The following is a 57,671-nucleotide window of genomic DNA, read 5'->3' as shown; positions in this document are numbered from 1 at the left end:
GCGGCAACCGGCAGCGCGCGCGCGCTCCACAGCGCGTACATCCGCGCTGAAGGATGCAGGCCGTCCTCGGCGATCATCGTCGGGTCTTCGCCCTGCGCGCGGCTGATGTCGGTGATGTCGACGAAGGCTACGCCGTGCCGGGTACTGATCACCTCGGCGGCGGCATTGAATTCGTCGGTCTCGATCTCGATCGCGGCCAGGTCGCGGCCACTGCCGGCACCGAACGGGGTGGCACCCCAATCGGGGAAGGACAGCACCAGCACGCGGCCGGCATCACCGCCGGCAAAGCCGATCGCCCGCTGCAGCAGGGCCTGGAACTGGCTGCGGTATTCGTCCAGAGGACGCCCGCGGTACTGGTTGTTGACGCCGATCAGCAGGCTGACGAAATCGAACGGGCCCTGCGGTGCAGCCGCGTCGATACCCGCATCGAGCTCGTCGGTCGTCCAGCCGGTGGTCGCAATGGTCTGCGGGTCGGCCAGCGCCACGTCCTGCGCGCGCAGCGCGGCGGCCAGCTGGTGTGGCCAACGGCCTTCGACTGCAACCGCTTCACCGATGGTGTACGAATCGCCCAGCGCCAGGTAGGACAATGCCACGGCTCAGGCCACCGAACGGTGCGGCTTCAGCGGCACGACCTTGGTCGCATCCTCGGCACGGCGCGCCAGCACGCGGTCGATGCGGGCGAACACATCGCGCATCACCGAAGCTTCCGGCATCAGGGTCACGCGGAAATGATGGCGGTAGGGCACGTTGAAGCTTGAGCCCGGCACCACCAGCACGCCTTCGTTGTTCATCAGGTCCAGCGCGAAATCGTGGTCGTCGAAGCCCTTCGCAGCGGCACCGACCACGGCCGGGAACGCATACAGCGCGCCGGCCGGCGCGACCAGTGACAGGTGCTCGCTGGCTTCGCAGGCCTCGATCACCGCGCGGCGGGTTTCATACAGGCGGCCGCCCGGCGTGCACAGCTCGGAGATGGTGTCCGGACCGTTCACCGCCGCCTCGATGGCGTACTGGCCCGGCACGTTGGCGCACAGGCGCAGTGCGCCCAACAGGTCCAGCGCGGCGCGGAAGTCGCCCAGGCGGGCATCGTCACCGCTGAGGTGGGCCCAGCCCACACGCCAGCCGCAGGCGCGGTGCACCTTGCTCAGGCCACTGAAGGTCAGGCACGGATGATCACCGGCCAGCGGCGCGACCGGCTGGAACACCGCGTCGTCGTACAGGATCTGGTCGTAGATCTCATCGACCAGCAGCAGCAGGTTGTGGCGGCGCGCGATTTCCACCACGCGCTCCAGCAGTTCGCGCGGGTAGCTGGCGCCGCTGGGATTGTTCGGATTGATCAGCACGATGGCGCGGGTGCGCGAAGAGACCAGCGTCTCGATCTCGCTCGGGTCCGGCTGGAATCCGTTCTCCGGCGCGCAGCGGTAGTACACCGGCCGGCCATCGTTGAGGATGGTCGAAGCCGACCACAGCGGGTAGTCGGGCGAGGGCACCAGCACTTCGTCGCCCGGGTTGAGCAGCGCACGCAGTGACAGGTCGATCAGCTCGCTGACGCCGTTGCCGAGGAAGACGCGGTCCGGGTGCGCATCGGGCGCGCCACGGCGGGCGTAGTAGCTGGCGATGGCTTCGCGCGCCACCGGCAGGCCCTGCTGGTGGGTGTATGGGTCGGTGCGGCCCATGTCGTCGGCGATCGCGCGTTGCAGGTGCTCCGGCGCGCGGAAGCCGAAAGCGCCCGGGTTGCCGATGTTGAGCTTGATCAGCTTGCGGCCCTGCGCCTCCAGCTCCCGGGCTCGCCGCGCCAGTTCTCCGCGGATTTCGTAGCGCACTTCGGAAAGGCGCTCGCGGATGGCCAGGGGCTTGGGCGAGGTGGTGGACATGGGAGCTGGGCCGTCAAAAGGCATGGGGCTTCCATCCTACCGGAATTGCTGCACTGCATGGCAAGGGCTCCGGGCCCGTCACTGCTGGGCTGGCAGGGCGCTGGCACAGGTAGAATGGCGGCGATGACCCAGACCCCCGATTTCATCGCCCTGCAGACCATCGGCTGGCCCTGGCCGGGCCCGCCACAGCAGGCCGACTGGCAGGCCGCGATGGCCGCGCACCCGCAGGCCCGCCCGGCACGGGTGATCGAACAGCACCGCACCCACTACGTGGTGGCCGATGGCCCGGATGCATCGATCAAGGCCGAGTCGCTGCCCGAATGGCAGCGCCCGCGCTTCCCCAGCCATGAGCGGCCGGCGGTGGGCGACTGGGTGCTGCTCGATGGCATCCGCATCGTCGCCCTGCTGCCACGGCGCACCGCGATCAAGCGTGGTGCCGCAGGTGAGCACTACCACCAGCAGGTGATCGCGGCCAACATCGATACGGTGTTCATCGTCTGTGGCCTGGACGCTGACTTCAATCCGCGCCGCATCGAGCGCTACCTGCTGCTGGTCGGCGGTGGCGGTGCCGAACCGGTGGTGGTGCTGACCAAGGCCGACCAGACCGAATACAGCGAGGATGCGCTGGCGGTGCTGGAAGAGCTGGAGATGCAGGGCATCGCGCTGCATGCGATCAATGGCCTGGATGCCGACAGCGTTGCCGTGCTGCAACCGTGGCTGGGCCCGGGCCGCACCGTGGTGCTGGTGGGCTCGTCCGGTGCCGGCAAGTCCACGTTGACCAACACGCTGCTCGGCGAGCAGCGGATGAAGACCAACGCGGTGCGTGCCAACGATTCGCGCGGACGACACACCACCACCCATCGCGCGCTGATGCCGCTGCCGACGGGCGCCTGCCTGATCGACACCCCCGGCATGCGCGAGCTGAAGCCGACCGGTGAAGAGACGCTGTCGGAAGGTGGCTTCGCCGATATCGAAGCGTTGGCCGCACAGTGCCGTTTCAACGACTGCAAGCACCAGCAGGAACCGGGCTGTGCGGTACGTGCCGCGATCGAGGCCGGCGAGATCGAAGAGAGCCGCCTGCTGAACTACTTCAAGTTGAAGGAAGAAGTGGCCGCCGCCGCCGCCAAGCTGGCGGTTCGCCAGGCCGAGACCGCGCAGGAGCGTGGTGGCAGGAAGGGCAAGGGCCAGCAGTTCCGCCCGGCGAGCAAGAACCGCCGGCGGTAGCACAGCAGCCGAGCGTGGGCTCGGCTCTACAGTGGGTCCGCGGCGGAGTCATTTCCTGTAGCGCCCGAGCCGATGCTCGGGCGGCGGCGCACAGCGCCGGACACAGCAGGGCGCTATAGTCCGCCCATGGAACCGACTGCGACGCTGGACCGTGACGTGGCCCACCATGCAGCGCTCGATGCGCGCCTGGTCGAGGCCGTGGGGGGCATCCGCCTGCTGGGCCTGACCAGCTGGCCGGCCACGCTGCAGGCACCGTTCCTGGACAGCGTGGCACGTGGACAGCCGGTGCTGCCGAAGGTGGATTACCCGAGGCTGGATTTCAGCGAGGAGCGCCGCGCACTGGCTGCGATCGCCGCCGACTGCGATGATACTCATCCGCTGGGCCACTACGTGCGCCAGTCGGCGCAGAGCTGGGACCTGGCCGCGCAGCTGCTGGAAGGGTTGGGCACGGCGGCGGTCGATACCTGTTCGGTGCAGTTGTTCGGCGCGCCCGAGCAGCCGTTGCCAGGCAATGGCCCGAGCACGCGCGAAGCGGCGCGTCACTTCATCCAGATTGCTGCCGAACTCGATCACGAACTGCTGGCGCCGGAAGAGCAGGTGCCGGTCTCGGCCATTGCCCTGCAGCTGCAGCTGCAGAATGACCTGGATGCGTTCTTCGAATCGCGCATCATCCAGGTGCAGCTCGATCCAGAGCTGGTGTCCAAGGCCGCTGCCGGACCGACCCGCATCCGCCTGCGCACCAGTGCGCGCTTCAGTGCCTACGACCGCGCGCAGCTGTTCCACCACGAAGCGCTGGTGCATTCGCTGACCGCCTTGAATGGCCGCGAACAACCGGTGCTGCCCAGCCTGGCGTTGTCCTCGCCGCGGGTGACGGCCACCCAGGAAGGGCTGGCTACCTTCGCCGAACAGATCACCGGCAGCATCGACATCGAGCGCCTGAAGCGCATCAGCCTGCGCACCGAAGCGATCGCGATGGCCCGCGAAGGCGCCGACTTCATCGAGGTGTTCCGCTACTTCTGCGATGCCGGGCAGAACGCCGAAGAGAGCTTTGCGTCGGCACAGCGCGTGTTCCGTGGGGTGCCGCCGAGTGGCGGCCTGGCCTTCACCAAGGACACGGTGTACCTGCGCGGCCTGGTGTCGGTGCATACCTTCTTCCGCCACATGCTGGCCGAGGACCGCCTGCAGGTCTGCCGCTGGTTGTTCGCCGGCAAGATGAGCCTGGCCGATGCGATCGCGTTCGCGCCGCTGTTCGAAGCGGGTGTGCTGAAGCCGCCGCGCTGGCTGCCGCACTGGGTGAGCCGGGCGAACGGCCTGGCCGGCATGCTGGCGTTCTCGCTGTTCGCCAACCGTATACGGATGGACCAGCTGGCGCCGGAATGAAATGCGTTGGCGGATCCTCCTGCGCCTGCCTGCTATCGGCTGGGAGGAGGCGGGGCACCCTGGTCAGGACACGCAAAAGCCCCTCCATGGTGCTCGATGGCGCCATCCATGGCGCCAACGGTCCTGACCAGGGTGCCCCGCCTCCTCCAGACAGATTCCTGCGGGCGCGGTAGCAGGTCCACCAGAGGGATTGCGCTTGAAAAGCAAGGAGCCGGGCATTGCCCGGCTCTTTGCTTTTGCTCTTGCTTTCCATTGCCTCCGCGCGGGCGCGGGGAACTGTCCAGCGGGGGTAGGCAGGCCCATGCAGGACCGTGAGGCGCATGGATGCGCCGATCGAGCCCCCAAGGACGGGTTTACGGCGTGTCCTGCATGGGCCTGCCTACCCACGCCATGCAGGAACAATCAACGCGCCGCAGCGCCCGCTTTCGATTTAGAACTCCGCCGCCACCGTCATGAACAGCTGCCGCGGCGCGCTCGCATGGATCGCATACCGCGTGCCCTTCGGATCGGTCGGCGCGAACGAACTCAGCTGGCCGGCATAGCGCTTGTTGGTCAGGTTGGTCGCGTTCAACGACACCCGCACGTTGCGCAGGCCAAGGCCCGGGCCGAAGTCGTAGCCCGCACCGGCGTCGAAGGTGGTCACGCCCGGCACCGACTGGTCGTTGGTGTAGGTGTAGTAGCGCTTGCCGGTGTACTTGGCACGCAGGCTGGCGAAGAAGCCATCGCGGTTCCAGCTGATCTCGCTGGAGGCCATGCGCTGCGGCGTATCCACCGTGATCTTGCCGGCCACCGGCACGATCGCGCCGCCCGAGGTGTAGTCATCCTCGTAGGTGGTCTTGTTCCAGGACAGCGCGTTGTACCACTGCAGGCCGTCGATCGGCTTGAGGATGAAGGTCAGCTCCGCACCGTGGCTCTTCACCGAACCGACGTTGATGAAGCGCGTCACGCACTCCGGACGCGTGCCGACTTCGATGCTCGAGCACGGGTTCAGCGACAGCAGGCGGTTGTCGAACTTCACGTTGTAGGCGGCGATCGAGGCCTGGTACTTCTCGCCGAAGGTACGGAAGCCGGCTTCAAGGCTCTTGGACTTCTCCGGCTCCAGGCCGGCGCTGGCCGCGAACGATTCCGGCGACACCTGCAACGGGCCACCGCTGCCGCCACCGACGAAGGCGGCGATGTTCTCTGCGTACGAAGCGAACAGCTCGTTGTTGTCGTTGAGCTTGAAGCCCAGGCCCACCTGCGGCAGCACCGACTTCTTGGCGGTCAGCGTGCCCGAGGCGATGCGGGTTTCCACGCCCGGCTGGGCGGTGGCGCGCATGCGGGTGTTCGGGCTCTTGATACCGACATCCACGGTCAGGCGCTGGTCCAGGAAGCGCATGCGGTCCTGCACGTAGAACTGGCGCGTGCGGATGTCGAAGTCCTGGTTGAACAGCAGGCGGTCCGGGTTCTTCAGGTACAGGTCGTCCAGGAACGGGCCGCTGATGTAGTAGAAGTTGCGCGAAACGTTATGGTCGTTCTGCTCGTACCACAGGCCGGCTTCCAGTTCGTGGATGCCCACCGTCCACGACAGCGCGGCGGTCAGGCCATCGCGGTTGATCGTGTAGTTGGTGCTGCGGATCGAGATCGGCAGCATCTTGTCGGTACCCGGGTAGGACGGCTGGCCCGGCGCCCACCAGTGGCCCTGGCCACGGTTGTCGTGGTGGTAGGCCAGCAGCTTCAGGCGGCCCTGCTCGCCCAGGCGCAGGTCGGCATCGACCGAATAGAGGTTGTCGTCGCGCAGCGCGCGGCTCTGGTAGTAGGCATCGTCGATGCTGTTGACGCCGCCGCTGAACTTGCAGCGTGCCTTGTTGTAGGTGCCCGGTGCGCAGTACGCGGCAGCGACAGCGCGATCCCAGTCCGGCGCATAGATGTTCCAGTCGTAGCCCAGGCCACGTGCCAGCATGTCCTTGGACAGGTAGGCGTAGTTGGCCTGGCTGGCGCGCGAGGTCGCCACGAACGCACCGAAGCGGTGGTCGCCGACATTCCACACGGCCTTGGCGTTGAACTGGCGGGTGGTCTGGTTCTGGTACGGCGCGGCCCACATGTCCTGGTCCTGGTGCACGCCGGACACGTAGGCCGAGAAACCATTGATGTCGCCTGTATCCACGCGCAGGTAGCCGCGACGCTGGTTGTTGTCACCCACGGTGACGCTGGCGCGTCCACCGAATTCGGTGGACGGGTCCATCGAGAAGTACTGGATGGTGCCGCCCAGGTTGCTCGTCGACGCCACGCCCAGCGAGCCGATGCCCTGCGACAACTCTGCGCCGGCCAGGTTCTCGGCGATGATCGCGCGGGCAATGCTCAGGCCGTTGTAGTTGCCGTAGCTGTTGTCACCCAGCGGGATGCCGTCCAGCGTATAGCCGAGGCGGCTCTTGTCGAAGCCGCGCAGGCTGATGGTCTGCGATTCTTCGTTGGCACCGAAGGCGTCGTTGGACTGCACCGACACGCCCGGCAGGCGGTCGAGGATCTTCTGGCCGCTGGTGCCCGGCGGCAGCACCTGCTTGTCGACGGTGGTGATGCGCTGCACCTGGCGGGTCTCGCCCTGGCCGATCACGGAGACGGTATCCAGCGTCTGCGCGCTCAGCGCGGCATCGGTGCTGGCGCCGGTATCGGCGGCGGTGGCGGCATGGGCGCTGGCGGCGGCGGAGAGCGCGATCGCCACGGCGATCGTCAGGTGTCGGGTCTGCATGGTGGTCCGTTGCATTGGGGGTGGTCACCGGCACGCGTGCGCGGTGCATGGCCACTATGCGAACGGAACATGAAACCTTCTTTACGAAAAACCAACGAACGATGCAGGGCAGTGGTGCGTGTCCTGCAACATGTTCGTCATGGTGGTAGGCCGGTGGGAATCAGAAGCGCTCCCCAGGCCAGCTCAATTTGAGCTGGTCCATGCAGTCGCGGTCATGTTCGGAGAATGAGAACCCGATCTGGATGCCGTTCACTACTGTGCCGAACACCGTCGACTCGTCCAGGCTATGCCCTGACGGCACGGAAAGGACATTGAAGTCGGGGTAGCGACGACCCATCTGCTTTCGCGAGATGCAGACGCCGCTCAGCCGCAGCGTAATGCCTTTGATGATTCGCCCCGACGCGTCGGTGTAGATCTGGCCAGAGGGCCCCTTGATCCTCCCAGCGACCACGAATGGCGCCAGATCGATGGTGGCGCTGTCGCCCCGGCCCATTCTTGCTTCCGAACGCGAGCCGGCCGGAGCCAGGGGTGATAGCTGCGCGACAAGGTCAGAGCGTGACAGCTGCAAGGACCAGCGTTCCACGAGCCGCCAGGTTGCATCCGCCTCATCCGCAGTGGCAGCAGGTGGGGTGGCCGCCAGTGGCGGGGTGGCGACCACGAGAAGCGCAATCAGCAATGCACGCATGCCAACCTCCTTGATCCGCGATTCCGGCCGTTCATCCATCGGGCTCGGCGAGCGTTGGCAGGTATAGCACCGGTTCTGCCGATGTATCGGGCAATACGTCCCGAAAATGCAGAAACAAAAAGGGGCCGGATCCCCCTCGCAAGCGAAGGTTCACCGGCCCCGCGCACTCCGTGGGGGAGGCGGTCCACGCCTTGCGTGGAGACGGGCTCAACCCATGTACAGACCGCCGTTGACCGGATAGTCGGCACCGGTCACATACGAGGCTTCATCCGAGGCCAGCCAGGCGCACAGGCCGGCCACTTCCTCGGGGCGGCCCAGGCGACGCACCGGTACCGACGCCGCCAGCCGGTCCAGCACATCCGGCGGGAAGCTGCTGATCGCCTGGCTGGCGATGTAGCCCGGCGACAGCGTGTTGACGGTGACGCCGCGCGAGGCCACTTCGGCAGCCAGTGCACGGCTGAAACCGTGCATCGCGGCCTTGGCGGTGGCGTAGTTCACCTGCCCGATCTGGCCCTTGTGGGCGCTGACCGAACCGATGTTGATGATGCGGCCCCAGCCACGCGTGGCCATGCCGTCCACCACCTGCTTGGTGAGGTTGAACAGCGCATTGAGGTTGGAGGCGATCACCGCGTTCCAGTCTTCCACCGTCATCTGCCGGAACAGCAGATCACGGCTGCCGCCGGAGTTGTTGACCAGCACATCGACCTCGCCCACTTCCGCTCGCACCTTGGCGAACGCGGCGCTGGTCGAAGCCCAGTCGGTGGCGTTGCCTTCCGAGGCGATGAAATCGAAGCCCTGTTCGCGCTGCTCGCGCAGCCAGTTGGCCTTGCGCGGCGAGTTCGGCGCGCAACCGGCGACCACGGTGTGGCCACTGCGGGCCAGGCTCTGGCAGATGGCAGTGCCGACACTGCCCATTCCACTGGTGACGTAAGCGATTCGAAGCGTCATTGCAGAAGGCTCCTTGGCAAAGGGTCAGGCGGCGAGGGGATACAGGCCGAACAGCAGGCTGCCGATCATCAGCAGCATCGAGATGGCGATGGCCCACTTCAGGGTGAACTTCTGGTGGTCGGCGAACTCGACCTTGGCCAGGCCCACCAGCAGGTAGGTGGAGGGCACCAGCGGGCTGAGCAGGTGCACCGGCTGGCCGGCCAGCGAGGCGCGCGCCATTTCCACCGGGGTGATGCCGTAGTTGCTGGCCGCCTCGGACAGGATCGGCAGCACGCCGAAGTAGAACGCGTCGTTGGACATGAAGAAGGTGAACGGCATCGACGCCACCGCCGTGATCACCGCCAGGTACGGGCCCCACGACTCCGGAATCACCGCCAGGAAGCTGTGCGACATCGCTTCGACCATGCCGGTGTTGTTGAGGATGCCGGTGAAGATGCCCGCGGCGAAGATCAGCGACACCACCGACAGCACGTTGCCGGCGTGGTTGACCACACGGCGGCGCTGCTCGGCCAGGTTCGGGTAGTTGATCACCAGGGCGATGGCGAAGCCGACCATGAACAGCACCGGCATCGGCAGCACGCCGATGATCAGCGCGGTCATCAGCGCCACGGTCAGTGCCAGGTTCACCCACAGCAGCTTCGGCCGCTTGATGTCTTCGGCATCTTCCACGGTCGGCAGCGCGTTGCTGTCGTCGGACACGCTGTTGTCCATCCAGCTGCCGCCCTTGGGCAGGGTCACAACACCCAGGCGACGGCGTTCCTTCAGGCCCAGGTACCAGGCCAGCAGCAGCACGCCGGCGCAGGCGATCACCATCGACGGGATCAGCGGCACGAACACATCGGCCGGGTCCACGTGCAGCGCGGTGGCCGCGCGTGCGGTCGGGCCGCCCCACGGGGTCAGGTTCATCACGCCGCCGGCCAGGATGGTCACGCAGGTCATGTTCAGCGCGTTCATGCCGAGACGCTGGTACAGCGGCAGCATCGCCGAGACGGTGATCATGTAGGTGGTCGAGCCATCGCCATCAAGCGAGATCAGCATCGCCAGCACCGCGGTACCGAGCACGATCTTCATCGGATCGCCCTTGACGAAGCGCAGGATCACCCGCACCAGCGGGTCGAACAGGCCGGCATCGATCATCACCCCGAAGTAGAGGATCGCGAACATCAGCATCACGCCGGTCGGTGCGATCTTCTTGATGCCTTCCAGCATCATCTCGTCGATGCCGGCGCCGAAGCCGCCGATCAGCGCGAACAGGATGGGAATGGTGATCAGTGCGACGAGCGGCGACAGGCGTTTGCTCATGATCAAGTACATGAACGTAATGACCATGCCAAAGCCGAGGATGCTCAGCATCATCTGCGGACTCCTTGCGAATACAGGACGTGGGGGAGTGGAAGGGGCCCGGGCGGCATGCCCGGGAATTCGGGCTTAGAAGTCGTACTGCAGGCGTCCGGTGACCGCGCGCGTGCGGTCCACCGTCACCCCGGCCAAGCGGTCGCGGTTGCGGCTTTCGATCACGTTGAGCATGAAGCGCAGGTTGTCGCGCAGGTACCAGTTGCCACCCAGCGTCCAGGCGTCGGTGCTGCCACGGCGCAGGTCCGGCGCACCATCGAGATGCTGCGCACCCCACATCTGGTCGTAGCGCAGCGCTACTTCGAAGGCACCGGCCTTGTGGCGGATGTCCTTCACCCGCGCAAAGCGGCCGGTCTTGCGGTCGTAGGCGCGGCTTTCGCCGGTAATGAACCAGCTGACCATGCCGTAGGCGGCCATCACGTCGCCACGCTGCGCACCGTCATCGAAGGTGGCGCCACTGAACTCGCCCTGCCACGACAGCGGGCCGCGCACCTGCGCGTATTCCAGCGACCACTTGTTGACGTCGGTATCGCGGCCGGCGGAGAAGTCGACCAGGGTCAGGCGGCTTTCATCGGACAGGTGGCCGGCCGGGCGTGGTCGGATCTTCAGGCCCGGAACGCCGTTCGCGCCGGGGTTGTCATAGGCCTCGCGGGCCAGCGACAGGCCCAGGTGCAGCACGTCGCCATCGGCGGGCGAGGGCGCCCAGGTGACACGGCCACCGGCAGCACGCCCCTTCACCTGCCAGGCGTCGATGCTTTCCAGGCTGTAGATGCTGGCGGCCCAGGTGAAGTCACCCGGATTGGCCTGCCACGACGCGCCCAGGCGGTACAGCGGCGCCAGCGTGGTGCCGGCATTGCCGCGCTCCAGGAAGCTGCCGTAGTTGGAACTGGTGCGGTCATCCAGCGAGAAGTACTGCTTGAACTGGCCGACGGTGAGCTTGCCGGCCTTGCCGAAGCTGCGCGCCAGGTACACGTCCTTGGCCTCGACGCGGTCGCCGGAGAAATCGGCCTCCAGCTTGTAGTCGACCACGAAGAACTTGCCGGATACGTCAACCCACGCGCGGCGGATTTCGGTGTCGTCCTTGTTCGGGGTGCCGCGGTTGTCGTTGTCGAAGGTGGCGAAGTCCAGATGCAGGCGGCCACCTAGGGTGGCGGTGACCGGACGGTCGTCTTCGGCAGCGAAGGCCGGCGCCGACAGGACAGCCAGCGCCATCATGGCGGCAGGACGCCGCCAGGCAAACGTGAATTCCACAAACCCTCCCAGGTGCGCGCCAGGCGCGCGGCAATCGTGGGCACCGGACGGTGCGCGGCCGCAGTCTGGGTCGGGCAAGCTGTCATCGTCCTGTCAACGGATTGTGCGGTGCAGCGTAAAGCGGCTCGCTGCTGCTTCCTGGCAGGGCCCGGCGAGCGCGGCAGCGGCATGCGGTAGCATTCGTTTCCCCTCCCACCCTCGTGCCCATGCGCCTGCTGCTGGTCGAAGACAACCCGGATCTGGCCGATGCGATCATCCGCCGCATGCGCCGCAGTGGGCACGCCGTGGACTGGCAGGCCGATGGCCTGGCCGCCGCCAGCGTGCTGCGCTACCAGAGCTTCGACCTGGTGGTGCTGGACATCGGCCTGCCCAAGCTCGATGGCCTGCGCGTGCTGGCCGGCATGCGCGAGCGTGGCGACAGCACGCCGGTGCTGATGCTGACCGCACGCGATGGCATCGAAGACCGCGTGCAGGCGCTGGATGTCGGCGCCGACGACTACCTGGGCAAGCCGTTCGATTTCCGCGAATTCGAAGCGCGCTGCCGCGTGCTGCTGCGTCGTGCACGAGGCCAGGCCAGCGAAGTGGTGCAGATCGGCGGCTTCCAGTTCGATAATGCCGCGCATCGGGTCAGTCTCGACGGCGAGCCTATCGAGCTACCCAACCGCGAGTACCGGCTGCTGGAGATTCTGGTCGGCCGCCTCGGTCAGGTGGTCGGCAAGGACGAGATCGGCAACGGCCTGTTCGGCTTCGACGACGAAGCCGGCCCGAATGCGATCGAGCTGTACGTCGGTCGCCTGCGGAGAAAGCTGGCCGGCGCACCGCTGCGCATCACCACGGTGCGCGGTGTCGGCTACCTGCTGGAAGCCAGCGATGGCAGCGCCGACGCCGATGGCTGACGCACGCGCTGCGAACGCGGCGCCAGGTTCGCTGCGGCGAACGCTGCTGCTCTACCTCGGTGCGCTGCTGGCGGTGTTCGCGGTGGCGCTGCTGTTCGCCGCGCGCGACTATGGCCAGCGCGCGGCAAACCGTTCCTACGATCACCTGCTGGTGTCTTCGGCGCTGTCCATCGCCGATTCGGTGGCGCTGGTCGACGGCCAGTGGCAGGTCGATCTTCCCTATGCGGCGCTGGACCTGCTGGCGATGGCCCCGGAAGACCGCGTGTTCTATCGGGTGGCCGACAGCCGCGGCAACCTGATCACAGGTTATGGCGATCTGCCGTCGCCGCCGCGCCGTCCGGGCACGCAGCCGCAGCTGTTTGATGCGGCGTACAGCGGCGAGACCGTACGCTTCGTAGTGGTCGGCCGCAGTTTCGCCGCGGCCTCGGCGCAGGGCGAGGTGCAGGTGCAGGTGGGCCAGACCCGGCGTGCGCGCGAAGCCGTCGCGCAGGACATGGTCAATCGCGCACTGCTGGCGATCGGCGTGCTGTCCGGCCTGCTGCTGGCGCTGGTGGCGTTTGGCGTGCACCGCGCGTTCCGCCCACTGGTGCGGGTGGAACGCGAGCTGTCGCGCCGCGAACCGTCCGACCTGAAGCCCCTCGACGCGCGCGTGCCGCGCGAGATGGACCAGATGGTGGCGGCGTTGAACCGCTTCATGGAACGCCTGTCCAGCAGCAACGAGACACTGCGCGCATTCATGGCCGAGGCCGCGCACCAGATGCGCACGCCGTTGGCCGCGCTGCGTGCGCAGGCGCAGCTTGCGCTGGACGACGACGATCCCGAAGACATGCGGCGCAGCCTGCTGGCGATCGAACGCAACGCCACCCACATGAGCCGGTTGCTGAACCAGCTGCTCAGCGATGCCAGCGTGATCCATCGCTCGCACCTGCAGCGCTTTGCGGCGGTGGACCTGGCCGAGACCGTCCACCAGGCCCTGCATGAAGCCCTGCCGCAGGCCGGCCCGGCACCGCGCGTGCAACTTGCGATGACCGCCGAGCCGGTGCAGGTGCACGGCGACGCGCTGCTGCTGCGCGAGGCGATCAAGAACCTGGTCGACAACGCATTGAAGTACGGCGGCGAGGGCCCGTTGCAGATCGCGCTGACCGTGGAAGGCGGTCAGGCGGTGCTGACCATTGCCGACCATGGCGCAGGCATCGCCCCCGCTGATGCCGAACGCGTGTTCGAGCGCTTCGCCCGTGGCGAAGGCGCGCCGTCCGGCGGCGCCGGGCTGGGCCTGGCCATCGTCAAGCGCGTGGTCGACAGCCATGGCGGCCGCATCGACCTCAGCAACCGCCCGCAGGGCGGGCTGATCGCCACCATCCGCCTGCCACGGAGCAGTCCATGATCCGCCTGTTCGCTGCTGCCGTTGCCTTGCTGCTGGCCCTGCCGGTACTGGCCGCGCCCGGCGACGTACGCCGTTTCCCGGCCCAGGCAAAGGCCACTGCGCAGCTGCGCATTCACGGCACCACCGACATCGAAGTGTTCGCGGTGGTGATCGCCGATTACCAGCGCCTGCATCCCGGCACCGAGGTGGTGTACGAGGACATCATCACCCAGGACCTGTACGCGCGTTACCTGCACGACCGCGCCGGGCCGGCATCGCCGGACCTGCTGATCTCCAGCGGCATGGATCTGCAGACCAAGCTGGTCAACGATGGCCACGCGCTGCCACACCGTTCGGCGCAGACCGCTGCACTGCCGGCCTGGGCACAGTGGCGCAACGAGGCCTTCGGCATCAGCTACGAGCCGGTGGTGATGGTCTACAACACCCGCATGTTGCCGGCCGCGAAGGTGCCGCATACGCGTCGGCAACTGCTGGACCGGCTGCGAGCCGAGGGAGCACCGCTGCGCGGCAGGGTCGGCACCTATGACATCGAGCGCAGCAGCGTCGGCTACCTGCTGTCTACCCAGGATGCGCAGCGTGGCAGCATCGCCGGTGCGTTGCTGGGCGCGCTGGGTGACAACGACGTGGTGCGTGAGGAGCGCACAGGCGTGCTGCTGGACAAGGTGGCCAGCGGCCAGTTGTCACTGGTCTACAACGTGCTCGGCTCCTACGCGCAGGCGCGCATCGACGCGGGTGCCCCGCTGGGCATTGTGGAGCCCGAGGACTACACGCTGGTGGTACTGCGCACCGCAGTGATTCCGCGCACCGGCCCGCACCCGGAAGAAGCCCGGCGCTTCCTCGACTACCTGCTGTCGCCACGCGGCCAGCAGGTGCTGTCGCGCGAGGCACGGCTGATGCCGATCGTGACCGGCAACGCGCGCGGCGATGATGCGCCGGGCCGCAGCCGCCGCCCGATCCAGCTGGGTCCGGGCCTGCTGGTGTATCTGGACGCGCTCAAGCGCCGCCAGTTCCTCGATGCCTGGCGCAGCAGCGTGGAGCCGGCAGGGCGCTGAGGCTCCGGCCTGCCCGTACAATGGCCGCATGAGCGAATACACCATCCTGATCGCCGATGACCACCCGCTGCTGCGTTCGGCGGTGGTGCAGTCATTGCGGCAGAGCCTGCCGCTGGCGCAGGTGCGCGAGGTCGCCAGCGCCGAGGCATTGGCCGAAGCACTCGACGCACACCCGGATGTGGACCTGGTGCTGCTCGACCTGACCATGCCAGGCGCGCACGGTTTTTCCGCGCTGCTGCACGTGCGTGGCTCGCATCCGGACATCCCGGTGGTGATCCTCTCGTCCAACGACCATCCGCGGGTGATCCGCCGTGCCCAGCAGTTCGGCGCGGCCGGGTTCATCCCGAAGTCGGCCCCGGCCGAGACCATCGGCGAGGCCGTGCAGGCGGTGCTCGATGGTGGCCTGTGGTTCCCGGCGATGGCCGCCGAGCGTTCGGAGGCCGATGCACTGCTGGCCAGCCGCCTGGCGCAGCTGACCCCGCAGCAGTTCCGCGTGCTGCTGTGCCTGGCCGATGGCCTGCTCAACAAGCAGATCGCCTACGAGCTGGGTCTGGCCGAGAACACGGTGAAGGTGCACGTCACTGCAATCCTGAAGAAGCTCGAATGCCATAGCCGCACACAGGCCGCGGTGCTGGTGAAGGCGCTGGAGCCGGAAGGCGACCCGCGGGCAGGGATGGACGGCTGACCTGGGCAGGGCACTTGGCTCCCGGCGAGAGCATTCTGAGCTGCTCGAAACAACTGCGCAAACGCGAAAATGGAGTCTGGCGCGTCAGTTGCCGCTGATCGAACTCATCTCCGGGTCGGTCGAGAAGATGAACCTGTTCTCGTATCCCATCCAGTAATGCTCAGACGCTTCGGCATAGCTGTAAGTGGGAGAGGATGCATCTGACGCAAACCTGCGACCCCACGCCTCATGATCCGCGCTGCTTCGGGTCCGGGCGATACCGATGCAGATGCTAAGGCCACACGAAAAGCGTTCAAGTACACCTTCTTGACCCATTGCACGTTCAAGTGATGATCGATAGTGCCGGGTCAGGTCCTGCGCCTCGGGGCTGGAAGCCGCATCCTGTGTAATGCGGTTGATCGCATCCGACATGTTTCTGCTTGACTGCAGGAGGTCCTCGGCGGCCAGGATCGAGATGCCGTCCTTGAACATGAGTGCGGATTCTGACCGAAGCAGCGCGAGCGACGATGCTGCGCGATGCGTGGACGCTGTCGGAACGCCGGGGTTCGGTGAGGTGTCCGCGTTCGATATGGCTGGAGAAACCTGTGCTTCTGTCGCGGCCCTCCTGAGGCTGACGTCCGGATCTGGTGTGCTGTCAGCGATGCATCCCGCGCAGCACAGGCAGAAGAGCATTGCTGTGATTCGATGGAGGTATCGGAGGGGGGCGATGGATAGGTGATGGCAGGGCATGCTGGATCCTTGGCCGTAGGCTGTGGCTGTCTTCAGTACGATCCGCCGATCAGCCGAACGTTGAAATCTACTGATCCTCAGCAGCGCCGGTCAGTCAGGAGACTGCTCTCTCTCCACTCGGAATTTCTCCATGCTCTACGCAATGACGCGGCGCATCCATTTCCTTCTTGGCCATGGCTGTCGCGCGAAGAGGTTTGGGGATTCGGTACGGAATCAACGAGGAGCAACGCCAGCCGTGCGCCGGCAACGCGACGCCCGCGTGGCGGAGCCGTCCTACCCGCGATGCCGCAACAGCATCTGCGTCATCAATGCCCGCAACGCGGGCGGCCGCACCGGCTTGAGCAGGAAGCCCCAGCCGTTCTCGGCAGCATGCGCTTTCAGTGCCTCGTCACGCTCGGCGGTCACCAGGATCACCGGCGGGCGCGCCTTCCACAGCGTGCACAGCGTTTCATACAGGTCCGGTCCGTGCCATTGCCCCATGCGCACGTCCAGCAGCAGCAACTGCGGTGCGTTCAATGCACTGGCGATTTCCAGTGCCCCCTGCGGACCGTCGGCAAGTTCCACCTGGCAACCCCAGCGCTCCAGCAGCGCACGGGTCGCCGCACAGACGTGTGGATCATCGTCGATGCTCCACACCCGGCACTTTCGCAGTGAGCTGTCGTCGGAGGGTTCGCTTGCGATGACCGGCGCTGCGGCAGGTGCGATCACATCGTCGGCGCGCCCGAGTACTACGCTCACGGCGAAGACGCTGCCCTTGCCCAGTGTAGAGCGCAGGCTGATGCGGTGGCCGAGCAGGCGGCCGATGCGTTCGACGATGGCCAGGCCCAGGCCGGCGCCACGTTCCTGTTCCACGCCGTCGTTCAGCCGGCGGAACTCCTCGAAAATCTCACCCTGCAGGCTTTCCGGAATGCCCGGGCCCTGGTCATGCACTTCGATGCGCAGTTGATCGCCTGCACGCCGGCAGCCGATCAGCACGCGCCCACGTGGGGTGTAGCGCAACGCGTTGGACAGAAAATTCTGCAGGATCCGCCGCAGCAGGGCTTCGTCGCTGACCACCACTGCGCGGGTATCCACCCAGTCAAGCTGCAGGGCACGGCTCTGGGCGGCGATGCCGAACTCGCGCGCCAGCGTCTCCAGCAGCGGAGAAAGTGCGAACGTGCGTACGCGGATCTGCAACGATCCTGATTCCAATCGCGAGATATCCAGCAGGCTGTTGAGGATCGCGTCCTGCGCGGCCAGCGCAGCGTCGATGTGGTCGCTGGTCTGCTGCTGCGCCGGATCACTCAGTTTGCCGCGCAGCACCGAGACGAACATGCGTGCAGCGTTGAGTGGCTGCAGCAGGTCGTGCACGGCCGAGGCGACGAAGCGGGTCTTGTAGCGGTTGGCCTGTTCGGCTTCGCGGCGTGCTTCGTCCAGGTCACGGGTGCGCTCGGCGATGCGGTGCTCCAGCGCATCGGCCAGCGAACGCAGTTCGCGCGCGGCGTTCTTGTAGCTGGTGATGTCGGCATAGCTGGTGACGAAACCGCCGTCGGGCAGCGGATTGCCGCGGATCTCCAGCACCGTGCCGTCGTCCTTCTCGCTTTCGCGCATGTGCGGGCGACCGCTGCGCAGGTGGTTCAGGCGACGCTCGATGGCCTCGTCCACCGGGCCGGGACCGAGCAGGCCACGGCGTGCATTGAAACGGAACAGTTCCTCGATCGGCCGGCCGACGCGAACCAGGTCTGCCGGGAACCGGAACAGTTCCAGATAGCGCGCATTCCATGCCACCAGCCGCAGCTCGCGGTCGATCACCACCACGCCCTGCGGCAGATGCGCCAGGCTGCGGCTGAGGCCGCTGTCAGCGTCAGTTGCGGCCTGCAGCAGGCCATCCTGTGCGGTGCGCAGTTCCTGTGCATGCTGCTTGAGCAGGGTTTCGAGTTCGCGGCGGCTGCGCAGGCGGTGTTTGGCCAGGCGCCGGCGCTGCTGAACGAACAGCACCAGGAAGCCCAGCGCCAGCCATGCAGCGCCACCGGTGAGTGCCGCGGCGCGGCCGGCGCCGGTGGCGGCACTGGCATCGTGCAGCAGGTGCAGGTTCCAGCCTTCGGCGGGCAGTGGCAGGCTCTGCCACAGCATCGGCTGCGGCAACGTCGGGTCCAGCAGGCGCACCATGCGGCCGTCATCGGCCAGCACGTCTTCGGTACGCGCACGCAGTGGTTGCAATGCGCGGTCGGCGTACTGGCGGGCATCGAGCATCTCGCGGCGCTCGTCGGCGCCCAGCGGGCGCAGCAGCCGGTAGCGCCAGCTGTCACGGTTGGCCAGGAACACCACGTCGTGGTCGTCGCTGGCCAGCACCACATCGGGGCTGCTCAACCATTCCTGTTCCAGCGCCGACAGCTCGACCTTGATCACCACCACGCCCAGCCGCTGGCCATCTTCCTCGATGGCCTGCGACAGGTAGTAACCGGGCACGCCGGTGGTCATGCCGATGCCGTAGAAGCGGCCGCGGCCCTGCGCCAGTGCCTGGCGGTAGTAAGGGCGGTAGCTGTAGTTCTCGCCGACATTGGTGGTCGGCTGGTCCCAGTTGCTGGCTGCCACTGCCACGCCGTCGTGGCCCACCAGGGTCAGGGTCGAGGCGCGGGTAACTTCATTGGCGCGTTGCAGCTTGAGGTTCAGCCGCTGCCGTTCGGCAGGCGAGGGCGGTACGCGCAGGGCGTGCAGGAGATCCGGATCCAGTGCCAGCACCTGCGGCAACGTGCCGAAGCGGTCGATGCGCTGCTGCAGGCCCTGTCCATACAGCTGCAGCTGGCGTTGCACCTGGCTGCTTTCCTCGCCGAGGGCGCGCCGCCAGGCGTAGTGGCCGGCGGCGACGGCGCACAGCACGGTGCCACCGACCATCACCAGGATGGTCAGCAACAGCATGCGGTGGCGGCTGAGCCAGTACATGGCGGCAGTCTACGCAGGGCCGGCGGGCGTGGCGTGCACGCCCGCCGGGATCTGACGTGGAAGGGGTCAGAAGTGCATCTGCGCGCGCAGTTCGAAGATCTCCGGCGTGCTGTGCACGCCACGACGGCTGGCGTCGACCTTGACGTAGTTGGCCTGGAACTTGAAGTGGCTGGTCAGGTACCAGTTCGCACCCAGGGTCAGGTCGTGCTGGCGTCCGCCGAGGATGCTGCCATCGTCGAGGTCCAGGCGGCTGTAGCGGGCCACCAGTTCCACCGCGCCGTAGTCGTGCGCCGGCTTGATGTTGGCCACGGCACCTGCGTTGTACGGGCGCGATTCGCCGGTCAACACCCAGCTGGCCATCGCGTACTGGCCGCTGCCGGTGTAGTCGGGCTTGCCATCATGGCGGGTGACCGTGGCGCGCAGGGCTTCGGCCTGCAGCGAGAACGGGCCGCGGATCCAGATGCCTTCCAGGCCGGTGCGGCGGATCTGGTCGGCGGTGACCAGCGCGCCGGAATCGACATAGCGGATGTCGGTCAGGCCGGCCTCCGGGCGTGCGCGCAGGCGCGCGCTGGCCTCGTGGTGCACGTCGCGGCCATCGCTGTAGCCACGCGGATTTTCCTGCGAGTAGGCCAGGCCCAGGTGGATTACATCACCCGGCGCCTTCACCGGGGTCCACACCGCACGCACGGCCTGGGTGGTGCCGGGGTTGTCACCCTGCAGGTCCTTGCCGCCATAGGCGCCAGCCTGCAGCAGGTACTGCGGGCGCTCCAGCACCCATTCCACACCCGTGCGGCGGCCGGCGTAGAAGGCCTGCACGGGCAGTGCGGTTTCCAGGAAGCTGCCGGCGCGCGAAGACGTGTTCGCGTCCAGGCCAACCGGGGTCTTCATGTAGCCGAAGCGGAAGCGGCCGATGTCGCGGCCGAAGAAGGCCTTGCTTTCGAAGCGCACGAACACGTCCAGCCAGGTGTCGGACTGGAAGTCGTAGTAGACCATCGCGTCGTAGACGCCCTTCTTCTTCAGCGTCGCGCCGAACTCCTTGCGGCGCACGGCGTCATCGTCCTCAAGGCCGCTGCCCGAGGAAAAATCGTTGTAGTCGTAGGCGATGTTGGCGGTCGCGGCCAATTCGGTGCCGTCGCCGAAGGCGTACCTGGTCGGCCAGTTGTCGAAATCGGCAGCCGAAGCGAAGGCGGGAAGCGCGGCCAGCGACAGGGCCAGCAAGGTGGGAATCGGGCGCATTAGGTGCGGCTCTCTCAGATTGCGTGTGGACAGGACAACAACGGCCGCAAGGGCCGGAACTTTCGCAATGACGCGCCCGGCCGTTCAGCCCGGGCCACCGGCCTCCCCGTGATCGGGCGGTGCGGCGCCAGTGTAGGCATCGCGGCCACCTGAACCGGGGGGCTAGTACCAATAGGTTATCTGCGCCAGCGTGCCCGGCGCGTACAAAGGCGTCCATTGGTCGCACCCCCTGCGCGTGCAGCACAGGGCCTGCGATCAGTTTCCACGGTTACGGTTCCCGTGCAGTCCCGGGGCCGTACGTGCCTGAAAACGCCCCTTCCGGAGTCCGCCATGCACATCCCGACCGCAGCACCGGTGCCTGCAAAGCCGTTGCCGATCTATCGCCAGCTGTACTTCCAGGTGATCGTGGCGATCGTCCTGGGCGCCATCCTCGGCCACTACGAGCCGTTGATCGGCGAGAAGATGAAACCGCTAGGCGATGCCTTCATCAACCTGGTGAAGATGATCATCGCGCCGGTGATCTTCCTGACCATCGTCACCGGCATCGCCGGCATGACCCACCTGCGCACGGTGGGCCGCGTGTTCGCCAAGGCGATGGCGTACTTCCTGTTCTTCTCCACGCTGGCACTGATCGTCGGCATGATCGTGGCGCACGTGGTGCAGCCCGGCGCCGGCATGAACATCAACCCGGCCGAGCTGGATCAGACCGCGGTGCACAGCTACGTCGAGAAGTCGCATGACCTGACCCTGGTCGGCTTCCTGATGGACATCATCCCGAAGACGCTGCTCAGCGCGTTCGTCGATGGCAACATCCTGCAGGTGCTGTTCGTGGCCGTGCTGTTCGGCATCGCGCTGGCATCGGTGGGCGAGAAGGGCAAGCCGATCGTGAACTTCCTGGAGGCGCTGGTCGCCCCGGTGTTCAAGCTGGTGCACATCCTGATGAAGGCCGCCCCGATCGGTGCCTTCGGCGCAATCGCCTTCACCATCGGCAAGTACGGCGTCGGCTCGCTGATCAACCTGGCCTGGCTGGTGGGCTCGTTCTACCTCACCGCGTTCCTGTTCGTGGCGGTGATCCTGGGCCTGGTCTGCCGCCTGTGTGGCTTCTCGGTGTTCAAGCTTGCGCGTTACCTGAAGGCCGAACTGCTGCTGGTGCTGGGTACCTCCTCGTCGGAGTCGGCGCTGCCGTCGCTGATGGAGAAGATGGAACGCGCCGGGTGCAGCAAGTCGGTGGTGGGCCTGGTGGTCCCGACCGGCTATTCGTTCAACCTGGACGGAACCAACATCTACATGACCCTGGCCGCGCTGTTCATCGCCCAGGCCACCAACACCGAACTGACCCTGGGCCACCAGATCGCCCTGCTGCTGGTCGCCATGCTCAGCTCCAAGGGTGCCGCTGGCGTTACCGGCGCCGGCTTCATCACCCTGGCCGCGACCCTGGCGGTGGTGCCGGAAGTGCCGGTGGCTGGCATGGCGCTGATCCTGGGCGTGGACCGCTTCATGAGCGAATGCCGCTCGCTGACCAACTTCATCGGCAATGCCGTGGCCACGGTAGTGGTCTCGCGCTGGGAGGGTGCGCTGGACCGCAACCGCCTGCAGCTGGCGCTGGATGGCCGCGAAAGCGAACTGCCGCCGCTGATCGATGCCGTGCCCGAGGCGCTGCCGGCCAGGGGCTGATCCAGGTGTGTGGTACCGCGGGGCCGATCACGACAGTGGTACGGCCCCGCGGCGTTTCAGGGCGTCCCATGGCTGTCATGGCAGACGCCGAAGCTGGTATCCCGGTACCGTCGCATACGGCACGGAATTGTGCGGTCGCAGCATGCCTGCGACAGGATAGCGACAGGTCCAGACGCTCCAACGGGGGTATCATCCCCTGTCCCTTCTGCCCATTCATGTAACCCACATCGATGTCCAACGAAGATTTCAAACAGGCCGCCCTCGATTACCACCGGATGTCCCCGCCGGGAAAGATCAAGGTTTCCGCTACCAAGCCCATGCTGACCCAGCGCGACCTGTCGCTGGCGTATTCGCCGGGCGTGGCGTACGCCTGTGAAGCGATCAAGGCCGACCCGCAGCAGGCCAGCGAGCTGACCGCCCGCGGCAACCTGGTGGCGGTGATCTCCAACGGCACCGCGGTGCTGGGCCTGGGCAACATCGGCGCGCTGGCCGGCAAGCCGGTGATGGAAGGCAAGGGCGTGCTGTTCCAGAAGTTCGCCGGCATCGATGTGTTCGACATCGAAGTGGATGAAACCGACCCGGACAAGCTGGTCGACATCATCGCCTCGCTGGAACCGACCTTCGGTGGCATCAACCTGGAAGACATCAAGGCGCCGGAATGCTTCGTGGTCGAGCGCAAGCTCCGCGAGCGCATGAAGATTCCGGTGTTCCATGACGACCAGCACGGCACGGCGATCATCGTCGGCGCGGCCGTGCTCAACGCCATGGCGATCACCGGCAAGAAGATCGAGGAAGTGAAGCTGGCGACCACGGGCATGGGCGCGGCCGGCATTTCCTGCGTGAACATGCTGGTGCAGCTGGGCCTGAAGCCGGAGAACATCCTGGCCTTCGATCGCGAGGGCGTGATCCACACCGGTCGTACCGACCTGGACCCGGAAAAGCAGCGCTATGCGCGTGACACCGACAAGCGCACCCTGGCCGAGATCGTCGACGGCGCGGACATTTTCCTGGGCCTGTCGGCCCCGGGCATCCTGACCGCCGAGATGGTCAAGACCATGGCGCCGGACCCGGTGATCTTCGCGCTGGCCAACCCGACCCCGGAAATCATGCCGGAGGTGGCGCGCGCCGCGCGTCCGGACGCGATCATCGGCACCGGCCGTTCGGACTACCCGAACCAGGTCAACAACGTGCTGTGCTTCCCGTACCTGTTCCGTGGTGCGCTGGACGTGGGCGCGACCGCGATCAACGAGGAAATGAAGATCGCCTGCGTGCGCGCCATCGCCGCGCTGGCGCGCCGTGCGGCCACCGACATGGGTTCGGCCTATGGTGGCGAGACGCCGAGCTTCGGCCGTGAATACCTGATCCCGCGCCCGTTCGACCGCCGCCTGCTGGTGGAGCTGTCGGCCGCTGTGGCCCAGGCCGCGATGGATTCGGGCGTGGCCTCGCGCCCGATCGCCGACATGGGTGCCTACCGCGACAAGCTTGCCCAGTTCGTCTACCGCACCAGCCTGATGATGAAGCCGGTCTACGACCGCGCGCGCAGCGACAAGCAGCGCGTGGTGTATGCCGAAGGCGAAGAGGAAGTGGTGCTGCAGGCGGTGCAGAACGTGGTCGATGACGGCCTGGCGCACCCGATCCTGATCGGCCGCCCGGAAGTGATCGAATCGCGCATCGAGCGCCTCGGCCTGCGCCTGAAGATCGGCGAGAACGTTGAAGTCACCAACATCAACGACGACCCGCGCTTCAACGAATACTGGCAGTACTACCACGGCCTGACCGGCCGCCGTGGCGTGACTGTGGCCGCGGCGAAGAACCTGATGCGTTCGCGCCCGACCCTGATCGCGGCGGTGATGGTGGCCCGTGGCGAAGCCGATGCGATGCTGACCGGCATCGTCGGCCGCTTCCACAAGAAGCTGGGCTACGTGCGCAGCGTGCTGCCGCTGGAGCCGAAGGTCACCTCGACCTCGGCGATGACCGGCGTGATCAACCAGCAGGGCGTGTTCTTCTTCGTGGACACCCACGTGCAGGAAGACCCGACCGCCGAGCAGCTGTGCGAAGCGACCCTGCAGGCGGCCTACCGCATGAAGCTGTTCGGCATCGAGCCGAAGGTGGCGCTGCTGTCGCACTCCAACTTCGGCAGCCATGATTCGAAGGATGCACTGAAGATGCGCCAGGTGCGCGAGCTGCTGCTCAAGCGCAACCCGCGTCTGAACGTGGACGGCGAAATGCAGGGCGACACCGCATGGGATGAAGCGCTGCGGCAGAAGCTGCTGCCGGGCTCGACCCTGCAGGGCCGCGCCAACCTGTTCGTGCTGCCGAACCTGGAAGCGGCCAACATCGCCTACAACCTGGTACGCGTGTTCACCGACGGCGTGGCGATCGGTCCGATCCTGATGGGCGTGAACAAGCCGGTGCACATCCTGACCACCAGCGCGACCTCGCGCCGGATCCTGAACATGACCGCCATTGCGGCGGTCGATGCGCAGATCCGCAAGCAGATCGAAGCAGAGAAGAAGGCGTAAGCCTTCGTTCCGCTGCGATCTGCAGAAACGCGCCCTTCGGGGCGCGTTTCGTTTCCGCCCAGCGGAAACCGGATCGGGTAGCGCCGGGCCATGCCCGGCGAGCGCGCAGCGCGGCGCTTCTCGCATTCCGCCGGGCATGGCCCGGCGCTACCCGATGAATTGCAGTCCGGCGGTCATTTCCCTGCAACGCCGCTGCGGCCCAATACGCCCACGCGGCCTGGCCGTGGGAAGGGACCGGACCGGCCTTCCCACCCTGGGCCCGACCAACTTTCCATGGGCGAGGGTGTCATGCGCAATCGAGTGACGCGGCGGTACTTCCAGCAGTTGTTCGCGCTGTACGCCGGCTTCGTGCAGTCGCGCTGAGGCCGCGATGCGGTAGCGCCGGGCACTGCCCGGCGAACGTAAAGTGCGTGGGCGCTCAGTGCCGCTTGCCGCGGCGTGCAGGGGCCGGCGGCGGTGCATCCGAACGCGGCTTGGCGTACTGCGCCCACAGCGCTGGCAGGGCCTTGCCGGTGTGCTTCTGCCACAGCGTCGGTGCATAGCGGCCGTCGCGCAGGGCCTTGTCCAGTGCGAGCACCAGTCCCGGGTGTTCGGCGTCGGCCCACTTCAGGAACGCACCGGTCACCCGGTAGCCATTGTCGAAGTTCTGTCCCTTCTCGACCTTGCCCGGCAGTGCCCAGCCCGCGGCGGCATTGTCCATGCCGTAGCGGTCGCGTGCGTAGTCGGCGATGCCTTCCACCAGCCAGCCCGGTACCCGCGCGTCGCCGTAGCCCGGATAGCCCTGCACGATGTGCATGGCCTCATGGGTGACCAGGTCGATGTCGTTCGGGTGTTGCGCCAGCCACCCCGGGTTGATGGTGATCGTCGCTGCGTGGTCCTTGTCGCCGACGAAGGCGATGCCGGTGTAGGCCGGATCGATCACGATGCGCACCATCGACGGCGCCGCCGGATGGAAGTCCGCACGTTCGCGCAGATAGGCGAAGAAGAACGTATCGATCACACGCTTGCGCTGCGGCGCGGCCAGCGCGCCACGGGCGTCCTGGTAGTTCAGCGTCACACCGTCGCGGGTCAGCTGCGTATCGAACGCCTGGGTCTGGCCGAAACTGGAGAAGGACAGGGCAACAAGGGCCAAGGGCAGAAGACGGAAGCGCATGCCGCTCATTGTACGGTGCCGGCCGCCAGCAGTTCGATCTCCGCCAGCGGCAGCCGTGCCGGTGCCGCCAGGCGCAGGCGGTACTCGCTGTAACGACCGGGTTTGGCGATCCGGAATGGACGGGTCTGGCGGGCGGATTCGAAGTCTTCGCCGCTGCGCTGGTCGAGCACGGCCCAGCTGCCGCTGCCGTTGCGCGCTTCCAGCGTCCACTCACCGCCCTGGATGCGGCCGTCGCCGCTGGTCAGCGTGTACATCGTCGGGGTGCCCTCGGCCAGGCCGGTCAGCGCGATGGTTGCGCCGCTACCCAGGCCCACCGTCGTGCCGGCATCGTCATCGAGCAGCGCGGGCAGGGCACGGCCATCGGCCAGCGTCGCCTTGGTGCCGCTGCCGAGCAGGTCGTGCAGCAGCTGGGGGCCCTGGCCGCGCGGGGTCAACGAGCGCGGCACATCGTCCACGCCACTGCCCCAGCGCGAGGGACGGGGGCCCATCACGAAGTCGAGGGTCGCGCCCTTGGCGATCAGGTCGTGCGGCACCCAGGTCTTCGTCCACGGCGTACCGTTGATCTTCAGCGACTGCACGTAGACGTTCTCACGCGAGTTGTTGGCCGCGTTCACGGTCAGCACCGCGCCACCCTGCAGTTCCACCCGCGCGTGACGGAATGCCGGCGAACCGATCACGTACTCCGGGGCGCCCATGCGCAGCGGGTACAGGCCCAGCGAGGCCAGCACGTACCACGCCGAGGTCTCGCCATTGTCCTCATCGCCCGGGTAGCCCTGGCCGATCTCGCTGCCGACGTACAGCCGCGACAGGATCTCGCGCACATGCTGCTGGGTCTTCCACGGCTGCCCGGCGTACAGGTACATCCACGGGATGTGGTGTGCCGGCTGGTTGCTGTGCGCATACATGCCCATGCGCACGTCGCGCGCTTCGGTCATCTCGTGGATGGTGCCGCCGTAGGAACCGGCCAGTGCCGGGTCCGCGGTTTCCGGTGTGGCGAAGAAGGTATCCAGCTTCGCCGCCAGCTTTTCGCGGCCTCCGTACAGCGCCGCCAGGCCCTCGCCGTCGTGCGCGGCGGTGAACGCGAACGTCCAGCCGTTGGATTCGGTGTAGTCGTGACCCCACACGCGCGGGTCGTAGGCCTTGGCGTCCACGCGCCAGCGCCCATCGGCCTTGCGGCCCTGGAAGAAGCCTGCGTCCGGGTCGAACATCGTCGCGTAGCTGGCGGCGCGGTGGCGGAAGTAGTCGGCCTCGGTGCTGTAGCGTTCGCGTGCGGCGGGCGAGGTCGCGCGCTTGGCCAGGGCGTCGGCCATGTTGGCGATGCCGAAGTCATTGAGTGCACCTTCCATCGTCCACGACATGCCTTCGTGCACGTCGGCGCTGGCATAGCCACGGAAGGTCGAGCGGTCCATGCCCTTGCGGCCGACGTGGCGGTCAGGCGGGACTACGGTCGCGTTCTTCAGCGCGGCCGCGTAGGCCTCTGCCGGATCGAAGCCGCCGACGCCTTTCAGCCACGCGTCTGCAAATGCCACGTCCGAGCTGGTACCGACCATCAGGTCGGCGTAACCCGGCGACGACCAGCGCGCGATCCAGCCGCCGGCGCGGTACTGCTCGATGAAGCCCTGCACCAGCTGGCCGGCATCGTCGGGCGTGAACAGCGCATAGGCCGGCCAGGTGGTGCGGAAGGTGTCCCAGAAGCCGTTGTTGACGAATACCTTGCCGTCGCGCACGGCGGCGTAGCTGCGGGTCGCGCTGCCCTCGGTGTTGTCATCGCTGGCGCTGGCCTGGTTGGCGTAGCGCCACTCCGGTGCGGCGGCGCTGCCCACGTTCTCATGGCCGGAATTCGGGTACAGGAACAGCCGGTACAGGCTGGAATACAGCGTGGTCTTCTGGTCGTCGCTGGCATCGCCGATGTCGAAGCGGGCCAGGCGTGCGTCCCATGCATCCTGCGCACGGCCGGACACGCTTTCCAGCGTGTCGGCCGCGGCGATTTCCAGTGCCAGGTTGTGCCGCGCCTGCTCCACCGAGATCAACGAGGTGGCGATGCGCATGGTCACCCGCCGGTCGCTGCCCGCATCGAACTTGATGTAACCGGTCGGGCGACCGGTGTCGAGGCGCCCACTGCTGCGCCAGGGCTTGTCGAAGCGGGCCACCACGTACATGCGGCTGGCGCCGTTGGACAGGCCACTGCGCGTGTCGGTATAGCCGGACAGCGTCTGCGTGGCGGCGTCCAGAGTCAGGCCACCGCGTGCATCGACATTGTCGAACAGCAGGTTGGCGTCGCCGCCCTCGGGGAAATCGAAGCGGAACAGCGCCGCATGATCGGTCGGCGCGATGGCGGCGGCGATGCCGTTGTCGAAGCGCACGTCGTAGCGGTAAGGGCGGGCGCTCTCGTGGCTGCGATCGAACGACAGCGCGCGCTTGCGGCGGTCGGCCTCCGGCACGCCACGGCTGGCCGAGGGCATCACCTGGAAGGTCTGGCGGTCGCCCATCCACGGGCTGGGCTGATGGCTCAGCGCAAGCGCCTGCAGTTGCGGGCGGTTCTGTGCGTCGTTCTGTTCGTTCCAGCGGTACAGCCAGTTCAGTGCGCCGGCATCGGTCACCGGAGTCCAGAAGTTGAAGCCGTGGGGTACCGCCGTGGCCGGGAAATTGTTGCCGCGCGAGAAGGTGCCGTTGGCCTGGGTGCCACGGGTGGTCAGCACCCAGTCGGAGACGCGTTGCGGCTGTTGTCGCGGCTGAGCATCCAGGCGCACGTCGTCGATCCAGCCGGCGACCGGTGCACCGTCGGCACTCGCCACCTCCAGTTCGATCGCCACCACGCGGCGACCGTTCAGCGCGGGCACGTCGCCCAGTCGCACCGCCTTGCGTGCCCATTGCTGCGGATACAGCGTCTTCGACACGCCCTGCGCGTGTGCGCCAAGGGCTATACCGTGCTGGTCGCGTGCCGCGCCGGCCGAAACGCGGCTGCCATCGTCCAGCAGCAGGTCCAGTGACACATAGGTCGAGGCCACGGTGTCCTTGCCGACGATCTCCGGCAGCACCAGCCACGACAGGGTGGTATCGGCCTCGATCGGCAGATCTGTCTTGAACAGCTCGCGCCGCGCGCTGCCGCCTTCGCTGCTGTAGCGCAGTGCATGCAGGCCGCTGTAGCCCACATTGCGCTTGGCGGCGTAAGGCGCCGCAGGGCCGTTGCCGATCGTGACCTGCAGTGCACCCGCGGCCTGCGACGGGGCAGGTTCGCCGGGCTCGAACGAGGTCTGCAGTCCCTGTGCCAACACCGGCATCGCGGTAGTCGCACAGGCCAGGGCCAGGGCGAGCGGAAGCAGGGCGCGGCGTGGATCGGACAGGGTCATGCAAGGGTCTCCCGGAAGGGCAGGCGGCGGGCAGAACCCGCATCGGCGGACACCACGGACAGCATCGCTCCTCCCGCCGGGATGGCAGTGGAAGAAGCGATGCCGGTCCGGTGGGGGCGGGCCATGCGATCGGGTCGGATTGGGGCAGGCCGGTTCACGACCTGGCCCGATCCTGCAACAGCCGTGGCAACCTGACAAGTGCCATTTAGTTCGATCCAAATGCGGGAAATATCGTTGTCGGTGGTTTCCCGGCGTGAACCTGCAGGATTGGTCGGGAATTTCCACCGGCACCCCATCCCGAGGTGGCATGCAAGGTCGCAGGGAATCGGCCCGGTACGCGTAAAGACCCGTTGCGGCGCAATGTCGGGGCGGCCCGGATGCTAGAATCACAGGCCTCGCAACCCGTTCATCGACATCCGCCATGAGCCATACCGCCACTGCGCCCGCCAACGCCGAGAAGCGCTACACCGTGCACCGCAGCGATCTGCCGCTGAGCTGCCCGACCCCGGAAATGGCGCTGTGGAACTCGCATCCGCGCGTGTACCTGCCGATCGAAGACGAGCCCAACGGCGAAGCGCAGTGCCCGTACTGCGGTTCCGTGTTCGTGCTGGCCGACTAAGCGGCCGCCCCTTCGATGCGCCGATTGACCGTGGTGCAGTTGCTGCCGGCGCTGCACTCCGGCGGCGTCGAGCGTTCGACCCTGGAAATCGCTGCGGCCCTGGTCGCCGCCGGCCATCGCGCGTTGGTAGTGTCGGCTGGCGGCCGCCTGGTGCAGCCGCTGCTCGATAGCGGTGCCGAGCACCTCACTCTGGACATCGGCCGCAAGTCGCTGCTGACCCTGCGCCATCTGCCGACCCTGCGCCGACTGTTCGCCGAGGTTGGCGCGGACGTCGTGCATGCCCGCTCGCGGCTGCCGGCCTGGCTGGGGTTGTACGCCATCCGCGCCATGCCCACCGCACAGCGCCCGCACTGGGTGACCACCGTGCATGGATTGAATTCGCCCAGCCGCTACAGCGCAGTGATGACCAGCGGTGAACGCGTGATCTGCGTGTCCAACAGCGTGCGCGACTACGTGCAGCGGCACTATCCGACAGTTCCCGAAGCGCGGCTGCAGGTGATTCCGCGCGGCGTCGATGTCGCACAGTTTCCGCGCGTGGCCCGCGCCGACCGCCGGCCACGACTGGCGCTGGCAGCCGACTACCCGTGGCTGGCACAGGTTGAGGGCCCGCTGCTGCTGCTGCCGGGGCGGGGCACCCGGCTGAAGGGACATGCTCATGCGCTGCAGTTGCTGGCGGATGTACGCGCCGCCGGTGTGCCAGCACAGCTGTGGATGCTGGGCACCGATGAACCGGGCCGTGAAGCCTACGTGGCCGACCTGCGCCGGCAGGCCGCTGCTTTGGGCGTGACCGACGCCGTGCAGATCAGCACACCGACCGCGCGCATCGCCCAGGCCTATGCGGCCAGCGATCTGGTGCTGCAGCTGTCGGACAAGCCCGAAGCATTCGGCCGTACTGTGGTCGAGGCGCTGTCGGTGGGCCGCCCGGTGCTGGGCTGGGATCATGGTGGCGTCGGCGAACTGCTGCGGCAGCTGCAGCCCGCTGGCGCGGTGCCGCTGGGCGATGCACGCGCGCTGGGTGAACGTGCGCTGGCCCTGCTGGCGCAGCCGCCGTCCTTGCCGACCCGCATCCCGTTTACCCTGCAGGCCATGCAGCGCGATACCCTCCGCCTCTATGCCGACCTCGCCGGCTGACCCCGCCGTCACCGTGCGCGACGACCGCGCCGGACGCTGGGCGCCCTGGTGGGTGCTGGCGTACGTGGCGATGTGGCCGTTGCCGGGCATCGCCGAAACCATTCTCGGTCTTGGCGCGGTCTACGCCGCCGCGCGCATGGTCATGCGCCGACTGCAGCGTCGTCCGCACCTGTTGAGCACGGCAGCGTGGGCGCTGACCTCGATCCTGTTCCTCGGCTATTGGCTGCCGCAGGCGTTCTCGGCGTTTGATGCGATCGATCCGGCAGCGTCGTGGACGAAGGCGGCCGCCGGCCTGCGCTACCTGCCCTTCATGTGGCTGGTGGCGATCGCGGTGGCCACGCCCGAACGGAGGCGGCTGACCTTCGGTGGCCTGGCGCTGATCACCGGCGCATGGACCCTGGATGCGCTGGTGCAGGCGGTGGCCGGAACCAGCCCGTGGTTCTGGTCGCTTGAGCAGCTGAAGCTTGCGGTGAGTGGTCACGCGTTGTGCCCGGCCACTGAGGCGGCCGTGGTCGATCGCCTCAGTGGGGCACTCGGGCCGTGCAACCTGAAGTTCGGCCAGGTCCTGGCCAGTCTCTCACCGTTCCTGTTGTTGCCGCTGGCGCGTCGCTTTGGCAATCCGGGTTGGGTACTGGCCGCGGCGGCGCTGGGCTGCGTGCTGCTGCTGGCCGGCTCGCGCGCATCGTGGATCACCTTCGCGCTGGTGCTTGCCTACAGCGGCGTGCGCCAGTTCGGCTGGAAACGGTTGGTGCTGCTGGCGCTGGTCGCTGTCCTCGGTGCGGGCGCGCTGACCGCCAGCGTGCCGCAGCTGCGCGAACGCTTCGCGCGAACGGCGTTGGCCTGGGATGGAAGCGAGCGCGGTGTCGACGAGGCACTGTCAGGGCGTGCGCGGATCTGGGACGCCGCGGCCTGCATGATCGAGCAACATCCGCTCAATGGCGTCGGTGCACGCGGCTTCCGCGATGCCTATCCGGCTTGCGTGTCTGGCGACGAACCGGCGGTGTGGGGCGATGCCCCGGCGTTGCATGCCCATCAGATCGTGCTGGAAATCCTGGCGGAAACCGGCGTGCTCGGCCTGCTGCTGTGGTTGGCAGCCGTGGCCCAGGCCTGGCGGGCCTGGCGCTATGCACCGATGGCCGCGCGTGAGCGGGCCCGCCCGGCGATGCTGGCGCTGGCGGTCACCGTGTTCCCGCTCAACACGCATCTGGCGTTCTATTCCGCGTTCTGGGGTGGCCTGACCGTGCTGCTGGCGGCGTTGTTCGCCGGCAGCCTGTTGGCCCACGAATCGGATGAATCTCCGCCGATGCAGTAGTTGCCAACCTTGGTTGGCGCCTCGGGACCGGCCTCGGTTCATCGGCGCCAGCCAAGGTTGGCGACTACCATGAGCACGCCGGCCCTTCCACCGCATCCCGTTATTTGTAGAAATCGCTCCGCCCGCCCGGCTGGCGCTTGAAACGGCGGTGGATCCACAGGTACTGGTCGGGGGCCTCGCGCACCATCTCCTCGATGGCCTGGTTGACCCGCGTGGTATCGGCTTCCACATCCTCGCTGGGAAAGTTCTCCAGCGGCGCGCCGATCTTCAGGAAGTACTTCCCGCCCTCGCGGCGGTGGAAGTAAGGAATCACCGCACAACCGGTCATCCGCGCCAGCTGGTGGGTGGCGGTAATGGTGGATGCGGTATGGCCGAAGAAGGGCACGAACACGGTGTCCTTGCCGCGCATGTCCTGGTCCGGCGCGTACCAGAGGAAGCCGCCCTTCTTCAGGTGGCGCACGGTCGCGCGGATGTCTTCATTGGCGAACATCGCCTTGGCATAGCGCAGGCGGCCGAACTTCACCGCCCACTCGTACACCGGGTTCTTGTGCTTGCGGTACATGCCTGAAAGATCGACGTAGTCGCACAGCAGGCGGCCGCACATCTCCAGGGTCATGAAGTGGCCGGACACCAGCAGCACGCCGCGGCCTTCGGCCTGCATCTGCCGCAGATGCTCGAGGCCTTCGATCTTCACCTGTGGGCGGATGCGGTCGATGCTGCCCCACCAGGCGCGGATGCACTCGAGCACGCCCACGCCCAGCGCGTCGAAGCTGTCGCGCACCAGGCGCTGGCGCCAGGCTTCGTCCTTCTCCGGGAAGCACAACTTCAGGTTGACCTCGGCGGCGCGACGGCGGCTGCCGAGCAGGCGCCAGCTGATCCAGCCGACGCCACGGCCGAGCGCACGCTGCAGCATCCACGGCAGGCGGGCAATGGCGAAGGCGCCGAGCATGGCGGTGAACATCGGCCAGTTGCGGGGATTGCGCAGCGACGGGCGGATGGCGGTGGTGGCATCGGACATGGCGCCATTCTACCAACCCGGCTGCGTGTCTTTCCCGGGGGGCTCCCGTATCCTTGCCGCATGCGTAAAGACCCTGTCGAATGGATCCTGCGCGGCCTGTATTCGGCCGTGCTCTACATCCTGCTGCCGATCACCGTGTACCACCTGGTCTGGCGCGGTTTCCGGGTCCGTGAATACTTCCGGCGCTGGGACGAGCGCTATGCCTCGTATCCGCAGCCGACCGGCCAGCCGCGGGTCTGGCTGCACGCGGTCTCGGTGGGCGAGGTCAACGCCGCCGCGCCACTGGTCAATGCCCTGCGCCAGCAGCGTCCGGACATCCGCTGGGTCATCACCACCATCACCCCGACCGGTTCGGAGCGCGTGCGCGCGCTGTGGGGAGACGCGCTGGACCACGTCTATCTGCCGTACGACGTACCGGGCAGCGTCAACCGCTTCCTCGGCCACTTCCAGCCCAGCCTGGCGCTGATCCTGGAAACCGAGCTGTGGCCGAACATGCTGTTCGGCTGCCGCGACCGCCGCATTCCGGTCTACATCCTCAACGCCCGCCTGTCAGCGCGCTCGCTGCGCGGTTACCGGGTGCTGGCGGCGCTGATCCGCCGTGCGCTGCGCACGGTGACCTGCGTGGCCGCGCAGTCGCAGGACGACGCCGAGCGCTTCGTGCAGCTGGGGGCTGCGCGGGAACAGGTGCAGGCGCTGGGCAACCTCAAGTTCGATATCGCCACGCCGGATGTGCAGGGCTTCGTCGAGCAGTTCCATGCCTGCGTGCCCGCCGGGCGCCCGGTGTGGATCGCGGCCAGTACCCACGATGGTGAGGAGCAGGCGGTGATCGACCTGCATCGGCGCCTGCGCCAGCAGCACCCCGACCTGTTGTTGCTGTGGGCACCGCGGCACCCCGAGCGCTTCCCGAAGGTGGAGGCGCTGGCGCGCGAGCAGGGCTGGAACGTGGCGACCCGTCGCGCGAAGCAATGGCCGGAGGCCGGCACGGATGTTTTCGTCATCGACACCCTGGGTGAGCTGATGCCGTTCTATGCCTGTGCACAGGTCGCCTTCGTCGGCGGCAGCCTGCAGCCGATCGGTGGCCACAATCTGCTGGAACCGGCGGCGATGGGCACTGCCGCTGTGACCGGTCCGCACCTGCACAACTTCGCCGAGATCTCACGGCGCATGCGAGAGGCCGGTGCCTTGCTGATCGGCGAGGACGTGCAGGCGGTAGGTGACCTGCTGCAGCACCTGCTGGACGACGCCCAGGCGCGCGAGGACATGGCCCGTGCCGGTTGCACGCTGGTCAGCAATGGCCGCGGTGCCCTGCAGCGCACGCTGGCGCTGGTCGCGCCACACCTGCCGCCGCCGCGCAGCTGAGCCGGGCAGCAACACCGCCAGGGCGGATGCTACGCGGACCGACTGACGTGATCGACTGCATCAATTCTGCTTAGCAGCCGGATTCCTGTCGCAGCAGGACCGGATGCGTGGCTGCGAACGTGTTTGTGGTCACATCGCGGTGCGCACAGTACGGATTCTGATACCGCCACTTGGCGCACGCTGCCAGCCTCCTGTCGACCGCGCTTGTGCGGATTCAAGAGGGCTTGCGATGGACAGCGATCACCGCCGTGGCCGGCACGCGCTGCTGGGAATGGATCACTTCGCGATGGTGGCGTTGACCCTGCTGCTGGGTGGCAGCGTGGTCGCGCTGGTTGGCCAGTACACCGCCGCCCAGGCGGGGCCGGCCATCGTACTGAGTCTGCTGCTGGCCGCATTGGGCACGGCGCCGATGCTGTATTGCCTGCACGTGCTGAACCAGCAGCGGCCCGCAGCCGATGGCCTGCACGGCCTGCTGCGGGCCGCTTGGGGCACGGCAGCCGCGCGCCTGCTGGGTGCTGCACTGCTGCTGGAACTGGTGATGACCAGCGCCGGCGTGGCGCAGTCCACGGCCGGCCACGCGCGTGCCGTGTTTGCCAGTCGCGGTATTGAAACCGGCAGCGCGCTGCCGGATCCGGTGATGGCCGTCACCAGTCTGCTGGTGTTGGGTGCGTTCGTGCTGCTGCCCCCGCGTCGCATCGCGCTGACGGTCTGCGTGTTGTTGACGGTGAAGATCGGTGTCGGGCTGTTGCTGTTGGCGCTGGCGGTTCGCCACGTGCACTACGCCAACTGGATTCCGTGGCTCCCGGATGCCACCGCGCCCTATCGATTCGGCCCGGGCGGGGTGCTGGCGGCAAGCGTGCCCTTGCTGGGGGTGTTTGCCAGTGTGGGGCTGGCACTGGGATTTCCTGGACGTGGCCGGCAGGCGCGTACGCGATCCCCCTGGCTGCTGGCGGCCGCGCTGCTGCTGGCGATGCTGCTGCTGATCATGCTGGCCGCGTTGCAGGCCGGCCTGGTCGAGTTCCCGGTATTGGCCAGTACGCGGCCGTTGTCGGTGGCATTGCAGGGCCATCCGCAGTTGCAGTGGCTGCTGCCGTTGCTGCCGCTGGCGGGCATGGCCGGGCTGGCAGCACTGCTGCTGGTGCTGTTGTCGCTGGCCGCACACCTGGCAGCGCAGCTCCGGCCTGTGGCCGGTGATGAAGCGCCCGGGTTGCGGACGCGGCTGATACCGGTCACCGTGGTGCTGGCGGCGGCGCTGCTGGCCTTGGGAGCGCCGGTCGGCGCATTGCCGGTGCTGCCGGGTCCAGCAACCCTGCTGGTGATGGCGGCCTTGTGCCCGGCAACACTGCGTGTCCGTGCGCCGATGCCGGGTGCTGCAATGGTGCTTGCGCCCCTGGCCACGGCGTTGTGCGTGCTGGCCGCAGTGGAACGGGCAGGCGCGTGGCCGGGCTGACGGCCGGCAGATCTGCGCCATGCGTGGGTCGGGCCGTACGCGCCGCCCACAAAAAAGCCACCCTCGCGGGTGGCTTCTTGGTTGCCGGCAGGGCGACGACTCAGTGCGTGGTCGTTGCCGGGTTGCCGGCGTCCTGGGTCAGCAGGCGGTTCACGTCCTGCAGCTCGGCCACGTCCAGCGCACCCAGCGACTGGCTCAGCAGCAGACGGTTCTGCAGGAAGGTGTAGCGGGCCTGGGCGTAGTCCAGCTGCGCCGAGAACAGGATGCGCTGGTTCTGGATCACGTCCAGCACGGTACGGGTACCGACTTCCAGGCCAACCTGCGACGCGTCGTATGCACTCTGCGCCGAGACTACCGCAAGGCGGCGGGCCTCCACTTCGCTGATGCCCTGCACCAGGGTCTGGTAGGCATTGCGGGTGTTGCGGTCCAGGGCACGCTTCTGCTGCTCGTAGCCATCCTGGGCGATGTCACGCTGGGCCAGCGCCTGGCGCACGTTGGACTGGGTGGCACCGCCAGCGAAGATCGGCACGCTCAGGGTCAGGCCGATGCTGTTGGTGCGCGCGTCCGGCGACAGCGAGCCGGCGCCGGTGCTGTCACCCCAGGTCGCGGTCTTGCCCCAGCTGCCGCCCAGCGACAGGGTCGGGTAGTGGCCACCACGGGCGGCCTGCACGCCGGCTTCGGCGGCGCTGACCTTCAGTTCCTGCGCCTTCAGCGCCGGATTCTGGGTGGTGGCCTGGTGCACCAGCTCGTCGATGTTGCCGCGGTTGGCCGGCACTTCCGGGCGGAAGTCCGCCGGCAGGCCACGCAGGTTGACCACCGGCTGGCCGGTCAGTTCGGTCAGGGCCTGGTAGTTATCGGCCAGGGTGTTCTGCGCAACGATGGTGTTGGCGCGCGCCTGGTCGTACTGGGCGCGGGCTTCGTGCACGTCGGTGATCGGCGCCAGGCCCACTTCCAGGCGCTTGTCGGCGAAGTCGAACTGCTTCTTCGCGGCCGCTTCGTTGGTCTGTGCGGCGTTCAGCGATTCGATCGCCACCAGCACGTTGAAGTAGGCCGCCGAGGTGCGCACGATCAGGCTGTCGTTGGCCGAATCGAGGGTGAAGTCCGCCGCCTTGCTCAGCTCACGCTGCGAACGCAGGTTGTTGATCTGGGTCCAGTTGAACAGCGTCTGGCTGCCATCGATCGTGTAATTGCGGCGCTTGTTGGTGAACGAGCCGGAGTTGATGTCGGCGTTCGGCTCGCTGCGCGTGCGGTTCAGCGTGGCCTGGCCGTTGATCTGCGGCAGCAGGGCGGCGCGCGCCTGCACGGCGCCTTCCTTGTCGACCAGCCGGGTCGATTCGGCGGCGGACAGCTGCGGATCGCCGTTGCGCGCCATTTCGTAGACCTGCAGCAGGTCGGCGGCATGGGCGGACAACGGCAGCAGGGCAGTGGCCAGCGCAACAGCGAGGGATCGGCGGATCATTGCGGCTTCCTTGGACTCAGAGGTGGAACTGGGGTGCCGGGGCGGCACCGCGCAGGTAATCGATATCGGTCTCGAACAGGGACTCGGTGCTGCCGTCGGCCTTGACCAGCAGGGCCTCCATCGCCGGCGAGCGGCCGTGGATCACGAACAGGCGACCACCCGGACGCAGCCACGAGGCGAACTGTGACGGCACCACGTCGACCGCACCAGTGACACAGATCACGTCAAAGCGGCGTTCGGTCTGCCAGGACAGGGCGTCAGCCACGTCCACGCGGACGTTGGTGCCGAGGCCGGAAGCATCCAGGCGGGCACGCGCGGCGGCGGCCAGTTCCGGGTCGATCTCCAGGCTCAGCACGTCGCGCGCCAGCGCGCCGATGCAGGCTGCCAGGAAGCCGCTGCCGGTGCCGATTTCCAGCACTTCGTCACCCGGCTGCAGATCCAGTGCCTGCAGGGTACGGCCCTCGATGACCGGCTTCATCATCTTCTGGCCATGGCCGATCGGCAGTTCGACATCGGCGTAGGCCAGCGCCCGGTGTGCATCGGCGACAAAGGCCTCGCGCGGCAGGCGGGCCAGGACGTCGAGCACCTTGATGTCCAGCACGTCCCAGGGACGGATCTGCTGTTCCACCATCAGTTCGCGGGCGTGGGCGTAATCAATCGTCATGAGGTTCAAATCCAGCGCAGTGGGCCGGCCATTTTACCGGTGCCGGAGGCCGGCGGCGCGCCCAGAGCATCAGCTGCCGGGTGGCCGGGGTCGCAGTGCCGGAAGTCATCGCGACCTCCGGTTCGTTCAGTTTTGGTTATTCAGCCGTCCCGGCCCCTCGCGGCGCATAAGCGCGCAGGAAGAAGTCGATGCTGGCGGTCACATGGGCAAGAGGGTCGCACTCCACCGGTGACAGTGGCATGCCGCACATCATATGCATGTGCACTTCGCCCTTGACCAGGGTCAGGAACTGCTCGCCAGCCAGCGAATAGTCGGTGATGTCCAGTTCGCCGCGCTCGGCGCGTGCCCGCAGGAAGTCAGCCAGGGCCTCGCAGGTGCGCTCCGGGCCTGCCTTCCAGAACAGCTCGCGCAGGCGTTCATCGGTCTCCGGCGCCATCATCATGCGCTGGATCGAGATCGCCGCATCGGAGGTGATCAGCTCGAAGAAGGCCAGGCCGATGCCGATCAACTGGTCGCGCAGCGGGCCGTCCGCGTCGGCCACGAACAGGGCATCGGGCAGCATTTCAATGCACTTGGACTGCACGGCCTCGGAAAACAGGGTTTCCTTGTCGCCGAAGTGGCTGTACACGGTCAGCTTCGAGACGCCGGCCTGGGCGGCAATGGCGTCCATGCTCACGCCGGTATAGCCCTGTTCGATGAACAGTACCTTGGCTGCTTCAAGGATCGCCGCGCGCTTGCCCAGATCCTTGGGGCGCCCGGGTCCGGCGGCCTTGGCAGCAGGCTTGGCCGACGGCTTGCGGGAAGTGGAAGAACTCATCGCAACAATACTAGACCAAGCGGTTCGATATTTATACTATACCGGCCGGTTTATTAAATTGGGCCGGCAGTCGCGGCTCCCCCTTGTTGCAACCCTGCGTTTTCAGGACGTTGACCGATGAAGATCGTGCGCTGGATGGGCGGTATGGTGTGGGTGGCTGCGCTGGCAGCCTGTTCGGGACAGGAACAGGCGCCGCAGGCGGCCGTGCCGGTACTGGTGGTTCACCCCGGCGAACAGGCCGGACAGGCGCCGGCGGCGTTCCCGGGCACGGTGCGTGCCCGGCAGGAAAGCCCGCTGTCGTTCCGCGTCGGTGGCAACCTGGTCAAGCGCCATGTCGATGCCGGGCAGCGGGTAAAGAAGGGCGACGTGCTGGCCGAGCTGGATGCAGCCGACTTCGCATTGCAGGCCCGCGCTTCGCAGGCGCAGCTGGCCGCAGCTGAAGCCGACCTGGTGCGTGCCCGCGACGACCTCAAGCGCTACCAGGTGCTGGCCGACCAGCAACTGGTCAGCCGTTCGCAGCTGGACCAGCAGTCCGCCGCCTTCAAAGCGGCGCAGGGCCAGGCCAACGCCGCCCGCGCCAACCTCGATGTGCTGCGCAACCAGGCCGACTACGCGCAGCTGCGCGCACCGGCTGACGGCGTGATCGCCAGCCGCGAGGCCGAGGCCGGGCAGGTGGTGTCCGCCGGACAGACCATCTTCAACCTGGCCGCCGATGGTGGCCGCGAAGTGCTGATCGACCTGCCCGAGGCCACCATCCGCGACTATGCGGTGGGTCAGCCGGTCGAGGTGGAGTTGTGGAACCGCCCGGGGCAGCGCCTGCCGGGCACAATCCGCGAGATTGCCGCCGCCGCCGATCCGCAGGCACGCACCTATGCCACCCGCGTCAGCCTGGCCGCCGATGCGCTGGCCGATGTCGAACTGGGCCAGAGCGCACGCGTCTACAGCAGCGCCGGCCGCCACGGCACCCTGCAGCTGCCGCTGGGCGCACTGCAGCGCGGTGCCAACGGTGCCGCCAGCGTGTGGGTGGTCGATCCGGCCAACAGTACGCTGAAGGCCGCAGCGGTCACCACTGGGGCGTTTGGCAGCGAGACGGTACCGGTACTGTCCGGCGTGAACGCGGGTGACTGGGTGGTTGCTGCCGGCGGACACCTGCTGCGCGCCGGCCAGCCGGTGATCGCGGTGGATCGTCAGAACCGCCCGGTGCTGAAGCCGGCTACGCCGGCGGCTGCCGCCAAGGCCAAGGAGTAAGCCGGTGCGCCGCTTCAATCTTTCCGAGTGGGCGCTGGCCAATCGTCCGCTGGTGTTGTTTGCGATGCTCGCCTTCGCCCTCATCGGCGCATGGTCGTACAAGCATCTGGGCCAGTCCGAAGACCCGCCGTTCACCTTCAAGGCGATGGTGGTGCGCACGCTGTGGCCGGGCGCCACCGCCGAGCAGGTCTCGCGGCAGGTGACCGAGCCGATCGAGAAGGCGTTGATGAACACCGGCGAGTACGAGTTCATCCGCTCGTACTCGCGCCCGGGTGAATCGCAGGTCATCTTCATGGCCCGCGACAGCCTGCGTTCCAGGCAGATTCCGGACCTCTGGTACCAGGTGCGCAAGCGCGTGGGTGACATCCGCCCGACGCTGCCGCGCGAGATCGTCGGCCCGTTCTTCAACGATGAGTTCGGCGATACCTACGGCAACATCTATGCGTTGACCGGCAAGGGCTTCGACTACGCGGTGATGCGTGACTACGCCGACCGCATCCAGCTGGAACTGCAGCGCGTGCCCGACGTCGGCAAGATCGACCTGGTCGGCCTGCAGGACGAGAAGGTGTGGATCGAGCTGTCCAACACCCGGCTGGCCACGCTGGGCGTGTCGATGCAGCAGGTGCAGCAGGCACTGGCCGACCAGAATGCGGTGACCGGCACCAGCTTCTTCGAGACCGCCACCGATCGCGTGCAGCTGCGCGTGACCGGCCAGTTCAACGACATCGAAGCGATCCGCCAGTTCCCGATCCGCGCCGGTGACCGCACCGTACACCTGGGCGATATCGCCGAGGTCAAGCGTGGCTTCGCCGATCCCGCGTCGCCGAAGATGCGCTTCATGGGTGAAGAGGCGATTGGGCTGGCGGTGGCGATGAAGGATGGCGGTGACATCCTCAAGCTCGGCGCCAACCTCGATGCCGAGTTCGAACGCCTGCAGAAGACCCTGCCGGCCGGTATGCAGCTGCGCAAGGTGTCCGACCAGCCGCAGTCGGTGGAAGAGTCGGTCGGCGAGTTCGTGCAGGTACTGACCGAGGCGGTGGTGATCGTGCTGCTGGTCAGCTTCTTCTCGCTGGGCCTGCGCACCGGTCTGGTGGTGGGCGTGACCATCCCGCTGGTGCTGGCGATGACGTTCTTCGTCATGCACTACTTCGACATCGGCCTGCACAAGATCTCGCTGGGTGCGCTGGTGCTGGCGCTGGGCCTGCTGGTGGACGATGCGATCATCGCGGTGGAGATGATGGCCACCAAGATGGAACAGGGTTACGACCGCCTGCGCGCGGCCAGTTTTGCTTGGGAATCAACTGCGTTCCCGATGCTGACCGGTACGCTGATCACGGCGGCCGGCTTCCTGCCGATCGCTACCGCGGCATCGAGCACCGGTGAGTACACCCGCTCGCTGTTCCAGGTGGTGACCATCGCGCTGGTGGTGTCGTGGATCGCGGCGGTGCTGTTCATCCCGTACCTGGGCGACAAGATGCTGCCGGACCTGTTCAATCCGCAGCCGCCGAAGCCGGGCAGCCTGTCCGCGCGCTGGCTGGCCAGGCGCCAGCAGTGGGCCGACCGCTACCCGGCGCTGGCCAACCTGATCGCGCCGCCGCAGCACGGGCATGACCATGATCCGTACCAGCGCCCGTTCTACCGCAGTTTCCGTCGCTTCCTCGATGGCTGCCTGCGTCACCGCTGGTGGGTGATCGCCGCGACCATCGCGCTGTTCGTGTTCTCGCTGATGATGTTCCGCTTCGTGCCGCAGCAGTTCTTCCCGGATTCGACCCGGCCGGAATTGATGGTGGACATCGAGCTGGCCGAGGGCGCGTCGCTGCGCTCGACCCAGGCCCAGGCCGAGAAGCTGGAGAAGCTGCTGTCCAGCCGCGAGGGCATTGCCAACTACGTCTCCTACGTGGGCACCGGTTCGCCGCGCTTCTACCTGCCGCTGGACCAGCAGCTGCCGGCCACCAACTTCGCCCAGTTCGTGGTGCTGGCCAAGGACATCAAATCGCGCGAAAGCACCCGTGACTGGCTGCTGCACGAAGTGATTCCGAAGTTCCCGGACGTGCAGATGCGCGTGACCCGCCTGGAGAACGGCCCGCCGGTCGGCTATCCGGTGCAGATGCGTATTTCCGGCGAGCACATCGAGAAGGTGCAGGCGATCGCGCGCCAGGTCGAAGCCAAGGTGCGTGAGAACCCACACGTGATGAACGTGAACCTGGACTGGAGCGAGCCGAGCAAGGTAGTGCGGCTGGTGATCGACCAGGAGCGCGCCCGCGCGCTGGGCGTGAGCAGTGCCCAGGTCAGCCAGTTCCTGTCCAGTTCGCTGGCTGGGCAGTCGGTGAGCGTGTACCGCGAAGGCAACCGCCAGATCGAGATGCTGCTGCGTGGTCCGGCTGATGAGCGCAACCAGCTGGAGCTGCTGTCCAGCCTGTCGATGCCGACCGCCAACGGCGGCAGCATCACGCTGTCGCAGGTGGCGACGATGGAGTATGGCTTTGAGGACGGCATCATCTGGCACCGCAACCGGTTGCCGACGGTGACCGTGCGTGCCGACATCAGCGACGGCATGCAGCCGCTGGACGTGGTGCACCAGATCCTGCCGACGCTGGACGGGATCCGCGCTGAACTGCCCAGTGGCTACCTGCTGGAGACCGGCGGTACGGTGGAGGATTCGGCCCGTGGCCAGAACTCGATCAAGGCCGGCATGCCGCTGTTCCTGGTGGTGGTGGCCACGCTGCTGATGCTGCAGCTGCGCAGCTTCTCGCGTGCGGCGATGGTGCTGGTAACCGCGCCGCTGGGCATCATCGGTGCGACGTTGTTCCTGCTGCTGTTCCGCGCGCCGTTCGGCTTCGTGGCGCTGCTGGGCACGATTGCACTGGCGGGCATGATCATGCGCAACTCGGTGATCCTGATCGACCAGATCCAGCAGGATATCGATGCCGGGCATGATCGCTGGCATTCGATCATCGATGCCACGGTGCGCCGTTTCCGCCCGATCGTGCTGACCGCGCTGGCGGCGGTGCTGGCGATGATTCCGCTGTCGCGCAGTGCGTTCTATGGCTCGATGGCGATTTCGATCATGGGTGGCCTGATCGTGGGCACGGTGCTGACCCTGGTGTTCCTGCCGGCGCTGTACGCGGCGTGGTTCCGGGTGAAGCCGGACGAATCCGGGGCATAACGCCCCGGGTTCTACGGCCACCGCCTCTGGTAGGTGCCAACCTTGGTTGGCACGGATGCATGCATCCACGCATGGCGTGGAGCTATTGCAGCTGCAGGCCGCTCCGCAGCACCGGCAGCAGCCATTCGATGAACACCTGCACGCGCAGCGCACGGTGGTGCCGATGCGGTTGCAACAGAGTCACCGGCAACGGCTGCGCCACATACTGCGGCATCACTTCCACCAGTTCGCCGGATTGCAGTTCCGCCTGCACGTCGTAGCGCGGAATCTGCAGCAAGCCCAGTCCGGCTACGCAGCACGCGATCGACGCCTCGGCGCTGTTCACCCGCACCCAGCCGGGCATCGGCAGCGTGCGCAGCTGGCCGCCGTCCTGCCACTCCCACGGTTCCACCCGTGCCGTGGTCGGCGACGCATAGTTCACCGCGCGGTGCTGCTGCAGGTCGGCAGGATGCTCCGGTACACCATGCTCGCGCAGGTAGGCTGGCGCGGCAACGTTGACGAAGTCGAGTTGTCCCAGTGTGCGCGCCACCAGGCTGGAGTCACCCAGCTGACCGACCCGCAGCACCGCATCGCAACCGTCTTCGATCAGGTTCACCGCGCGGTCGGTCATGCCCAGGTCGACTTCCACCTGCGGATACTGCGCGAAGAACCCGGGCAGCGCCGGAGCGATGATGCGACGGCCGATGCGACTGGGCACGTCGATCTTCAGCAAACCGACCGGTTGCGCGTCGTCCTGCCGGAACAGCGATTCAGCGTCTTCGACTTCGGCGATCAGGCGCAGGCAGCGGGCATGGAACACGTCGCCATCATGGGTGGTGGACACCCGGCGGGTCGAGCGCTGCAGCAGGCGGGTGCCGAGCCGCTGCTCCAGCTCCGCAATGGCTGCCGAGACGGTGGAGCGGGGTAGGCCGAGCTGGTCGGCGGCGCGGGTGAAGCTGGCGCACTCCACCACCCGGGTGAAGATGCGGAAGCGATCGATCCGGTCCATTGTTCGCTGGCTCTGGAAAGTTAAGTCAATGTGGCGGGCTTTATCCGCTTTTTCTGCACGATATCGTCGTCAGGGCAGGGTTGCCACCCCGGGCAGCCTCCTCCCCGAGACCGAAGCCATGACCGACCATTCCCTCAAGGGCAAGACCGTGCTGATCGCTGGTGGCGCCAAGAACCTGGGCGGCCTGATCGCCCGCGACTTCGCTGCACAGGGCGCCAAAGCCATCGTCATCCACTACAACAGCGCCGCCACCCAGGCCGATGCAGAGGCGACCGTCGCCGCCGTGCAGGCCGCCGGCAGCAAGGCGGTGGCCCTGCAGGGGGACCTGACCTCGGCGGCAGCGATGGAGCGCTTGTTCGCCGATGCCGTGGCCGCAGTCGGCCGTCCCGACATCGCCATCAATACGGTCGGCAAGGTATTGAAGAAACCGCTGCTGGACATCAGCGAAGCGGAGTACGACGAGATGAGCGCGGTCAACGCCAAGGCGGCGTTCTTCTTCCTCAAGGAAGCCGGCCGCCACGTCAACGACGGTGGTCGCATCTGCACCCTGGTCACCTCATTGCTGGGTGCCTACACGCCGTTCTATTCCAGCTACGCCGGTACCAAGGCGCCAGTCGAGCACTTCACCCGCGCGGCGTCGAAGGAGTTCGGTGAGCGCGGCATTTCGGTGACCGCGATCGGCCCTGGTCCGATGGACACGCCGTTCTTCTACCCGGCCGAGAGCGCCGATGCGCAGGCGTATCACAAGACCGCGGCGGCGCTGTCCGCATTCACCCGCACCGGCCTGACCGATATCGCCGATATCGTGCCGTGGATCCGCTTCCTGGTGACCGATGGCTGGTGGATGACCGGGCAGACGATTCTGGTCAATGGTGGGTACACCACCAAGTAAGGCAGCCACGCATGGCGTGGATCTGCTGCGCGACATTCGAACGATCCACGCATGGCGTGGATTTACAGTAGAGCCACCCCATGGGTGGCTGCGCACAATGACCAAAGGGAGAGGCGCCACGCATGGAGTGGCGCCATCGGATCAGTTGAGTTTGGCCAGCACCGCATCCGTGGCGGCGGCGGTACTCACGGCCTGGCCCTTGGCGGCCAGGTCGGCAGTGAACACCCCATCATCCAGCACCGCATGCACGGCCGCTTCCACCGCGGCGGCTTCGGCTTCCAGGCCCAGCGAATGGCGCAGCAGCATCGCTGCGCTGAAGATCGTTGCGTACGGATTGGCGATGCCCTTGCCGGCGATGTCCGGGGCTGAACCGTGGATGGGCTCGTAGATGCCCACGGCGCCCGGCTCACCCAGCGAGGCCGACGGCAGCAGGCCCAGCGAACCGGCCAGCATCGAGGCTTCATCGGTGAGGATGTCGCCGAACATGTTCTCGGTCACGATCACGTCGTACTCGCGCGGCTTGGCCAGCAGGTGCATGGCCATTGAATCGACCAGCTGGTGCTCCAGGGCAACGTCCGGGAACTCCTCGCGGCCGATGCGCGCGGCCACGTCACGCCACAGGCGCGAGGTTTCCAGCACGTTGGCCTTGTCCACCGAGGTGACCTTGCCGCGACGCTGCTGCGCCAGGCGGAAGGCACTGCGCAGCACGCGTTCGATCTCGGCCACGGTGTAGCGGCACAGGTCGCTGGCGCTGTCGGCGTCGCGGGTCTTGTCGCCGAAGTAGATGCCACCGGTCAGTTCGCGCACCACCACGAAGTCCACGCCCTGCAGCAGCTCGGCCTTGATCGGCGAGGCATGCAGCGCGGCTTCGTGGGTGCGCACCGGGCGCAGGTTGGCGTACAGGCCCAGCGCCTTGCGGATCGCCAGCAGGCCCTGTTCGGGGCGCACCTTGGCGTTCGGGTCGGACCACTTCGGGCCGCCAACCGCGCCCAGCAGCACGGCGTTGGCGGCCTGGCAGGCAGTCAACGTGGAGGCGGGCAGCGGTTCGCCATGACGGTCGATGGCGATGCCACCGATGTCGTGCTCGCTGAAGGTGAAGGTGTGGTTGAAGCGTTCGGCGACGGCCTTCAGGACGGCCACTGCCGCGGCGGCCACTTCCGGGCCGATGCCATCACCGGGCAGGACAACAATCTCAGCGTGCATGCTCACTCTCGTAACGTTCGATTTCAGGGACACGGCCCAACAGATACCCCAACTGGTCGACGCCTTCCAGCAGGCAGGTCTGCGAGAAGCCATCCAGCGGGAAGGAATAGACGCGGCCATCGGGCGCGCGCAGTTCGCGCGCAGCCACGTCGATGGTCAGCTCATCGTCCGGGCGCTGCATCAGCGCCTGTACGTCGGCCTCGTCCAGCACGATCGGCAGCAGGCCGTTCTTCAGCGAGTTGCCGCGGAAAATATCTGCGATCTCGCTGCTGACGATGGCACGCAGGCCCAGGTCGGTCAGTGCCCACGGCGCATGCTCGCGCGAGGAACCGCAGCCGAAGTTGCGGCCCGCCAGCAGGATGCTGCGGCCGGCGTTGTGCGGCTGGTTGAAGGCGAAGTCAGCCACCGGCGAACCGTCGGCCTGCCAGCGCCAGTCATTGAAGGCGTTGCGGCCCAGGCCGGCACGTTCGGTGGTGGACAGGAACCGCGCCGGGATGATCTGGTCGGTGTCGATGTTGGTCTGGCGCAGCACCACACTGGCCGAGGTCAGGGTACGGAAACCGGCCATCACGCCACCTCCTGTGCGAACAGTTCGCGGGTATCGGCAACGTGCCCGTTCACAGCGGCCCACGCCGCGCTCATCGGCGACGCCAGCAGCGTGCGCGAACCGGGGCCCTGGCGGCCTTCGAAATTGCGGTTGCTGGTGCTCACGGCCAGCTGGCCGGGTGCGACCAGATCGCCGTTCATGGCGATGCACATCGAGCAGCCCGGCTCGCGCCACTCGGCACCGGCCGCGCGCACGATTTCGTGGATGCCTTCGGCCTCGGCCTCGCGCTTGACGATCTCCGAGCCCGGCACCACCAGCATGCGCACGCGGTCAGCGACGCGGCGGCCGCGCAAGACCTGCGCGACTTCGCGCATGTCGCTCAGGCGGCCATTGGTGCACGAACCGACGAACACCACGTCCACCGGCGTACCGGCCAGCGCCTTGCCCGCCTGGAAGTGCATGTAGTCCAGGCCCTTCTGTGCGGCGGCATCGTTGGCCGCCGGAATCGGCGCGTCCACTGCGATGGCCGTGCCCGGATGGGTGCCCCAGGTCAGGGTCGGGCGGATGTCGGCGGCGTGGATGTGCACTTCGCTGTCGAAGCGTGCGCCGTCATCGCTGCGCAGCTGCTGCCAGCGCGCCACGGCAGCGTCGAAGTCGGCGCCCTTGGGGCCGCGCGGCGTGCGGGCGACGAAGTCGAAGGTGACCTGGTCCGGCGCCACCATGCCGGCACGCGCGCCGGCTTCGATCGACATGTTGCACAGGGTCATGCGCTGTTCCATGTCCATCGCTTCGATGGTGCTGCCACGGAACTCGATGACGTGGCCGGTGCCACCGTTGACGCCGATCACGCCGATGATGTGCAGCACCACGTCCTTGGCACCGACGCCTGGCGCCAATGGGCCATCAACGGTGATGGCGAAGGTCTTGGCCTTGCGCTGCAGCAGGCACTGCGTGGCCAGCACGTGGCCGACTTCGCTGGTGCCGATGCCGAAGGCCAGCGAACCGAACGCACCATGGGTGGAGGTGTGACTGTCGCCGCAGACGATGGTCATGCCCGGCTGGGTGAAGCCCTGTTCCGGCGCGATCACGTGGACGATGCCGCGGTTGTCCGAGGCCATGTCGAACAGCTCGATGCCATGCTTGGCGCAGTTGCGCGCCAGCGTGGCGACCTGTGCCTCGGAGGCGGCGCTGGCATAGGGCAGCGTGCCGTCAGCGGCGGCCGGCAGGGTCGGCGTGGAGTGGTCCATCGTCGCCTTGGTGCGGTCCGGGCGGCGCGGCGACAAGCCGCGCTCGCGCAGCTCGGTGAATGCCTGCGGCGAGGTCACCTCGTGGATCAGGTGCAGGTCGATGTACAGCACGGCGGGCGCGCTGTCGGATTCGGGAACCACCACGTGGGCGTCCCACAGTTTGTCGTACAGGGTGCGGGGTGCGGAAGTCATGCGTATGCCTGGCAGAAGTACGAAATAGCGAACATCAGTAAAGAAAGCGGAACGGTCAAGTCAGCGACGGCGGGCGAGCACGCGCAGCCGCACGTAGTCCGCCAGCGCCTGGCCGGCGGCATTGCGCGGCAGCTCGGCCAGCAGCGCGGTGGCGGCCTCGCGCACCGTAGCGCGTGCCTCGGCTGGCAGGTCGTCCAGCAGCGGCGCGGCGAAGACGCGCAGCCAGCCCGCCACGCCGGTCGGCAATGCCGTTGGGCGCGGCGTGCACTCGATCAGCTGCACCTGGAAGCCATGCTGGCGCAGGCGGTCGGCGTAGGCATCGGCCGTCGGGAAGTACCACTGGAAGGCGCTGGCGCCATGGCCGTGCGCCACGCGTGCGGCCTGCACGGCCGCGATGATCGTGGCCACGTTGCCATGGCCGCCGAACTCGGCGACGAAGCGGCCACCGGGGCGCAGCGCGCGGCGTACGCCTTCCAGCACGCGGTCCGGGGTGCCCATCCAATGCAGTGCCGCGTTGCTGAACACTGCATCGAACTCGCTGTCGAACGACAGTGCGTGGCCGTCCATCACCTGGGCATCGACACCGCGCGCGCGGGCGGCGATCACCAGTTCCGGCGAGGCATCCACGCCGTGGATGCGTGCGCCGCTCAGGGCCAGTTCGGTGCTGAGCACGCCATCGCCACAGCCCAGGTCGAGGATGCGCTCACCGGCGCGCGGGTCGAGCAGGCGCGAGACCGCGCCGCCGAGCAGCGGGACGAAGCCGGCGTCGATCGCATAGTCCTGGGCGTTCCACTGCTGGCCAGCGGCGCTGGCCGGGGTGAAGGTGTCGAAGGCGCTCATGGCGGGTTCCTCAGGCGGTGGCAGGGGTGGGAACGTCGGTGCTGTTGTGGGCGGTGGCCTGGCGCTGGCGCAGCAGGCGGTTGGCCACATCCAGCCAGGCCAGCGCGGAGGCTTCGATAATGTCCTTGCTGGTGCCGGTGCCGTCGTACTCCACGCCTTCGTGGCGCACGCTCAGGTTGGCCTCACCGCGCGCATCGGCGCCGATGCCGACGCTGTGCACGTGGTAGCTGTCCAGCATCAGCTGCACGCCGGTAGCGGCCGACAGCGCGCCGAACAGCGCATCGACCGGGCCATCGCCCTGCGCGGTCTCGGCCACGCGGTTGCCGTCCGGGTCGGACAGTTCGACCAGCGCGTTGGCGCGGCTGCCGACATCGCTGATGGTCATCGAGGCCAGGCGGTAGCCCTGCGCGTTGGAGCCGCCCTGCATCAACGTCTGCAGGTCGGCATCGGTGACCACGCGCTGCTGTTCGCACAGGCCCTTGAACTGCTCGAACACCAGTTTCAGTTCGTCTTCGTCCAGCCAGAAGCCCAGCGCACGCAGGCGCGCTTCAACAGCGGCGCGGCCACTGTGGCGGCCCAGCACCATCTGCGAGTCCTCCCAACCCACGTCTTCCGGGCGCATGATTTCGTAGGTACCGCGATGGCGCAGCATGCCGTGCTGGTGGATGCCCGATTCGTGGGCGAACGCGTTGGCGCCGACGATGGCCTTGTTGCGCTGTACCGGCATGCCGACCAGGCGCTGCAGCAACTGCGAGGTGCCGACGATGCGCGGGGTGTTGATCGAACTGTCCTGCTCGTAGAAGGCCTGGCGTACCTTCAGCACCATGGCGATCTCTTCCAGCGAACAGTTGCCGGCGCGCTCGCCGATGCCGTTGACGGTGCACTCGACCTGGCGCGCGCCGCCTTCGATGGCGGCCAGCGAGTTGGCCACGGCCAGGCCCAGATCATTGTGGCAGTGCGCGCTGAAGATCACATTGGCGGCGTTCGGTACATCGGCGACGCCGGCGATGACCTGCTGGAACATCGCGCGGATTTCTTCCGGCGTAGTGAAGCCGACGGTGTCGGGCAGGTTGATGGTGGTGGCGCCGGCGGCGATCGCTACGCGCGAGACCTCGATCAGGTAATCCAGCTCGGTACGGGTGGCATCCTCGGCCGAGAATTCGACATCGTCGATGTAGGAACGCGCCAGCGCTACGTGCTTGCGTACCGACTCCAGGACCTGCTCGCGGGTCATCCGCAACTTGTGCTCGCGATGCAGCGGGCTGGTCGACAGGAACACGTGCAGGCGCGGATTGGCGGCCGCTTCCAGGGCCCGTGCGGAAGTTTCGATGTCGGCCTGCAGGCAGCGCGACAGCACCGCCAGGCTCAGGCTCGGGCGGCGCAGTTCGCGGCCGATCAGCGCCATTGCCTCGCGGTCGGACTGCGAGCTGGCCGGGAAGCCGGTCTCGATGATGTCCACGCCCAGTTCGTCCAGCGCACGCGCCATCACCAGCTTCTGCGGCGGGCTCATGCTGCAGCCGGGGGACTGCTCACCGTCACGCAGGGTGGTGTCGAAGATGCGGATGCGCGGGGTGGTAATTCGTTCGATGGTGGTCACAGGGAAATCTCCTCGACAGCGGGCGTTGCGGCTTGCAGGTGGGAAGGGGGAGAGGTGGGGGAGGACGGCGCGCTGGCCCTGGCGGGCGAGCGGGGTGTTTCGCTGCGCCGTCGCCGCGGCTTGCGTGGCGGGCGCGGCCGGATGTCGGTGAGCAGGCCGGCCAGTACGCCGGCATCGATGTTGCCGCCGGACACCACCGCGCACTTGCGGCGGCCGGCGACGCGGCGGCCGGCAGCCAGCGCCAGCGCGCCGGCGCCCTCGGCGATGATGTGTTCTTCCAGCGCCAGCCGCACCAGGGTTTCGCGCAGCTCGGCTTCGCGCACGATCACCACGTCGTCCAGCAGCGATGTGCACAGGCGGCGGGTCAGGAAGCCGGGGATCTTCACTCGCACGCCATCGGCCAGCGAGGCGACGGGGGCAATCTCACGGACATCGCCACGGATCGCGCGCGCCATCGAGTCAACGCCTTCCACCTGTGCACCAACCACGCGCACGCCCTGTGATTTCAGCGCCAGGGCCACGCCGGAGGCCAGTCCACCGCCGCCGATCGGCACGATCACCACGTCAGGGGCATGCGCGGCCAGTTCGATGCCGACCGTGCCCTGGCCGGCGATCACGTCGGCATCATCGAACGCGGACAGGAAGCGGTAGCCGTGGCGCCGCGCCAGTTCGACCGCGAAGGCGTAGGCCTCGTCGTAGCTGTTGCCGTGCTGGCGCACGGTGGCGCCCCAATGGGCGACGCCGGCGATCTTGGTCGCCGGCGCGCCATGCGGCATCACCGTGATGGCCGGTACGTCCAGACGGTAGGCGGCCCAGGCCACGCCTTGGGCGTGGTTGCCGGCCGAGGCGCAGATCACCGGACGGGTGTCGCCGCGTTCGCGGCCGGCCAGCAGAGCGTTCAAGGCGCCGCGCACCTTGTAGGAACCGGTGCGCTGCAGGTTCTCCAGCTTCAGCCAGGTGCCGAAGCGCTCGGCATGGTGCAGCGGGGTGGGCGGCAGGAAGCGGCGCAGGCGGGCCTGCGCGGCCAGGACGTCGGCGACGCTTACGTCGCCGACATCGCTTTCCTGGCTGGCATCAGCGGCCGGCATGGGCCACCAGCGCGGTGCCGAAGACCGCCGCGTGCGGGCACGGGCGACGAAGAAGACGCCTCCGTACCGGCACCGTGGTCGCTACGGTACGGGTGTTCATGGCGATACTCCTTCCACGGCGGTGACCTGTACGGACACGCAGTCGTAGATCTTCTCGATCTGCCGGCACAGCGTTTCCGCCGGGCGCTGGCCATCCACCACCAGCTGCAGGTGCCAGCGGCCATCGTCGGCGGCCACCGGCGCACCGCTGATCGCACGCGGCGCGAAGCCGCGACGCTCGGCCATGCCGATCACGCGCAGCAGCGCGCCTTCGGCCGGGTGCAGCACCAGGTCAAGCCGGTATTGCATTGGGGGTCTCCTGGCGGGCATGGGCGGGGTTGCTTTCCAGCATCGTGCTGTTGGCGGTGTTCGGCGGCACCAGCGGCCACACGTTGGCGCGTGCATCGATGGCCACGTGCAGCAGTGCCGGGCCCGGTTCGGCCAGCAGCGCGGCCAGGCCGCCTTCCACGTCGTCGCGGTTGTCGACGCGGGTGGCGGCGATGCCGAACACCTGCGCCAATGCCACGAAGTCCGGGTTGTCGGACAGGTCGATCTCGCTGTAACGCTCGGCGAAGAACAGCTCCTGCCACTGCCGCACCATGCCCAGCGAACTGTTGTCCAGCAGCACGATCTTTACCGGCAGGCGGCAGCGGGCGATGGTCGCCAGCTCCTGCACGTTCATCATGAAGCTGCCATCGCCGGACACCAGCACCACGGTGCGGTCGGGGCAGGCGAACTGCGCGCCCATCGCCGCCGGCAGGCCGAAGCCCATGGTGCCCAGCGCGCCGCTGGTCAGGTGGTTGCGCGGGTGGTTGAAGCGGCAGTGCTGGGCCACCCACATCTGGTGCTGGCCGACATCGCAGGCGATCACCGCATCGGCCGGGGCCAGCTCGCTCAGGCGCTTCAGCAACGCCGGCGCGTAGATGTGCTGGCCGGGTGCATCGTAGCGGGCGGCGAAGCGATCGCGGTGCTGCGCGCAACGCTTGCGCCATGCATCCTGGTGGGCCCTGGGGGAGGGGAAGGCCGCACGCAGGGCACGGATGGCATGGCCGACATTGCCAGGCACGGCGACGTCGGCGCTGCGCAGCTTGGAGATCTCGTAAGCGTCCGCATCGATGTGGACGACGCGGGCGAATGGCGCGAACTCGGCCAGCTTGCCGGTGGCGCGGTCATCGAAGCGCGCCCCCAGCACCAGCAGCAGGTCGCTTTCCTGCACGGCCATGTTGGCCGCGCGGGTGCCATGCATGCCCAGCATGCCCAGCGACTGCGGATGGCTGGCCGGCAGCGCACCCAGGCCACGCAGGGTCATCACCGTGGGGATGGCGCTGGCCTCGACGAAGTCGCGCAGGTCCTGCACCGCATCACCCAGCGCGATGCCGCCACCGGCGTAGACCACCGGCTTCTCGGCCGCCGCCAGTGCGGCGATCGCCTCGGCGATGGCGGCCTCGGCCGGCGCCGGCGGCGGTTCGACGCTGCTGGGCACATGCACCGGCAGATGGCTGGCATCGGCCAGCTGCACATCCTTGGGCAGGTCGATCAGCACCGGGCCGGGACGGCCCTCGCGGGCGATGCGGAAGGCATCGGCCACCACGCGCGGCAGATCATCGACGCTGCGCACCAGCCAGCTGTGCTTGACGATCGGCATCGTCAGGCCGAACACATCCAGTTCCTGGAAGGCGTCGGTGCCCAGCAGCGGCGTGCCGACCTGGCCGGTGATGCAGACCATCGGCACCGAATCCAGCATCGCGTCGGCAATGCCGGTGACCAGATTCGAGGCGCCGGGGCCGGAGGTGGCCACGCAGACGCCGACCTGGCCGCTGGCGCGGGCGAAGCCATTGGCCGCCAGCGCTGCACCCTGCTCGTGGCGCACCAGGATGTGCTTCAGCGACGAATCCACCAGCGCGTCGTAGAACGGCATGATGGTGCCGCCGGGATAGCCGAACAGCGTGCGGACGCCCTCGGCCTCCAGCGCCTGGGTCAGCCAGCGCGCGCCGTTGGGCGGCGCGCTGCGGTGTGTGGGAGAGTTCATGGGGGACCTTGCAGAGCGGGTGGGGGTGCCGCGTTGTTACGCGGCTTGACCTTGCAACCAGACCATCTTGGCGCGCAGTTCCTTGCCTACCTTCTCGATCGGGTGTTCCAGGTCGGCCTGCTTGAACTTGTTGTAGTTCGGCAGGCCCGCTTCGTACTCGGCCACCCAGTTCTTGGTGAAGGTACCGTCCTGGATGTCCTTCAGCACTTCCTTCATGCGTGCCTTGGTGCCGGCATCGATCACGCGCGGGCCGCTGACGTAGTCGCCGTACTGCGCGGTCTCGGAGATGAATTCCAGCATGCGCGAGATGCCACCTTCGTAGAACAGGTCCACGATCAGCTTCAGTTCGTGCAGTACTTCGTAATAGGCGATCTCCGGCTGGTAGCCGGCTTCGACCAGGGTCTCGAAACCGGCCTGCACCAGCGCCGAGGCGCCGCCACACAGCACCGCCTGCTCACCGAACAGATCGGTCTCGGTTTCTTCCTTGAAAGTGGTCTGGATCAGGTTGGCGCGGGCGCCGCCGAGGCCGGCTGCATAGGCCAGGGCGTACTCAGCCGCCTTGCCGCTCTTGTCCTGGTAGACCGCCCAGATGCACGGCACGCCACGGCCGATTTCATACTCGCGGCGGACCAGCGCGCCCGGGCCCTTCGGTGCGACCAGTACCACGTCGAGATCGTCACGCGGCTTGATCATGTCGAAATGAACGTTCAGGCCGTGCGCGAACAACAGCACCGCACCCTGCTTCATGTTCGGCGCCAGCACGTCGTCGTACAGCTTCTTCTGCACCATGTCCGGGGTCAGCACGGCAACCAGGTCGGCATCCTTCACTGCATCGGCCGGGGCCTTGACGGTGAAGCCATCGGCCTGTGCCTTGACCTCGGTCGGGCCGCCCGGACGCAGGCCTACCACCACGTCGAAGCCGGATTCGCGCAGGTTCAGTGCGTGGGCGCGGCCCTGGCTGCCGTAGCCGATGACGGCGATCTTGGTCTGGGGCAGGTCGTTGGTGCTCATGGGGGAGGTTCCTTGCGGTGGGAAGAAAAAAGAACGGCCGGTCGTCGAAGGTGACGTGCCGGCCGGTCAGGGGAAAGCGGTGGAGGAGGCGCCATGCGTCGCACAGGCACAGCCGCTACGAGGCGTCGTGGCGGTGCTGGTCCAGGTTTTGAAGTTGGCGTTGTTCATGGTGGTTGCGTCTGAAACCAGGTCCTGAAATGAAAAAACCCGCACCGGGGCGGGTGCGGGTTTTGATGAGTTCCGGTGTGTTTGTTGCTTACACGCTGGCTCGTCCCGCACCTGTTGGCTGGGTAATAAGTACGAGCACAAGAATCGAACGCAGCGAGGCGGCGCCGATGTCGGCGGCTTCGATGTGGGGTCGCGGTGGCGTGTTGTGATGCAACATGTGATCGAGAGAAACACAGCCATTTCGGCGCTGTCAACCCTCGCGACGGATTTTCTATCGGTTTCCGGCGCATCCAGCGCAATCGCTTGCGGCACAAGGATGGTTGCCGCTGAAAGTGTTTCGATGAACCCGAATTCACTCCTTTCAGAGCGGTTTCTGCGCGGAATCCGGGCTGTTTTCGCCTTGGTGGGTGCGGGCTTGGGTCCGCACCCACCGAAAGACCATCGCCCATGACCTCTGCCCGATACCGCGTGAAGGCCGCAGCGGCGAAGATCGGAGCACCACCCTTCCATCGGAACCCGACCGTGTCCCGACGCCTTGCCCGTTCCCTGCTCGCCACCGCCGTGCTCGCCGCCATGCCTGCACTGTCCTTCGCCGCCGACCGCATTACCGGCCAGACCTTCGCCACCCGTTCGGAGGTGATCGCCCCGCACGCCATGGCCGCCACGTCGCAGCCGCTGGCCACCCAGATCGCGCTGGACGTGATGAAGGGCGGCGGTTCGGCAGTGGACGCTGCGATTGCCGCCAATGCCGCGCTCGGCCTGATGGAGCCCACCGGCAACGGCATCGGCGGCGACCTGTTCGCCATCGTCTGGGACCCGAAGACGCAGAAGCTCTATGGCTACAACGGCTCGGGCCGCTCGCCGAAGTCGCTCACCCTGGCCGAGTTCCAGCGCCGTGGCCTGAAGGACATTCCGGCCACCGGCCCGCTGCCGGTCTCGGTGCCCGGCGCGGTCGACGGCTGGTTCGCGCTGCACGACCGCTTCGGCCGCAAGCCGATGGCCGACAACCTGGCGCCGGCCATCCGCTATGCCCGCGAAGGGCACCCGGTGGCCGAAGTGATCGCGTACTACTGGGACCGCTCGGTGCCGAAGTTGTCGCAGTACCCGGGCTTCAAGGAGCAGTTCACGATCAACGGCCATGCCCCGCGCAAGGGCGAGATGTGGAAGAACCCGAACCTGGCCAGCACCCTGCAGAAGATCGCCGACGGCGGCCGCGACGCCTTCTACAAAGGTGACATCGCCCGCACGATCGGTGATTACTTCAAGGCCAACGGTGGCTACCTGAGTTACCAGGATATGGCCGACCACCATGGTGAATGGGTCGAGCCGGTCAGCAGCAACTACCGTGGCTACGACGTGTGGGAGCTGCCGCCGAACAGCCAGGGCATCGCTGCGCTGCAGATACTCAACGTGCTGGAAGGCTACGACTTCTCGAAGATCCCGTTCGGTTCACCGGAGCATGTGCACCTGTTCGTTGAAGCGAAGAAGCTGGCCTTCGCCGACCGTGCACGCTTCTACGCCGACATGGCATTCCAGCCGGCACCGGTGCAGAAGCTGATCTCCAAGGAGTACGCCGCGCAGCGCCGCGCGCTGATCTCGATGGACAAGGCGTTGAAGGAAGTGCAGCCGGGCACGCCGAAGCAGCTGGAGGAGGGCGACACGATCTACATGACCGTGGCCGATGCCGACGGCATGATGGTGTCGCTGATCCAGTCCAACTACCGCGGCATGGGCAGTGGCATGGCACCGCCGGGGCTGGGCTTCATCCTGCAGGACCGTGGCGAGATGTTCGTGTTGCAGAAGAATCATCCCAACGGTTATGCGCCGGGCAAGCGCCCGTTCCAGACCATCATTCCGGCCTTCATCACCAAGGGTGGCAAGCCGTACGCCAGCTTCGGCGTGATGGGCGGCGCGATGCAGCCGCAGGGCCACGCGCAGATCGTGATGAACCTGGTGGACTTCGGGATGAACCTGCAGGAAGCCGGCGATGCGCCGCGCATCCAGCACGAAGGTTCAACGGAACCGACCGGGCAGGCCACGGCGATGACCGACGGCGGCGAAGTGAATCTGGAAACCGGCTTCCCGTATGAAACGGTGCGCGCGCTGATGCGCAAGGGGCATCGCATCGTGTTCGCCGATGGCCCGTATGGCGGGTACCAGGCGATCATGCGTGATCCCGAGACCGGGGTTTACTACGGTGCTTCGGAGAGCCGCAAGGACGGGCAGGCGGCGGGGTATTGAGGTTTTCCGGCCACCGGGCTGAGCCCCCTCTGCGGTGGTGAGGGTTTCAGTGATGCTTGGTTTGGCCGGGCGGGTGGACTGTCTGGGGGCCGCTGCAAGTACGTCCATGTAAGCTCGGTCGCCGCTTGCTCGTGTGCGCTGTCCTGCGCACACGGCAAGACCGGGGTTGGGCGTCCTGCCCAACCCGCCCGAGGCATGCCTCGGGCCCATGCGGCTGACACCCCCGCCCAGCCCACCCGCCCGGCCACGGACAGTTTCCTGCGGCCGCCACCGCAGGAAGAGAAAGAAGAAGATCAAGAGCAA

Annotated in this window: 43 protein-coding genes (1 of these 43 running past the window's edge); 17 read left to right on the top strand and 26 right to left on the bottom strand. The window is 67.3% G+C overall.

Annotation, left to right across the window (positions count from 1 at the left end; genetic code table 11):
- On the bottom strand, positions 1-593 hold the 5' portion of the coding sequence (locus N5D45_RS14680; RefSeq protein WP_111112420.1) for an SGNH/GDSL hydrolase family protein. Its footprint begins 25 nt before the window's first position; only the first 593 of its 618 coding nucleotides appear in the window; it begins with the start codon at positions 591-593; its stop codon lies off the left edge, out of view.
- Between the two features lie 3 nt (positions 594-596).
- The gene (locus tag N5D45_RS14675) at positions 597-1,871 is read right to left on the bottom strand and encodes a pyridoxal phosphate-dependent aminotransferase (RefSeq protein WP_279939218.1); all 1,275 of its coding nucleotides are present in this window, start codon (positions 1,869-1,871) and stop codon (positions 597-599) included.
- 114 nt (positions 1,872-1,985) lie between these two features.
- On the opposite strand from N5D45_RS14675, the gene rsgA reads away from it, so the two are divergent.
- Together rsgA and N5D45_RS14665 are read left to right on the top strand one after the other, a co-directional pair.
- A complete protein-coding gene (gene rsgA / locus N5D45_RS14670; RefSeq protein WP_053443496.1) occupies positions 1,986-3,095 on the top strand; it encodes a ribosome small subunit-dependent GTPase A in 1,110 nt (369 codons plus the stop codon).
- Positions 3,096-3,221: 126 nt separating this feature from the next.
- On the top strand, positions 3,222-4,475 hold the full coding sequence (locus N5D45_RS14665; protein WP_049411678.1) for a flavohemoglobin expression-modulating QEGLA motif protein: 1,254 nt from the start codon (positions 3,222-3,224) through the stop codon (positions 4,473-4,475).
- Between the two features lie 430 nt (positions 4,476-4,905).
- On the opposite strand, the gene N5D45_RS14660 is transcribed toward N5D45_RS14665, so the two are convergent.
- The 5 genes from N5D45_RS14660 to N5D45_RS14640 all read right to left on the bottom strand — a co-directional run bounded on the left by N5D45_RS14660 (position 4,906) and on the right by N5D45_RS14640 (position 11,404).
- The gene (locus N5D45_RS14660; RefSeq protein ID WP_057503953.1) at positions 4,906-7,203 is read right to left on the bottom strand and encodes a TonB-dependent receptor; all 2,298 of its coding nucleotides are present in this window, start codon (positions 7,201-7,203) and stop codon (positions 4,906-4,908) included.
- A 160-nt stretch (positions 7,204-7,363) separates the two neighbouring features.
- Positions 7,364-7,888: a hypothetical protein gene (locus tag N5D45_RS14655; protein ID WP_065178329.1), complete on the bottom strand. Its 525-nt coding sequence runs from the start codon at positions 7,886-7,888 to the stop codon at positions 7,364-7,366.
- A gap of 207 nt (positions 7,889-8,095) precedes the next feature.
- Positions 8,096-8,836, bottom strand: coding sequence for an acetoacetyl-CoA reductase (phbB, locus tag N5D45_RS14650; protein WP_005419193.1), 741 nt, complete (start codon positions 8,834-8,836; stop codon positions 8,096-8,098).
- Between the two features lie 24 nt (positions 8,837-8,860).
- Positions 8,861-10,189: a CitMHS family transporter gene (locus N5D45_RS14645; RefSeq protein ID WP_049411738.1), complete on the bottom strand. Its 1,329-nt coding sequence runs from the start codon at positions 10,187-10,189 to the stop codon at positions 8,861-8,863.
- Between the two features lie 75 nt (positions 10,190-10,264).
- On the bottom strand, positions 10,265-11,404 hold the full coding sequence (locus N5D45_RS14640) for a porin (protein ID WP_057503955.1): 1,140 nt from the start codon (positions 11,402-11,404) through the stop codon (positions 10,265-10,267).
- Positions 11,405-11,646: 242 nt separating this feature from the next.
- Between N5D45_RS14640 and N5D45_RS14635 the strand changes: the two genes are divergently transcribed.
- From N5D45_RS14635 to N5D45_RS14620, 4 genes are read left to right on the top strand one after another with little or no spacing between them, the layout of a single operon-like run.
- Entirely contained in the window at positions 11,647-12,336 is a 690-nt protein-coding gene (locus N5D45_RS14635) for a response regulator transcription factor (RefSeq protein ID WP_019337115.1), read from the top strand.
- On the top strand, positions 12,329-13,720 hold the full coding sequence (locus tag N5D45_RS14630) for a sensor histidine kinase (protein ID WP_279939233.1): 1,392 nt from the start codon (positions 12,329-12,331) through the stop codon (positions 13,718-13,720). The genes N5D45_RS14635 and N5D45_RS14630 overlap by 8 nt, the downstream gene beginning before the upstream one ends.
- Positions 13,717-14,772 (top strand): ABC transporter substrate-binding protein, encoded by a 1,056-nt coding sequence (locus tag N5D45_RS14625; RefSeq protein WP_279939216.1) that lies wholly within the window; start codon positions 13,717-13,719, stop codon positions 14,770-14,772. The genes N5D45_RS14630 and N5D45_RS14625 overlap by 4 nt, the downstream gene beginning before the upstream one ends.
- 28 nt (positions 14,773-14,800) lie before the next feature.
- Entirely contained in the window at positions 14,801-15,457 is a 657-nt protein-coding gene (locus N5D45_RS14620) for a response regulator transcription factor (protein ID WP_010480821.1), read from the top strand.
- 84 nt (positions 15,458-15,541) lie between these two features.
- On the opposite strand, the gene N5D45_RS14615 is transcribed toward N5D45_RS14620, so the two are convergent.
- From N5D45_RS14615 to N5D45_RS14605, 3 genes are all read right to left on the bottom strand, one after another.
- The gene (locus N5D45_RS14615) at positions 15,542-15,928 is read right to left on the bottom strand and encodes a hypothetical protein (protein WP_139042444.1); all 387 of its coding nucleotides are present in this window, start codon (positions 15,926-15,928) and stop codon (positions 15,542-15,544) included.
- A gap of 531 nt (positions 15,929-16,459) precedes the next feature.
- Entirely contained in the window at positions 16,460-19,108 is a 2,649-nt protein-coding gene (locus tag N5D45_RS14610; RefSeq protein WP_197656912.1) for a PAS-domain containing protein, read from the bottom strand.
- A gap of 66 nt (positions 19,109-19,174) precedes the next feature.
- On the bottom strand, positions 19,175-20,344 hold the full coding sequence (locus N5D45_RS14605; RefSeq protein ID WP_043400155.1) for a porin: 1,170 nt from the start codon (positions 20,342-20,344) through the stop codon (positions 19,175-19,177).
- A 330-nt stretch (positions 20,345-20,674) separates the two neighbouring features.
- Between N5D45_RS14605 and N5D45_RS14600 the strand changes: the two genes are divergently transcribed.
- Both N5D45_RS14600 and N5D45_RS14595 read left to right on the top strand, forming a co-directional pair.
- Positions 20,675-22,018, top strand: a complete 1,344-nt coding sequence (locus N5D45_RS14600; protein WP_010480813.1) for a dicarboxylate/amino acid:cation symporter — start codon at positions 20,675-20,677, stop codon at positions 22,016-22,018.
- Between the two features lie 230 nt (positions 22,019-22,248).
- Complete coding sequence (locus N5D45_RS14595) at positions 22,249-24,540, top strand: NADP-dependent malic enzyme (protein WP_279939215.1); 2,292 nt, start codon at positions 22,249-22,251, stop codon at positions 24,538-24,540.
- Between the two features lie 418 nt (positions 24,541-24,958).
- Here the strand turns inward: N5D45_RS14595 and N5D45_RS14590 are convergent, their stop codons facing one another.
- On the bottom strand, positions 24,959-25,702 hold the full coding sequence (locus tag N5D45_RS14590; protein ID WP_279939214.1) for a basic secretory protein-like protein: 744 nt from the start codon (positions 25,700-25,702) through the stop codon (positions 24,959-24,961).
- Positions 25,699-29,043 (bottom strand): GH92 family glycosyl hydrolase, encoded by a 3,345-nt coding sequence (locus N5D45_RS14585; protein ID WP_197656913.1) that lies wholly within the window; start codon positions 29,041-29,043, stop codon positions 25,699-25,701. Before N5D45_RS14585 ends, N5D45_RS14590 begins: the two co-directional genes overlap by 4 nt.
- A gap of 421 nt (positions 29,044-29,464) precedes the next feature.
- Here N5D45_RS14585 and N5D45_RS14580 point away from each other — a divergent pair, with 421 nt between their 5' ends.
- The 3 genes from N5D45_RS14580 to N5D45_RS14570 are packed head-to-tail and all read left to right on the top strand — an operon-like array spanning position 29,465 to position 32,105.
- Positions 29,465-29,662, top strand: a complete 198-nt coding sequence (locus N5D45_RS14580) for a zinc-finger domain-containing protein (protein ID WP_005410967.1) — start codon at positions 29,465-29,467, stop codon at positions 29,660-29,662.
- A gap of 15 nt (positions 29,663-29,677) precedes the next feature.
- Positions 29,678-30,793, top strand: coding sequence for a glycosyltransferase (locus tag N5D45_RS14575; RefSeq protein WP_057503961.1), 1,116 nt, complete (start codon positions 29,678-29,680; stop codon positions 30,791-30,793).
- Entirely contained in the window at positions 30,774-32,105 is a 1,332-nt protein-coding gene (locus N5D45_RS14570; RefSeq protein ID WP_197656914.1) for an O-antigen ligase, read from the top strand. Before N5D45_RS14575 ends, N5D45_RS14570 begins: the two co-directional genes overlap by 20 nt.
- 100 nt (positions 32,106-32,205) lie before the next feature.
- Here N5D45_RS14570 and N5D45_RS14565 read toward each other — a convergent pair whose 3' ends face one another.
- Complete coding sequence (locus N5D45_RS14565) at positions 32,206-33,123, bottom strand: LpxL/LpxP family Kdo(2)-lipid IV(A) lauroyl/palmitoleoyl acyltransferase (protein ID WP_197656915.1); 918 nt, start codon at positions 33,121-33,123, stop codon at positions 32,206-32,208.
- Positions 33,124-33,183: 60 nt separating this feature from the next.
- Between N5D45_RS14565 and waaA the strand changes: the two genes are divergently transcribed.
- Together waaA and N5D45_RS14555 are read left to right on the top strand one after the other, a co-directional pair.
- Positions 33,184-34,482: a lipid IV(A) 3-deoxy-D-manno-octulosonic acid transferase gene (waaA, locus tag N5D45_RS14560; RefSeq protein WP_049413335.1), complete on the top strand. Its 1,299-nt coding sequence runs from the start codon at positions 33,184-33,186 to the stop codon at positions 34,480-34,482.
- 229 nt (positions 34,483-34,711) lie between these two features.
- A complete protein-coding gene (locus N5D45_RS14555; RefSeq protein ID WP_279939211.1) occupies positions 34,712-35,932 on the top strand; it encodes an amino acid transporter in 1,221 nt (406 codons plus the stop codon).
- Between the two features lie 100 nt (positions 35,933-36,032).
- Here the strand turns inward: N5D45_RS14555 and N5D45_RS14550 are convergent, their stop codons facing one another.
- The 3 genes from N5D45_RS14550 to N5D45_RS14540 all read right to left on the bottom strand — a co-directional run bounded on the left by N5D45_RS14550 (position 36,033) and on the right by N5D45_RS14540 (position 38,872).
- A complete protein-coding gene (locus N5D45_RS14550; protein WP_010480790.1) occupies positions 36,033-37,391 on the bottom strand; it encodes a TolC family outer membrane protein in 1,359 nt (452 codons plus the stop codon).
- Between the two features lie 16 nt (positions 37,392-37,407).
- Positions 37,408-38,055 (bottom strand): protein-L-isoaspartate O-methyltransferase, encoded by a 648-nt coding sequence (locus N5D45_RS14545; protein ID WP_019338821.1) that lies wholly within the window; start codon positions 38,053-38,055, stop codon positions 37,408-37,410.
- Between the two features lie 136 nt (positions 38,056-38,191).
- Positions 38,192-38,872 carry a TetR/AcrR family transcriptional regulator gene (locus N5D45_RS14540; protein WP_019338820.1) on the bottom strand — a complete coding sequence of 227 codons (681 nt, stop codon included), beginning with the start codon at positions 38,870-38,872 and terminating at the stop codon, positions 38,192-38,194.
- A 117-nt stretch (positions 38,873-38,989) separates the two neighbouring features.
- Here N5D45_RS14540 and N5D45_RS14535 point away from each other — a divergent pair, with 117 nt between their 5' ends.
- Both N5D45_RS14535 and N5D45_RS14530 read left to right on the top strand, forming a co-directional pair.
- Positions 38,990-40,120: an efflux RND transporter periplasmic adaptor subunit gene (locus tag N5D45_RS14535; RefSeq protein ID WP_010480785.1), complete on the top strand. Its 1,131-nt coding sequence runs from the start codon at positions 38,990-38,992 to the stop codon at positions 40,118-40,120.
- A 4-nt stretch (positions 40,121-40,124) separates the two neighbouring features.
- Entirely contained in the window at positions 40,125-43,286 is a 3,162-nt protein-coding gene (locus tag N5D45_RS14530; protein ID WP_260363592.1) for an efflux RND transporter permease subunit, read from the top strand.
- An 82-nt stretch (positions 43,287-43,368) separates the two neighbouring features.
- Here the strand turns inward: N5D45_RS14530 and N5D45_RS14525 are convergent, their stop codons facing one another.
- Complete coding sequence (locus N5D45_RS14525) at positions 43,369-44,274, bottom strand: LysR family transcriptional regulator (protein ID WP_279939210.1); 906 nt, start codon at positions 44,272-44,274, stop codon at positions 43,369-43,371.
- Between the two features lie 118 nt (positions 44,275-44,392).
- On the opposite strand from N5D45_RS14525, the gene N5D45_RS14520 reads away from it, so the two are divergent.
- The gene (locus N5D45_RS14520; protein WP_191863795.1) at positions 44,393-45,166 is read left to right on the top strand and encodes an SDR family oxidoreductase; all 774 of its coding nucleotides are present in this window, start codon (positions 44,393-44,395) and stop codon (positions 45,164-45,166) included.
- 141 nt (positions 45,167-45,307) lie between these two features.
- Here the strand turns inward: N5D45_RS14520 and leuB are convergent, their stop codons facing one another.
- From leuB to ilvC, 9 genes are all read right to left on the bottom strand, one after another.
- Positions 45,308-46,369: a 3-isopropylmalate dehydrogenase gene (gene leuB / locus N5D45_RS14515; RefSeq protein ID WP_279939209.1), complete on the bottom strand. Its 1,062-nt coding sequence runs from the start codon at positions 46,367-46,369 to the stop codon at positions 45,308-45,310.
- The gene (leuD, locus tag N5D45_RS14510; RefSeq protein ID WP_043400186.1) at positions 46,359-46,937 is read right to left on the bottom strand and encodes a 3-isopropylmalate dehydratase small subunit; all 579 of its coding nucleotides are present in this window, start codon (positions 46,935-46,937) and stop codon (positions 46,359-46,361) included. The genes leuB and leuD overlap by 11 nt, the downstream gene beginning before the upstream one ends.
- On the bottom strand, positions 46,937-48,355 hold the full coding sequence (leuC, locus tag N5D45_RS14505; protein WP_043400189.1) for a 3-isopropylmalate dehydratase large subunit: 1,419 nt from the start codon (positions 48,353-48,355) through the stop codon (positions 46,937-46,939). The genes leuD and leuC overlap by 1 nt, the downstream gene beginning before the upstream one ends.
- Positions 48,356-48,415: 60 nt before the next feature.
- Complete coding sequence (locus N5D45_RS14500; RefSeq protein WP_057503969.1) at positions 48,416-49,195, bottom strand: class I SAM-dependent methyltransferase; 780 nt, start codon at positions 49,193-49,195, stop codon at positions 48,416-48,418.
- A gap of 10 nt (positions 49,196-49,205) precedes the next feature.
- Complete coding sequence (locus tag N5D45_RS14495) at positions 49,206-50,792, bottom strand: 2-isopropylmalate synthase (RefSeq protein ID WP_019338809.1); 1,587 nt, start codon at positions 50,790-50,792, stop codon at positions 49,206-49,208.
- Complete coding sequence (locus N5D45_RS14490; protein ID WP_057503970.1) at positions 50,789-51,880, bottom strand: threonine dehydratase; 1,092 nt, start codon at positions 51,878-51,880, stop codon at positions 50,789-50,791. Before N5D45_RS14490 ends, N5D45_RS14495 begins: the two co-directional genes overlap by 4 nt.
- 96 nt (positions 51,881-51,976) lie before the next feature.
- Positions 51,977-52,228 (bottom strand): ACT domain-containing protein, encoded by a 252-nt coding sequence (locus tag N5D45_RS14485; protein WP_005410947.1) that lies wholly within the window; start codon positions 52,226-52,228, stop codon positions 51,977-51,979.
- The gene (gene ilvG / locus N5D45_RS14480) at positions 52,212-53,948 is read right to left on the bottom strand and encodes an acetolactate synthase 2 catalytic subunit (RefSeq protein WP_043400196.1); all 1,737 of its coding nucleotides are present in this window, start codon (positions 53,946-53,948) and stop codon (positions 52,212-52,214) included. Before ilvG ends, N5D45_RS14485 begins: the two co-directional genes overlap by 17 nt.
- Positions 53,949-53,984: 36 nt before the next feature.
- Positions 53,985-54,959 carry a ketol-acid reductoisomerase gene (gene ilvC, locus N5D45_RS14475; protein WP_010480761.1) on the bottom strand — a complete coding sequence of 325 codons (975 nt, stop codon included), beginning with the start codon at positions 54,957-54,959 and terminating at the stop codon, positions 53,985-53,987.
- A 615-nt stretch (positions 54,960-55,574) separates the two neighbouring features.
- On the opposite strand from ilvC, the gene ggt reads away from it, so the two are divergent.
- Positions 55,575-57,368 (top strand): gamma-glutamyltransferase, encoded by a 1,794-nt coding sequence (ggt, locus tag N5D45_RS14470; protein ID WP_279939207.1) that lies wholly within the window; start codon positions 55,575-55,577, stop codon positions 57,366-57,368.
- The last annotated feature ends 303 nt before the right edge of the window (positions 57,369-57,671 follow it).

It is taken from the genome of Stenotrophomonas sp. GD03819 (genome assembly GCF_029841665.1).
In the GTDB taxonomy this organism is placed as follows: domain Bacteria; phylum Pseudomonadota; class Gammaproteobacteria; order Xanthomonadales; family Xanthomonadaceae; genus Stenotrophomonas; species Stenotrophomonas geniculata.
This window is presented reverse-complemented; position numbering and strand designations above follow the sequence as displayed.

Bases quoted from the DNA above. Each gene is read 5' to 3' on its own strand.
- N5D45_RS14625 (WP_279939216.1), top strand. From the start codon at position 13,717: ATGATCCGCCTGTTCGCTGCTGCCGTTGCCTTGCTGCTGGCCCTGCCG.
- waaA (WP_049413335.1), top strand. From the start codon at position 33,184: ATGCGTAAAGACCCTGTCGAATGGATCCTGCGCGGCCTGTATTCGGCC.
- N5D45_RS14575 (WP_057503961.1), top strand. From the start codon at position 29,678: ATGCGCCGATTGACCGTGGTGCAGTTGCTGCCGGCGCTGCACTCCGGC.
- N5D45_RS14585 (WP_197656913.1), bottom strand. From the start codon at position 29,043: ATGACCCTGTCCGATCCACGCCGCGCCCTGCTTCCGCTCGCCCTGGCC.
- N5D45_RS14660 (WP_057503953.1), bottom strand. From the start codon at position 7,203: ATGCAGACCCGACACCTGACGATCGCCGTGGCGATCGCGCTCTCCGCC.
- rsgA (WP_053443496.1), top strand. From the start codon at position 1,986: ATGGCGGCGATGACCCAGACCCCCGATTTCATCGCCCTGCAGACCATC.
- N5D45_RS14540 (WP_019338820.1), bottom strand. From the start codon at position 38,872: ATGAGTTCTTCCACTTCCCGCAAGCCGTCGGCCAAGCCTGCTGCCAAG.
- leuB (WP_279939209.1), bottom strand. From the start codon at position 46,369: ATGCACGCTGAGATTGTTGTCCTGCCCGGTGATGGCATCGGCCCGGAA.
- N5D45_RS14655 (WP_065178329.1), bottom strand. From the start codon at position 7,888: ATGCGTGCATTGCTGATTGCGCTTCTCGTGGTCGCCACCCCGCCACTG.
- N5D45_RS14615 (WP_139042444.1), bottom strand. From the start codon at position 15,928: ATGTTCAAGGACGGCATCTCGATCCTGGCCGCCGAGGACCTCCTGCAG.
- N5D45_RS14545 (WP_019338821.1), bottom strand. From the start codon at position 38,055: ATGACGATTGATTACGCCCACGCCCGCGAACTGATGGTGGAACAGCAG.
- N5D45_RS14520 (WP_191863795.1), top strand. From the start codon at position 44,393: ATGACCGACCATTCCCTCAAGGGCAAGACCGTGCTGATCGCTGGTGGC.
- N5D45_RS14590 (WP_279939214.1), bottom strand. From the start codon at position 25,702: ATGAGCGGCATGCGCTTCCGTCTTCTGCCCTTGGCCCTTGTTGCCCTG.
- N5D45_RS14485 (WP_005410947.1), bottom strand. From the start codon at position 52,228: ATGCAATACCGGCTTGACCTGGTGCTGCACCCGGCCGAAGGCGCGCTG.
- N5D45_RS14570 (WP_197656914.1), top strand. From the start codon at position 30,774: ATGCCGACCTCGCCGGCTGACCCCGCCGTCACCGTGCGCGACGACCGC.
- N5D45_RS14595 (WP_279939215.1), top strand. From the start codon at position 22,249: ATGTCCAACGAAGATTTCAAACAGGCCGCCCTCGATTACCACCGGATG.
- leuD (WP_043400186.1), bottom strand. From the start codon at position 46,937: ATGGCCGGTTTCCGTACCCTGACCTCGGCCAGTGTGGTGCTGCGCCAG.
- N5D45_RS14555 (WP_279939211.1), top strand. From the start codon at position 34,712: ATGGACAGCGATCACCGCCGTGGCCGGCACGCGCTGCTGGGAATGGAT.
- N5D45_RS14620 (WP_010480821.1), top strand. From the start codon at position 14,801: ATGAGCGAATACACCATCCTGATCGCCGATGACCACCCGCTGCTGCGT.
- N5D45_RS14580 (WP_005410967.1), top strand. From the start codon at position 29,465: ATGAGCCATACCGCCACTGCGCCCGCCAACGCCGAGAAGCGCTACACC.
- phbB (WP_005419193.1), bottom strand. From the start codon at position 8,836: ATGACGCTTCGAATCGCTTACGTCACCAGTGGAATGGGCAGTGTCGGC.
- ilvG (WP_043400196.1), bottom strand. From the start codon at position 53,948: ATGAACTCTCCCACACACCGCAGCGCGCCGCCCAACGGCGCGCGCTGG.
- N5D45_RS14645 (WP_049411738.1), bottom strand. From the start codon at position 10,189: ATGCTGAGCATCCTCGGCTTTGGCATGGTCATTACGTTCATGTACTTG.
- N5D45_RS14630 (WP_279939233.1), top strand. From the start codon at position 12,329: ATGGCTGACGCACGCGCTGCGAACGCGGCGCCAGGTTCGCTGCGGCGA.
- N5D45_RS14635 (WP_019337115.1), top strand. From the start codon at position 11,647: ATGCGCCTGCTGCTGGTCGAAGACAACCCGGATCTGGCCGATGCGATC.
- N5D45_RS14550 (WP_010480790.1), bottom strand. From the start codon at position 37,391: ATGATCCGCCGATCCCTCGCTGTTGCGCTGGCCACTGCCCTGCTGCCG.
- ggt (WP_279939207.1), top strand. From the start codon at position 55,575: ATGACCTCTGCCCGATACCGCGTGAAGGCCGCAGCGGCGAAGATCGGA.
- N5D45_RS14600 (WP_010480813.1), top strand. From the start codon at position 20,675: ATGCACATCCCGACCGCAGCACCGGTGCCTGCAAAGCCGTTGCCGATC.
- N5D45_RS14640 (WP_057503955.1), bottom strand. From the start codon at position 11,404: ATGATGGCGCTGGCTGTCCTGTCGGCGCCGGCCTTCGCTGCCGAAGAC.
- N5D45_RS14605 (WP_043400155.1), bottom strand. From the start codon at position 20,344: ATGCGCCCGATTCCCACCTTGCTGGCCCTGTCGCTGGCCGCGCTTCCC.
- N5D45_RS14565 (WP_197656915.1), bottom strand. From the start codon at position 33,123: ATGTCCGATGCCACCACCGCCATCCGCCCGTCGCTGCGCAATCCCCGC.
- N5D45_RS14665 (WP_049411678.1), top strand. From the start codon at position 3,222: ATGGAACCGACTGCGACGCTGGACCGTGACGTGGCCCACCATGCAGCG.
- ilvC (WP_010480761.1), bottom strand. From the start codon at position 54,959: ATGAGCACCAACGACCTGCCCCAGACCAAGATCGCCGTCATCGGCTAC.
- N5D45_RS14535 (WP_010480785.1), top strand. From the start codon at position 38,990: ATGAAGATCGTGCGCTGGATGGGCGGTATGGTGTGGGTGGCTGCGCTG.
- N5D45_RS14490 (WP_057503970.1), bottom strand. From the start codon at position 51,880: ATGCCGGCCGCTGATGCCAGCCAGGAAAGCGATGTCGGCGACGTAAGC.
- N5D45_RS14500 (WP_057503969.1), bottom strand. From the start codon at position 49,195: ATGAGCGCCTTCGACACCTTCACCCCGGCCAGCGCCGCTGGCCAGCAG.
- N5D45_RS14675 (WP_279939218.1), bottom strand. From the start codon at position 1,871: ATGTCCACCACCTCGCCCAAGCCCCTGGCCATCCGCGAGCGCCTTTCC.
- N5D45_RS14610 (WP_197656912.1), bottom strand. From the start codon at position 19,108: ATGTACTGGCTCAGCCGCCACCGCATGCTGTTGCTGACCATCCTGGTG.
- N5D45_RS14525 (WP_279939210.1), bottom strand. From the start codon at position 44,274: ATGGACCGGATCGATCGCTTCCGCATCTTCACCCGGGTGGTGGAGTGC.
- leuC (WP_043400189.1), bottom strand. From the start codon at position 48,355: ATGACTTCCGCACCCCGCACCCTGTACGACAAACTGTGGGACGCCCAC.